This is a genomic window from uncultured Pedobacter sp., from assembly GCF_913776295.1.
GTDB lineage: Bacteria > Bacteroidota > Bacteroidia > Sphingobacteriales > Sphingobacteriaceae > Pedobacter.
The window spans coordinates 1-44447 of sequence record NZ_CAJYOJ010000086.1 but is presented as its reverse complement, the minus strand read 5'-3'; the positions used below and the strand labels follow the sequence as shown (position 1 = coordinate 44447).

Below are 44447 nucleotides of genomic sequence, written 5' to 3'. Positions count from 1 at the left end.
CAGTAATGGCCTATTTCCAACTATTAATTACATATTCTCATCAGTTCGATTAAAGATCATCAGTTCATTGGTCATTGGTTCATTGGTAACTGTAAATTGAGAATTGCAAACTATACGGTGGTTGATTGTTTAAACCGGTCAATTGACCAGTAATGGCCTATTTCCAACTATTAATTACATATTCTCATCCGTTCGATTAAAGATCATCAGTTCATTGGTCATTGGTTCATTGGTAACTGTAAATTGAGAATTGCAAACTATACGGTGGTTAATCGGTTTTTTAACATTTATATATTAGTTATCTTTGTACCATGTTTTTATATAATGTTACGCTCATCCTCGAAGATGCAGCAGCCGAAGAATGGTTACAGTGGATGCAGGATATCCATATTCCAGAGGTAATGGCTACAGGTATGTTTGTTTCCAACCGTTTATTAAAGGTTGTTGATTCGCCTAATGAAGGAGTAACCTACTGCGCACAGTATGTGGCAGAAACATTAGATCACTACAACAGCTATCAGGAAACATTTGCACCTGCTTTACAGGCCGAATTAAACGAAAAATTCAAAAACCGCTTTGTTGCCTATAGAAGTTTAATGGAGTTCGTCGCTTAAACTTCGGACTCCCGACTAGGGACTTCGGACTTATTTAAGCTTCTCGTTATTCTTATGCCTGTCTGCATCCCGGATACTTTTTTTCTCCAGGTTCTTTTCTAAAGCTTCGGTTAAATTTATACCGGTCTGATTGGCTAAACAGATTAAAACAAACATCACATCGGCCATCTCATCGGCCAGATTTACGGTTTCATCACTCTTTTTAAACGACTGCTCGCCATATTTACGGGCCATAATCCGGGCCACCTCCCCAACTTCTTCCATCAAAATGGCGGTGTTGGTTAATTCATTAAAATAACGGATCCCTGTGGTTTTTATCCAACTATCTACTGTTTCCTGTACTTCGTTAATGGTCATTTTTTTCTGCTTCTATTTCTGATTTTATGATACCGGTAACTTCTTTTTTTGCGCCTTCCAGTAAAAAAACTGCCGCACCTTTTTCTCTGGCATAAGGATTTTTCAATTCGCCAATTTTAGTAATTTTATCAAATAATGGTTGCTCTCTCTTCCTTTGGGGATCTTCATCACCAGACCATTCAATTAAAATTAGATCTTTTATCGGCTTATCCATTTTAAACCAATACATGTAATCGGCATTGTACGATAACGCATTGATATTTGTATACTTCGAATAATAATTAATTGCGCCTGCCTGTCCATAATTATCGGCACGTATCAATAGGGTAGATTTATCTTTAACCTTTCCATAAGCGGTATCAACAAGTGCAGCCAGTTCTTTCCAGCCCTGCATATCTGCATAATCCTGAGGCAACTCATGGTTCTTTCCATCTTCCCAGCGTAATGCGCCTACCCGTTCGAACCTTTTATGACGGGCGATAATTTGCGCAGAACTGTATACCGGCATCAAAAGTGGCAGCAGATAAATAAACGAACCTATGTTAAAAACAAACAACAATCCGGTTAATACATATTTTTTAGCTAAAACCCGACTTAAATAAACAGCACCAAAAGCCAGTAACACGGGATATAAGCCCAGGGCATAATAATCTTTTGCTTTAAAATAGCTAAATACGAGGAGGGTTATGATGTAAGTAAAAATAATCCAGTTGTATTTCCGGAATTCTTTATAAAAAATTAAACTCCCGATCCCGGCCAAGAGGAAAAAAATAGAGCTGATAAAAAAGAGGAACTGCCCGATAAAAAAATCGATACGGTTTACATACACCAATTGGGTAGACTGCAGGGCCTTCATATGGATGAGTACCGGAAAGTGATGGCTAATCTGCCAGATCACATTAGGTGAAATTATGACAAGCGCCAATAAAATAGCCACATAAAGGCTTTTATCCGTAAATATTTTCCGGTTTGGTGTAATGATGATGGCAGGTAACAAACCCATGATCAAAAATAAAATATTGTACTTATTTAAGAAACCCAGCGCTACAAAAACAGCAAAAGCGTAAAGGTATCTGGCTTCATTTTTATCGAAATATTTTAACAGATAATAAAATATAGCCGTCCAGGCTAAAACATCAAAAGAATTTGGTTGGTATAGCGTATTTAACCTGAGCAGAGAAGAACAGACGCAAGCTACAGCAACCAGACATTTGGCCAACAAGTTTCCTTTTAAAAAATCGACAATTTTCCAGCAATAAAATATGGTGCAGGCACCAAACAATGCAGGAATAAGCTTTACCATAAAATAGCTATTGCCAAAAGCTTTAATCAGCCACGAAAACAATGACGTTAGCGGAGGAACAGAGGTAAAGCCCGCGGCGAGGTGGTTTGCCTGATCTAAATGCAGAAATTCATCGCGATGTAATTCGTACATCGAATTAACCAGCACAAAAGATAAAACTACCTTTAAAATCAGAAAAGACACCAGGCTAATGTATTCCGCCGGCTGTTTAGGATTTTGATCCTTCATATCAACTTGAGTTCTGATCTTAATCGCTGGATTTAATGATGACCTGACGGTTTGTTGCTGAATTAGTGATGCAAGAACTATCAAATTTCAATCATTCTTTATTTTTAGTGTCAATTACAATCGTAACCGGACCATCATTTAATAAAGTTATTTTCATATCAGCACCGAAAATCCCTGTTTTCACTTTTTTCCCCGATAGCACCGAGAGTTTATCAATCATTTTCTCATAAAGTGGAACTGCTACATCCGGTCGGGCTGCCCTTGTAAAGCCCGGGCGATTTCCTTTTTTGGTAGAAGCAAATAAGGTAAACTGACTGATCAATAGAATATCACCCCCAACATCGGCAAGTGCCTTGTTCATCAATCCGCTTTCATCACTAAAAACACGCATGCCGATAATTTTCTGCGCCAACCATTCTAAATCTTCTACAGTATCTGCATCTTCAATACCCAATAACACTAAAAAGCCTTTTTTAATGGCTCCAGTTACGTCACCATCTACTGTGCAACTGGCCTGCGTAACTCTTTGTAAAACTGCCCGCATTTTATACTATTTTTACTCAAATCAATTATACGTGCAAGATAGGTATTTTAGTCGTTTTTGTAATTCTATTCTTCGGGCCTAAGCAAAAATGCCTTGTTTACCCTGCTTTTTTTTATTGAAGAACGGATTACCTTAACAAAAACAGAAACTGATTATTTTAGCAATAAAACACTCCTCGAATATTGTATGTATAATAACTATTATCCTTAATTATTTTACCCTCATTTGCTTGCTATTTTCCCTAAACCCTAAACCCTAAACCCTAAACCCTAAACCTCAAGCCTACCACCTGATCAGCGCACTGGCCCAGGTAAAACCCGATCCGAAAGCAGCAAGGCAAACGAGATCGCCATCTTTGATTTTACCCGCCTCCCAGGCTTCGCATAAGGCAATTGGAACAGAAGCAGCTGTGGTATTGCCGTATTTTTGAATATTGTTAAATACCTTATCGTCGTTTAATCCCAGTAATTGCTGTACGTACTGACTGATGCGCAGGTTTGCCTGGTGCGGCACCAACAGATCGATATTTTTTTCAGTTAAATGATTTGCTGCCAAAGCCTCTTTTATAACCTCTGGAAATTTCACTACCGCTTTTTTGAAAACCGATGGGCCATCCATATAAGGTAAGGCAGCACCGCTTTCTAAAATTTCAGGTGTCATAAATAATCCGCCCAATTCCTGTTCCGGATAGGCTGGTTTATCTTTCAACCATTTGTTGGCATGGGAACCTGGGTAATACATGGCCAGAATTTCGGCATCGGCACCATCACTATGTAAATGGGTACTTAAAATTCCTTTTCCAGCTTCATCCGTAGGCTGTAATACAACCGCACCGGCACCATCACCAAAAATTACCGATACATTACGGCTACGGGTTTCGAAATCCATGGCGAAAGAATGTTTTTCACTTCCTACCACCAACACATTTTTATACATGCCTGTTTTCACAAACTGATCGGCTACCGAAAGCGCGTATACAAACCCTGAACATTGATTCCGGATATCCAAAGCACCTATTTCGCCCATACCCATTTCACGCTGCAACAATACGCCACATCCCGGGAAATAATAATCAGGACTTAACGTAGCAAAAACGATAAAATCGACATCTCTATTGGTAATCCCGGCTCTTTCGATTGCAATTTTGGCCGCCTCAATACCCATGGTAGTGGTGGTTTCTTCATTACGATCGGCAAAACGGCGTTCTTTAATACCCGTACGTTCCTGGATCCAGGCATCATTGGTATCCATAAACCGGCTTAAGTCATTATTTGTATACACATTTTTCGGAACGTAGTAACCTATTCCTGCAATTTTAGATTGGTGCATGCTCGTGTTTATATTAGTTGATTAACAAATGTATTAAAAGAGATGGAAGAATATGTAAAATGTACGATGTAAGAGGTTGTATGGACTTCTTTAATTTAAAACATAATTGATTAAATGCTGCGAATATAAATCCAGAACGAGATATTTAGATATAAGTCAGGTAATCATCCATTTTACCTATTACATCTTAAGTAAAAATAGTTATTTTTGCACCATGTCTACAGAAACCAAAGAAGAGACCTTTACGCTCGAAGAAATTTTAACTTCCTTAAAAACCGTACATCGCCTTATTTTGTGGAATGATGATATCAATACTTTCGATCATGTAATTTATTGCATGATGAAATATCTGGATTATAACGAATCGCAGGCCGAAAAAATTGCATGGAAAGTGCATAATGAAGGTAAATGCCCTGTTTTGGAAGGATCTTTTACCGAAATGGAGGTATATCGCAAAATTTTGCAACAAGAGGGTTTGACAGTTTCCGTTGACTAAACAAGAGGAGTTTTTATTTTGCAGTAACCTCATGCTGCATTCATTTCAGCATTTAGTTTAGGAAGGGTACCCTGAAATAAATCCGATGGCTATCCGATCAGGGTGACGACCGTATAAAAAGAACTTATAATATTACCCTTCCAATCCTCTCAAAAGCGCATTCAACCCGGCTTGTGTAGTTTGCGTTTTATCTTTCGCATACCAGCCATGAAGTTTTTCTGCCAAAATCGGCATTTCATTGCTTTCTTTTCTCCAATCTTTTAAAAGCTCCTGTAAAATTTGTGGTCTTGGTCCCCAGGTTGCCAAAACCTGATCTGCTGATTCATTCAAAACAATTAAAATTGGAATTGCTCTACCCCCATTGGTTAAATGCGCATCAATCAATGGGAGATTTTTATCCCTGAGTACAAATTTCAGATCAATTTTACCTAAAGATGCTGTTGCAATTTTATGGAACAATGGAACAATCTGAGCAGCATCGCCACACCAGCCTTCAGTAATCACCAGGAATTTATAATTTTCCTTAAGATGATCGATCGCAGAGGTCAGCTCATCGTTTAAGCTAATCGTTTTATCTACGCGGCTCATTCGCTGCACATTCATCTTAGTATAATGCAGATCGTAGGTTACATCACCAGTAGCCTTTCCCTCCAGCAGAAGTTGATCAACCAATGCCCGGTAGGTTTGATAATCCATGCCCTGTTCGAAAATTTCGCGATAATTTATCATAAGATTTTTAAAAGTACAGCGCAAAGGAAAGGAGAAATCAGTTTAAAATCATCATGATTTTGCAAGAAAGCACTAGCGGGTAATTACACCGGTTTTGGCATGACACAGATCCTAGCTTTTCTCTCACCCCGTCATTAAGAAAGCACTGAGGAATCTCTTAATTGCGGTTGATAGGGCAACAAGAACATCAACCTGGTTTATCGCAGTACCGGAGGTTAAATAAACCTGGTTGGAGTGAGCACGACTCCCGGTTTAAACACGGATTTATTGTTTTAATTGGTTTCACCGGGAGGAGTAAAACGGAAAACGGGGCTACCCAAACCGAAATGCACCGGAGCCTGCTTTTCAAAAAATAAGTTCCACAAATTATTGCTGATCAGACCGCCATCAACTGAGTTACGTGTTGCGTTAAGGCTACAAAGTCAGCAACGGTTAACTGCTCGGCGCGTTTCTCAAAGTAGATATGATTGTCCATTTTATCTTTTGGCATCACTGCAGAAACCGCATTGCGTAAGGTTTTTCTGCGCTGGTTAAAACCGGCCTTAACTATCCGCCAGAATAACTTTTCATCGCAATTTAACGTCTCAACGTCATTTCTTGTTAAGCGGATCACTGCTGAGTGCACTTTCGGCGGTGGGTTAAAAGTACCTGGCTTAACCGTAAACAGATATTCGATTTTATAATAAGCCTGTAGAAAGACGCTTAAAATGCCATACTCTTTGCTGCCCGCCGGTGCCGCGCAACGCTGTGCCACTTCTTTTTGGAACATGCCCACCATTTCCACAACTTTATGGCGGTTATCTAAAATCTTAAATAAAATCTGCGAGGAGATGTTGTAAGGAAAGTTACCGATGATGGCAAACTGAAATGGAAAAATAGCATCAAAATCAAGTTTTAAAAAATCGCCATTAATTAAACGATCGCCTAATTGCGGATACTTTTCGTTCAGAAAATGGAAAGATTCAGTATCAATATCAATCAGATAAGTTGTTAAATCTGTACGTTGCAGCAAAAAATCGGACAAGATTCCCATCCCTGGGCCTACTTCTAAAACCTGATCATACTTATCGGTATTCACCAAAGCCTCAACAATGCGGTTGGCAATGCCTTTATCGGTTAAAAAATGTTGCCCTAGATGTTTTTTTGCTTTTACTAAACTCATACCCCGTGCCCCTGAAGGGGATTTTAAAATTAAAATTGTGAGCAAAGATAGGCTTATTATTTCTTTACAGATCAATCTGCCCGCATTGCGGTTTTATTTTTTTTAAAGGGTTTAAGCTAAAATCAGTAATTTGCGCTAAAATTTTCCAGTAGTTATGAGCAATAAACTTAAAATTGGCATCAGTATAGGCGACGTAAACGGCATAGGTTTAGAGGTAATCATCAAAACATTATCCAATCCGTCCATTTTAAATTATTGTACCCCAATTGTTTATGGACATACCAAGATATCATCTTTTCATAGGAAAGCGAATAATCTGGGCGATTTCAGTTTTAATGTAGTTAGCCAGGCCAGCCAGGCGATGCCTAAAAAGGCAAATATGATTAATTGCTGGGAAGAAGATGTAAAAATCGAATTGGGCCAGGTTACGGCAACAGGCGGAAAATATGCCCTTTTATCATTAGAACGCGCAACAGCCGACCTGGTGAACGGCGATATTGATGCTTTGGTAACCGCTCCCATTAACAAACATAATATCCAGTCAGAAACTTTTTCCTTTCCCGGCCATACCGAGTATTTACAGGAAAAAAGCAGCAGTAAAGATGTGCTGATGTTTCTGATCAGCGAAAATTTACGTGTTGGTGTGGTAACAGGCCACATTCCGGTAAAAGATGTTCCGGCGGCCATTACAAAAGATAAAATTTTAAATAAATTAAAACTGATTAACGAAAGTTTAAAAAAAGACTTTTGGATTGAAAAACCCAAAATTGCTGTTCTGGGATTAAACCCACATGCCAGTGATAATGGCTTGTTGGGTACAGAAGAAGCTGAAATTATTTCGCCAGCCATTCAGGAAGCTTATGATAAAGGCATTATCTGTTTTGGCCCCTATCCTGCTGATGGCTTTTTCGGTAACGGTAGCTACAAACAATTTGATGCCGTATTGGCCATGTACCACGACCAGGGCTTAATTCCTTTTAAAACGCTAGCTTTCCATAACGGTGTAAACTATACCGCTGGTTTAAACTTTGTGCGTACCTCTCCCGATCATGGAACAGGTTATGATATTGCAGGTAAAAATTTAGCTGATTCGACTTCGTTTACCGAAGCCCTGTTTTCGGCCATCCACATTGTTAAAAATCGTCGCGAGCAGGAGGAAATGCTGGGCAATCAATTGCGTTCAGGCGGAAAAGTAGTTGAAACGCAGTTTGATATCAAGGATGATGCTTCTTAAAAGGTGGAAGGTTTTTAAAAGAACTAAAGAGCAGAGTCAGAAGTCCGAAAGTCAGAGGTCGGAGGACATGATGCTTAAAGACTAGATGCCGTAATAAGAGTTGTCCTTTAGCTCTCACGGAGAAATCTTTGAATGTAGACTGAAGTAGAGAGTCAGAAGACAAAGTGCTTAAGCGCAAGCCCAAACCCAAAATTTCAGGAATTATAAAACGATAAAATGAATTCGCTATCACCCATCATAAAACCCGAAGAACTAACCTGGCTAAACCAGGATGACGAAATCGTCATTATCGATGCCAGTGCAGGATCAAAAGCCAGGTATGATGAACAACACTTAGCAGGAGCATTTTTTGCCGATGTAAACGAAGATTTAGCCAATATAGGCGATTTCGCCATTGGCGGGCGCCATCCCCTACCAACATCTGAGCAGTTTTCTGCTGTATTACAAAGGCTCGGGATTACCGAATATAGCCATGTTATCGTTTATGACGATAAAAACGGCGGTAACGCAGCAGCAAGGTTATGGTGGATGTTAAAGGCTATAGGCCATGAAAAAGTACAGGTAATTGATGGAGGCTTTCAGGCGGCTGTTAAAGCAGGTTTCCCAACCACTGATAAAGCAGAAATTCCAAAATCTGTTGCGCCTTACTTAGTAAAAACATGGGGTTTACCGCTGTCAGATCTTGATGAAGTGGAAAAAGTAGCCAAAACCGACGATTATATGGTGATTGATGTACGCGATGCCAATCGTTTTGCCGGCCTTACCGAGCCAATAGATTTAATCGCCGGACATATTCCCGGTGCCATCAACATTCCTTATACCGAGAATCTAGACGCATCCGGAGTTTTCCTGACTCCTGAAATATTAAAAGAAAAATACGAAGAAGCCTTGGCACATGTGAAGCCTGGAAATGTGATTGTACATTGTGGCTCAGGCATTACCGCTTGCCATACCCTTTTAGCTATGGATTATGCTGGTTTACCCATCCCGAAACTTTATGTTGGCTCCTGGAGTGAGTGGAGTAGAAACAATAAGGAAATGGTGCTGGCAAATCAGTAATTGTTTGATCAGGATACAAATTCCGACTAACCGACTAACTGGAAATCCTATAAGGCCTAAAAATCAAGAGTTAACATCAACAATTTTTAAAAAAACATTTTTAATCTAATATTTTATCCCTACATTTGCAGGCTAAAATTTTACAGTACTTTGAACCCATTAAAACAATTTTCATTACCGTTTACCGGCTTAAAATTGGGAACTCATCAGTTTGATTATGAGCTTGATGATCGCTTTTTTAACGCATTTGAGTATTCGTTAATTAAGAGTGGGAATTTAAGCGTAGACCTGGAACTTGAGAAACAAGAGACCATGTTACTGCTAAAATTCAAGGTTATCGGTACAGTTAATTTAGATTGCGACAAATGTTTATCTGAATTTCCATTGCCGATAAGTCTTTACGAAAGGCAGATTGTAAAGTTTGCTGAAGATGAGCTGGAGAGTGATGATGAAGAAATTATTTCGCTAAGCCGTAAAGAAACCGAGATTGATATATCCGGTCCTTTATACGAAATGATTAATGTTGCGGTACCTTATATCAAAAACTGCGAACAGGCAGGCAAAGATTGTGACCAGGAGATGGTCGATCGTTTAAATCAATTATCGATCAAAAACCAGGCTGAAGAAAATGAACAAACAAGCGACCCACGTTGGGAAGCCCTTAATAAGTTAAAAAAATAATTAGATTATACACCAATGGCACATCCAAAACGGAAAATCTCGAAACAGAGAAAAAATAAAAGAAGAACACACTATAAAGCGGTTACTCCTTCTTTAGCAACATGCTCGGCAACAGGTGCTATCCACGTACCTCACCGTGCTTACAACGTTGATGGTAACTTATACTACAACGGCAAACTGGTTATCGAAAATACTCAGATAGGGTAATTTTCTTAAAAAATTGTTTGTGTTTTCAGCGGCTTTAGTCATACCTTAGTCAACTGAAAATTCAGGATTACACCTGACTTAACACAAACAGATTTTTTCTATGAAAATAGGCCTCGACATAATGGGCGGAGACTATGCTCCCAAAGCAATTGTTTTGGGAGCAATAGCTGCTCATCAATCGCTTAACGCCGGAGAGCATTTAGTTCTTATTGGCGATACCGAACAGATTAAACCCATTCTTGCAGAAGAAGGTTTTAATCCGGATCATTTTGAATACGTTCATACTGATGAAGTAATTGGTATGGGCGAACATCCCACCAAAGCAATCGTTCAGAAACCAAATTCGAGCATAGCAGTTGGTTTTAACCTTTTAAAAGAAGGTAAAATCGATTCTTTTGCAAGTGCTGGTAACTCTGGAGCCATGTTGGTTGGCGCAGTCTTTAGCGTTAAAACCATTCCGGGCATTATCCGCCCTTGTTTATGTACCATTCTTCCGAAAATTAAAGGTGGCACAGGCCTATTGTTAGATGTAGGCGCGAATGCCGACTGTAAACCTGATATTCTATTACAATTTGGTGTTCTGGGCAGTTTATATGCAGAAAATCTTTTGCAGATCAACGATCCTAAAGTTGCCCTGATGAATATTGGTGAAGAAGATGAAAAAGGAAATATGCTAAGCATGGCTACTTTTCCGTTAATGAAAGAAACCAGACTCTTCAACTTTGTCGGAAATGTGGAAGGCCGGGATTTATTTAACGATAAAGCCGATGTAATTGTTTGTGATGGTTTTACCGGAAATGTGATGCTAAAATTAGCCGAATCGTTTTACGTACTTACCATCAAAAAGGGATTAAAAGATGAATTTTTCGATCGTTTTAATTATGAACAATATGGCGGAAGCCCCGTGCTAGGTGTTAATGCTCCTGTTGTTATCGGACATGGAATTTCCAGTCCGCTGGCCGTTAAAAATATGGTTCTACAATCCAGAGAAATGATTACTACCGGATTGGTAGAAAAAATTAGAATGGCATTTAAATAATTTATTAAAATTTTTAAAATGAGTAAAATTCACGCTGCTATCACAGCAGTAAATGGTTATGTTCCCGACTATGTGCTTACAAACGCAGAGTTAGAAACCATTGTTGACACTTCGGATGAATGGATTACCAGCAGAACGGGAATTAAAGAACGTAGAATTTTAAAAGGCGAAGGTTTAGGTACTTCTGATATGGCTGTTCATGCGGTAAACGGCCTACTTAAAAAGAGAGGAATTGACGCAAAAGAGATCGAACTGATTATCTTTTGTACTACAACTCCAGATTTTACTTTCCCCGCAACAGCTAATGTTTTAGCTGATAAAGTTGGGGCTACCAATGCCTGGGGTTACGATTTACAGGCGGCTTGTTCTGGTTTTTTATTCGGTCTTTCTACAGGTGCATCATTTATCGAATCAGGAAGGCATAAAAAAGTTTTGGTAGTTGGTGGCGATAAAATGTCGTCAATCATCAATTATGAAGACCGTACCACCTGCATCATTTTTGGAGATGGGTGTGGCTGTGCTTTACTGGAACCAAATGAAGAAGGATTGGGTATCCAGGATTCTATTTTAAGAACAGATGGTTCCGGAAGAGATTTTCTGGGCATGAAGGCGGGTGGTTCTGTCAAACCTGCTTCCCACGAGACCATCGATGCAAAAGAACATTTTGCCCATCAGGAAGGACCTACCGTATTTAAATTTGCGGTAACCAACATGGCTGATGTTGCTGCCGAAATTATGGAGCGTAACAGCTTAACGGCCGATGATGTGGCCTGGTTAGTACCGCACCAAGCTAATAAACGCATCATCGATGCTACTGCTAACCGCATGGGAGTTACTACCGATAAGGTAATGATCAACATCGAACGTTATGGCAACACAACCAACGGAACAATTCCTTTATGTTTATGGGAATGGGAAAGCAAGTTAAAAAAAGGCGATAACATCGTTTTAGCTGCATTCGGCGGTGGCTTTACCTGGGGTTCGGTGTATCTTAAATGGGCTTACGACTCTGAGTAATTGATCTGAGCACCTGGAGTTGTGCGTTAATGAGTTGCCTGATAAACATCACCACTGTTAACGATCAGTTATTAAACCATCAATCTAAAACGGTTGCAAAGAAAATAAAACAAAAAAAGTATAACTTAGTTAATTCAATAAACACTATTTTTTACATAAAAGCTTAAAAAATGGATATCAAACAAATACAGGAACTGATTAAATTTGTTTCTCGTTCTGGAGTAAATGAAGTTGCTATTGAGCAAGAAAACTTCAAAATCACGATCAAAACAAACCAGGCACCAACAGTTGTGCATGCTACCGTACCACAGGCTCCGCTTGTACAGGCTGCTGCTCCTGTTGCCACAGCTCCTACCGCTCCTGCTGCAGCAACCCCAGCTGTACCTGTTGCAGAAGACACATCAAAATACATTACGATCAAATCGCCAATGATTGGTACTTTCTACCGTTCAGCCAGCCCTGAAAAACCGATGTTTGTTAATGTTGGGGATGAAATCAGCGCAGGTAAAGTAGTTTGTATTATAGAGGCAATGAAACTTTTCAACGAGATTGAAAGTGAAGTTTCAGGCCGAATCGTTAAAATATTAGTTGATAATGCATCACCTGTAGAATACGACCAACCGTTATTTTTAGTAGAACCTATTTAGTTATTAATTACACAGATTAATTCGATAATACCGATTACAGTTGATTAGGGTGGTGATGATTTACCGGATAAATCTGTATAATCATTAAAATCGGTGTAATCAGAAAAGGTAAAATTATGTTTAAAAAAATACTTATTGCCAACAGGGGTGAAATCGCTTTGCGTATTATCCGTACCTGTAAGGAAATGGGCATCAAAACGGTTGCAGTTTATTCCACAGCAGATCGCGAGAGTTTGCACGTACGTTTTGCTGATGAGGCTGTTTGTATTGGCCCGCCACCTAGTAAAGATTCTTATTTAAATATTCCAAATATTATTTCTGCGGCAGAATTAACCAATGCGGATGCTATACACCCAGGTTATGGTTTCTTATCTGAAAACGCAAAATTTTCAAGCATCTGCCGAGAGTATAACATCAAATTTATTGGTGCCACGCCAGAGCAGATCAACGACATGGGCGACAAAGCCTCGGCTAAAGCAACCATGAAAAATGCTGGTGTTCCAACCATTCCGGGTTCGGAGGGTTTACTTACCAGTGTTAAAGAGGGTATTACCATTGCCAATGAGATGGGCTATCCGGTTATCCTTAAAGCAACTGCCGGTGGTGGTGGCCGCGGTATGCGTGTAGTTTGGAAAGATGAAGACTTCGAAAACGCCTGGGATAGTGCCCGTCAGGAATCTGGTGCAGCATTTGGTAATGATGGTTTATATTTAGAAAAATACATCGAAGATCCACGCCACATTGAAATACAGGTTATTGGCGACCAATTTGGCAAAGCCTGTCACCTGTCAGAACGCGATTGTTCAATTCAACGCCGTCACCAAAAGCTGGTAGAAGAATCTCCTTCACCTTTTATGACCGAAGAACTGCGTTTAAGAATGGGCGAGGCTGCCATTAAAGGTGCCATGGCTGTAAATTATGAGGGTGCAGGTACTATTGAGTTTTTGGTTGATAAACACCGTAATTTCTATTTCATGGAGATGAATACCCGTATCCAGGTAGAGCACCCGGTTACAGAAGAGGTAATCAACTTCGATTTAATTAAAGAACAGATAAAAGTGGCTGCCGGTATTCCGATTTCAGGTAAAAACTATACTCCTGAAATGCATGCAATCGAGTGCCGTATCAATGCTGAAGACCCGGCAAATAATTTCCGTCCGTCTCCAGGAAAAATTACGAATTTTCATTCACCAGGTGGCCATGGCGTTCGTGTAGATACTCATGTTTACGCTGGATATTCAATTCCTTCTAACTACGATTCAATGATTGCAAAATTAATCTGTGTGGCGCAAACCCGCGAAGAAGCCATTTGTACCATGGAGCGTGCTCTAAGCGAATTTGTAATTGAAGGCATCAAAACCACCATACCTTTCCATTTACAATTGATGAAAGATCCTAATTTCAGAGCAGGAAATTTCACTACGAAATTTATGGAAACATTTGAGTTTTCTGAATAATTAGAAATTACTATAAAATTTAAATCCCATTTTGGTAAAACAGAATGGGATTTTTCTTTGCCAAAGAATTAAATTTATTCAGTAAATTTGATTTATGGAAACATTAATTGTAGGTCTCGAAAAAAATTGCAACACGACTTCTGTAAACGAGATAGCTTTTGATGAGATAGCCAAAGGATAACTAAATTACCAAAGAAAGTATTTAAACAGAGAAATGACAGCTTTACAAGACTCCTATTTTTAACCCCATTTCTCATAATAATCTAAACTATTTCTATATTTAACACGTAAATACCATTCTATTCAAATAGAATGGTATTTTTGTTTTCAACATGAGCGACATAAAAAAAACTTTACTTACAAAAGCTATCGGTCAAAAGAGCACCAATTTAGAGGCAGAAATGTCTTTTTTCGATCACCTGGATGTTCTCCGTAAACATTTAATCAGAGCCGTAATTGCCATTGCCGTTTTTACGGGTATCGCTTTTTACTTCAATGAAGAGATTCTGGATAAAATAATTTTTGGACCTAAAAAACCTGATTTTTGGACCTACAGAATGATGTGTAAACTGGTAGAGCATTTTCCCTCGTTAGGTAAGGATATGTGTATCACCAAGATCAATGGCGAAATCATCAATACCGAAATGGCCGGCCAGTTTAACCTTCAGTTAAATATTTGTGTAATGTGTGGTATCGTGGTGGGCTTTCCTTATCTCTTGTGGGAAATTTGGCGTTTCGTTAAACCTGCTCTGCACGATAATGAGCGCAAATCGGCAAGCGGTTTTGTATTTTTTGCATCGTTATTGTTTATTATCGGTATCTTTTTTGGCTATTTTATAGTTTGCCCGCTATCTGTTAATTTTTTAACCGGCTATACCGTTAGCGCCGAAATCAAAAATACTTTCACGGTTGATTCCTACCTTTCATCAGTTGCAACCCTTACTTTGGGTACAGGAATTATTTTCGAACTTCCGGTTATCATTTTCATCCTCTCAAAGCTTGGTTTGATGACCCCAAAACTGATGCGTGCCAGCAGAAGGTATGCCACCGTTATTATTTTAATTATTGCGGCAATTGTAACCCCTACGCCAGATATCATGACGATGTTGATCGTAGCTACTCCATTATTCTTATTGTATGAGCTGAGTATTTTTGTTTCAGCTTACATCGAGAGGAAAAAGAAAAAAGCTGAAGCTGCATTTTACGCAAACTAACAAAAACATTACGAATAGGATTCACAATTCTCTATACATTTGACAATGTCTGATACAAAAATAAAAATTGCTATTGGCGCGGATCATGCCGGATTCGAATACAAAGAAATATTAAAAGATTTTTTGCAGGATTACGAAGTAAAAGATTTTGGACCTTATTCGGCAGATTCAGTTGATTATCCTGATTTTGCACATCCTGTTGCCAGCGCGGTAGAAAATGGAGAATTTACCTATGGTATTTTACTTTGCGGCTCGGCCAATGGTGTGGCCATTACAGCCAACAAACATCAGGGTATAAGAGCAGGCCTGTGCTGGAAAAACGAAGTGGCTTCATTGGTACGCCAGCATAATAACGCTAATGTGCTGTGTATACCCGCCCGTTTTGTATCGGTAGATGAAGCCGAACAAATTACGAAAACCTTTTTAACCACGGCATTTGAAGGTGGCCGCCACCAAAATCGGGTTGAAAAGATTTCTTGCTAATCAGACCGCAACTAACTATAAATATTATGAATAAAAAATTTTTAACCCTTAGTTTGGCCACACTTGTTACCGCAAGTTGTTTTAGCCAGATTAAACCATTACCTGCCAATAAAGACGCTATTAAATTTAGCAAGGCCATTAATCCAGATAATGCCTATAAGCACCTTTCAATTTTAGCATCAGACGAATATGAAGGACGCGAGACAGGAACAAAAGGTGCCTGGATGGCTGCAGATTATATCCGTGATTATTTTAAATCAATTGGCTTAAAGGGTCCGGTTAATGGCAGTTATTTCCAGAAAATTAACCTGGTAAATGTTACTTTGAAAGAAAGTCATGTGACCGTTAACGGCCAACCAAAAGAATATCAGAAAGATTATGTTGTTTCGCCAAGCTTAATCAGCGATAACGGCTTTACTTTTTCTACTGATCAGATTGTATTTATTGGTTACGGGATCAAAAAAGATAGCTACAACGATTTTGCAGGAACAGATATTAAAGGCAAAGTAGTAATGATGTTTAACGGTGGCGATCCTACTATCAAACCAGGTACCCGCGTGGATAGGGCCGCTTACCGTGCCATGCTGGAAAGCAGGGCAAAATATTTTGCCGATAACAATGTAAAGGCCATTATCCTGATCGACCCTGCTGTAGATAGAATTACTGAAAATACTAAACAGGCACAAAATAACGGCCGTGTAATGGTCAAAACAAATGCGGCTATTGAGGCTCAAAAACAGAATGAGATACCACGTATTTCTATATCTGTAGCCTTAGCCAACGACCTGTTGAAACCGGCAAACACCACAGCTTCCGATTTACAAAAGAAAATTACTGAAAGCCTTACCCCTGCTTCACAAATACTAAATGTTCCTTTTTCGGCAAGTGCTGCCAAAAACGAAGCGTCAGTTAGGTGTGAAAACGTTTTGGGTTACTTAGAAGGATCAGATCCTGTACTTAAAAAAGAAGTATTGATCTTAACCGGTCACTACGATCATATTGGTTTAGAAACTGATCCTAATGCAAAAGATAAAGTAAACAACGGTGCCGATGACGATGGATCAGGTACTACCGGTGTTTTACTAATGGCAAAAGCCTTTACCGATGCAAAAAAAGCAGGCAAAGGTCCTAAACGCAGCATACTATTTATGACTGTGGTTGGAGAAGAAAAAGGCCTTTGGGGTTCTGAATGGTATTCTGAGCATCCTGTTTTTCCGGTTGCCAATACCATTGCCGATTTAAATACCGACATGATTGGCCGTACCGGTGAAGAGTATCTGGGCAAACCTGATTCAGCAAATTACATCTATTCAGTAGGCTCAAGGATGTTAAGTAGCGATCTGGCTAATTTAAGTGAGCAGGTAAATGCTACTTATACCAAAATGAAACTGGATTATAAATATGACGACCCTAAAGATCCTGAGCAGATTTATTATCGCTCAGACCACTACAACTTTGCTAAATTAGGCATTCCGATTATTTTTTATTATGATGGAATGTTACAGCAAGATTACCATAAACCAGGTGATGAAGTAAGCAAAATCAACTTCCCTTTACTGGCAAAAAGAGCAAAACTCACCTACTTTACCGCATGGGAACTTGCCAACAGAGCCAAGCGTCCGGTTGTAGACATGGACGGAAAAGGAAATCCAAAGAAATAATGTTCAAAATAGTAAGCCTCAACTAAATGTTGGGGCTTTTTTGCGTGTATTCCAAACTTAAAATGTTATTTTTGATAAAACGAGTTTATGGATCAATTGCATATTTTAGAAAAAATTAAAATGATCCCTGTTGCCTACCAGCAAGAGGTAGAAGACTTTATTGATTTTATTCTGCAAAAAAAAGTCTCCCAAAAAAACGCAATTAAAAGCCATAGAAAACTTGGCTTACTTAAGGGGAAAATGAAAATGAGTGATGATTTTAATGCGCCATTAGATGAATTTAAAGATTACATGTAATGAAAAAGTATTTACTTGATACACACATTTTACTTTGGATGCAGGACGACAATATTGCATTATCTAACAGGGCAAGAAACATTTTAGAAGATCCAACCCTTAACCTCTATCTAAGTATTGCCAGTTTGTGGGAAATCACAATAAAACAATCAATAGGTAAACTTCAATTAGATTATTCATTAGATGAACTAATTGAATCATGCAATGAAACTAATATTACGGTTCTTCCAATAGATATAGAAATATTAAAAACACTTAAATCTTTACCATTTCTACATCGCGATCCTTTTGATAGAATTACTATTGCAACTAGCATCGAATTCGGCTTGGATTTTATTTCAAGCGATGAAATAGCTAAAAAATATATACCAGAGGTAATCTGGTAAAAGCATTTTGCCTTGCAATAATTTCTTTTGTTCCAATTTTCAAAAAATAAACTCAATAGGGTTTCCTATCTTTGGTTTTTAACGAAGTAACACCAAACTAAAAGCACTTGTTGTTCGTTAACCTTTAATAAAATTGCCATTAATGAAAACTGCCGAGGAATTTTTAGAGAAGTCTGATGAAAAAGCTTTCGATTTACCGCACCGTAAAACCATAAATTATAATATTGGTAAATACAATACGGCGGTGGAAAGGGGCTTATCAAAATTCGAAAACCTCGAGGCTTCCAAGAAAAAAGCTCATGTAATTAAATGGCGGGTAATGGAAAATCTCGACAAGTTCTTACCTGAATTTGAATCGAATTTTCAGCGTCGCGGCGGTAAGGTAATCTGGGCAAACGATGCTGCAGAGGCCCAGCAGGAAATCCTCAATATCATTAAAAGAAACAATGGAAAAACGGTCATCAAATCTAAATCGATGACGACCGAAGAAATTCACCTGAACGATTTCCTGGAGCAGAATAATATTGAATCGCTGGAAAGTGATCTGGGCGAATACATCGTGCAGTTATTGGGCCAGGCTCCCTATCACATTGTAACTCCGGCCATGCACCTAAGTGCAGCCGATATTGCGCAGTTATTTCATGATAAATTTGGAACTCCCATTGATGCCACGCCACCGCAGCTGGTGCAAAAAGCGAGAGAGCTCCTCAGAGATAAATACTTAAATGCTGATATTGGTATAAGCGGTGGTAATTTTCTGATTGCCGATACCGGAAGTATTGCCATCACCGAAAATGAAGGGAATGCCAGGTTAAGTACCACTTTCCCTAAAATACATATTGCCATTGTGGGTATTGAGAAAATAATTCCCTCTATGGCCGATTTGGATCTATTCTGGCCTTTACTGGCTTCGCACGGTACCGGACAAAACCTAACAGTTTACAACAGTATCCTGAGTGGTCCCCGCCAGCCAAATGAAACGGATGGACCCGAAGAAATGTACGTGATCCTGCTGGATAATGGCCGCACCAATTTATTGGCGCAAAAGGATCAGCGACAAGGCCTGTACTGTATTCGTTGTGGTGCCTGTTTAAATGCCTGCCCGGTATATAAAAATATTGGCGGACATACCTACAACACCACTTATAGTGGTCCAATTGGTTCTGTAATTACACCGCACCTAAAAGGCATGGAAGAGTTTAAGCATTTGAGCTACGCTTCCAGTCTCTGTGGAAAATGCTCGGAAGTTTGTCCCGTAAAAATTGATATCCATAAAATGCTGTTGCTCAACCGCAGAGACGCGGCAGCTGGCCATGAGAATGGCAAAAAAGAAGAAATAGGTTGGAGCATGTTCAGCAAAATGATGCAGAATCGCAAATGGATGGATTTCTTCGGCGGAAAGTTTAAAAACCTTACACTCCGAACCTTCTTCAAAAAGAGTTGGGGCAAATACCGCGAAATGCCGAAAGTTGCTGATCAATCATTCGCCAAACAGTTTGAGGAGATGAAAAAAAGTCGAGAGTCTTAATCAGAAACCATTAGTCAAACAACCAAATATGCATTTTAACCGAAAAGATAAAGACGATGAATTCTTACTGAATTTATATAAAAAACTGCTTTATCCCCGGATGGTAGAGGATAAAATGCTTAAATTATTACGACAGGGACGCATAGGCAAATGGTTTTCGGGAATTGGACAAGAAGCCATTGCCGTTGGCAGTACCTTAGCCATGCGAAGCGAGGAGTATATTCTGCCCATGCACCGCAATTTAGGTGTTTTTACCTCACGTAATATTCCGCTAAAGAAATTAATGGCGCAATGGCAGGGCAAGTTAACCGGCTTTACCAAAGGCCGCGACCGCTCTTTCCATTTTGGCACACAAGATTATAAAATTATAGGGATGATTTCCCATCTGGGCCCGCAAATGGCGCTTGCCGATGGGATTGCCCTGGCTGATTTATTAGCCAATAAACAGCGTGCTACCCTCGTTTACTCGGGTGAAGGCGCCACCAGCGAAGGCGATTTCCATGAAGCCATCAATGTGGCAGCAGTTTGGGGCCTTCCGGTAATCTTTTTAATCGAAAATAACGGTTATGGCTTGTCGACCCCAATAACAGAGCAATACAGATGCAAAAATTTGGTTGATAAAGCCATCGGTTATGGCATCGAAGGCCGCCAAATTGACGGCAACAATATTCTTGAAGTTTACGATACCATTAATCAGCTGGCCATGGAAATCAGGAAAGATCCCAGACCTGTCTTGGTCGAATGCATAACTTTCAGGATGCGTGGCCATGAAGAAGCATCCGGCACCAAATACGTTCCGCAAGAACTTTTTGATGAATGGGAAAAGAAAGACCCTTTAAACAATTATGAAGCCTATTTAATTGAACAAGGTATTTTAACTACCGATACCATTACGGATATCAAAATCCAGTTTAAAAAAGATATTGAAATAGCAGTTGAAGAAGCTTTTGAAGAGCCGGAACCCATTCCAGATCCCGCAAGAGAAGAACGGGATATGTATTTTCCTCATCAACCAGAATTTGCCCAACCAGGCGAATCCGCTACTGAGAAAAGGTATCTGGATGCGATTAGCGATGCAATCGATCTCGCGATGGAGAAATACCCTAACCTGGTTTTAATGGGACAGGATATTGCTGATTATGGTGGCGCCTTTAAAATTACAGATGGCTTTATGGCTAAATTTGGCAAAAACCGGGTGCGCAATACGCCTATTTGCGAATCGGCCATTGTGGGTGCAGGTTTAGGCCTTTCGATAAACGGTTGGAAAGCTGTTGTAGAAATGCAGTTTGCCGATTTTGTAAGCGTTGGCTTTAACCAGATTGTAAACAATTTAGCCAAAACACATTATCGCTGGGGCGAAAAAGCAGATGTAGTGGTTCGCATGCCTACTGGCGCGGGAACCGGTGCCGGCCCTTTCCATTCGCAAAGCAATGAGGCCTGGTTTACTAAAACACCGGGATTGAAAATTGTTTATCCCGCATTTCCCGAAGATGCAAAGGGCTTGCTTTTGGCCGCCATTGCCGATCCTAATCCGATAATCTATTTTGAACATAAATATTTGTACAGAAGTTTAACCGGCCCGGTACCTGACGGTTATTACACAACCGAAATAGGAAAAGCCGTTACCTTAAAAACTGGCAACCAGCTTACCATCATCACCTATGGTTTAGGCGTACATTGGGCTTTAGAACATTTAAACAACCATCCTCAACAAGAAGCAACCCTGGTTGATCTGCGTACGCTCCAGCCATGGGATCAGGAAACGGTGAAGGAAGCTGTAAAAGCAACGGGCAGAGTGCTCATTTTACATGAAGACACTTTGACCAATGGTTTCGGTGCCGAAATATCAGCCTGGATTGGAGAGCACCTTTTCCATTACCTGGACGCACCAGTAATGCGTTGTGCAAGTTTAGATACTGCCATTCCTATGAATAAGGTACTGGAAGATGATTTTTTGGCTAAAGCCAGATTAGCAGAAATAATTGATAAACTATTAAAATATTAAACAGAGGTTAATTGTATAAACTGTTTAAATTGGTTAACTGTATATCCTAAACAATTAACCGGTTTAAACGATTAACCAGTTAAACATTCGAGCAACATGGGCACTTTCAAAGTCAGTGGAAATATAGTTAATATCGTAGAACGTCATATTTTCTTTGGCGAAATAACGGTTGAGGCCGGAAAAATAAAATCGATCACCAAAATTTCTGAGGAACGCCCAAACAGCGTCTTCATTACTCCTGGTTTTATTGACAGTCACGTGCACATCGAAAGCAGTATGCTCATTCCGAGCGAATTTGCTCGTTTGGCTGTGGCGCATGGTACCGTGGCTACCATCAGTGATCCGCATGAGATTGCCAATGTTTGCGGCATGGAAGGTATTGAATTTATGATTGAAAACGGTAACACCGTACCCTTTAAATTCAATTTCGGTGCACCAAGCTGCGTACCGGCTACTACCTTTGAAACTGCTGGTGCCGAGTTAAACCATAATGATGTTAAAGCACTTTTAGAGCGCCCGGAGATTAAATACCTCAGTGAAATGATGAATTTTCCCGGAGTGTTACATCAAGATGAAGAAGTTTTAAAAAAGATTGCGGCAGCCCATCAGCTTGGCAAACCAGTTGACGGGCACGCACCAGGGTTACGTGGTGATACCGTTCAAAAATATATTGATGCCGGTATTTCTACCGACCATGAATGTTTCACTGCCGAAGAAGCGCTGGATAAACTGCAGCGTGGTATGAAAATCCTGATCCGCGAAGGCAGTGCCGCTAAAAATTTTGAAGCACTAATCGCCTTACTTCACGACTGGCCCGAAATGATGATGTTCTGCAGTGATGATAAACATCCAGATAGCTTAGTTGAAAGCCACATTAACGAAATTTGTGCCAGGGCAGTAGCTAAAGGAATCAATGTTTTTAATGTACTCCGTGCTGCTTGTATTAACCCGATTTTGCATTACAAGCTGGACGTAGGTACTTTACATGTAAACGATGATGCCGATTTTATCGTAATGGAAGATCTTGTTAATTTCAGGGTAACACAAACCTATATTAATGGTCTTTTACTAGCAGAAAACGGTAAAATGGCCGGCAATTGGATCAGCCATATGTCTGGTAAAGAATCGATTAACCGTTTTGATTGTAGCTATAAAAAAGAAGAAAACTTCATTTTTAAGTACGCAGATCAGCAAGAAATTCCAGTGATTGAAGCGCTAGATGGCCAGTTGATTACCAATAAAATACAGGCAAAACCAAAGGTCGAAAATGGCAATATTGTTAGTGATGTAGCCAATGACATCCTCAAAATGGTGGTGGTTAACCGCTATCATGATGCGCCCATTGCCATTTCCTTTGTTAAAAACTTTGGTTTAAAAAAGGGGGCTATTGCCTCGAGTGTGGCGCATGATAGTCATAACATCATTGCCGTTGGGGTTGATGATAGAAGTATCTGTGCCGCAGTAAACCTGGTAATCAAAGAAACCGGTGGCGTGGTAGCTTTAGGCGATGGAAAAGAGGAGATACTGCCACTGCCGGTTGGCGGCTTAATGAGTAACCATAATGGTTACGAGGTTGCTGCCTGTTATACCGCGATAGATCAATTTGCCAAAAATTTAGGTTCAACTCTTCTTGCTCCTTTTATGACACTTTCTTTTATGGCGCTCTTGGTTATTCCGCATTTGAAACTGAGCGACAAAGGTTTATTTGATGGGGATGAATTTAGGTTCGTGTAGTACCTTGTCATTCTGAGGGATAATTTATTGGATAAAAATCAATATAAATGACGTAACTGATTTCTTATGCCATACAGCACAGTCTTGCCTCGGCTCACCGCCGCCGAAGGGCTCTTTCTTTTTGATGTCAAAAAGAAACAAAAAACACCGGCTGAAAATTTTTCTTTGAAAGCCAGTAATAGGGCTTGGTCGGTGGAGTCCGAAAAATTTGTTAGGCCTGACTTAAGTAGAACGGAGACCCAGTGCGAAGGCCTTGTTGGATGGAAATGCATATTTCATAAGTGACTAATTATCAAATAATTAAAAATTAACGTCAATGGTAGTTTATTTCAGGATCTTTCATGAAAAACCTATAGATTTATTTTCTGAAAATCACAAAATAAAATTTGGCAGCTGATTTTTTTTAATATATTTGTCGACTAAATCTATAGGAATTATATAATAATTATAATAATGAGGCGTAAACACTTTTATATGACTGTTTAAACTTGCTATAACGGCAATCAGCGGCTTTCGAACGAGTCATTAATTAACTGCATTTAAATAAACCATCAATATAACCATGAACAAAACTTTACTTTTTTTATTTTCATTTTTACTTTCATCAGGATTTGCTTTTGCCCAAAGTCAGGTAACGGGTGTAATTAAAACCACCAATGGTACAACAATCCCCAATGCAACCATAAAGGTAAGGGGAACCAACCAGGCCGTTGTAGCCGATGAAAATGGTGCCTTTAGCATTAACGTAAAACAAGAAACACCATTTTATTTACAGGTAAGCTCTGTAGGTTATAAACCACAGGATTTTCAGATACTAAAACTTCAGGAGACTCCTATAGAACTGGTTTTGGTAGAAAATGCGCTGCTCGATGAAATCGTGGTAACGTCAAGAAGGCGTTCGGAGGTTTTACAGGATGTACCTATTCCGATTACGGTTATTGGTGGCCGTGCAGCAGAAAACGCAGGTGCTTTTAACGTCAACCGTTTAAAAGAGTTGGTTCCTTCGGTACAGCTATATGCTTCCAATGCCAGAAACACAACGCTAAATATCAGAGGCTTGGGTTCTACCTTTGGTTTAACGAACGATGGTATTGATCCGGGGGTTGGATTTTACGTAGATGGCGTTTATCATGCACGTCCGGCTGCTACCTCTACCGATTTTCTTGATATCGATCAGATCGAAATTTTACGGGGGCCGCAAGGTACCCTGTTTGGTAAAAATACCACAGCGGGTGCATTCAACATTACCACGAGCAAACCTACATTAACACCCAGTGCAAAAATAGAATTAAGCGTAGGGAATTATAATTTTATTCAGGCCAAAACATCAGCTTCCGGGGCACTGGCAAAAGATCTTGCCGCAAAAATCTCCATTTCAGGTACGCAGCGCGATGGAACGATCTGGAATACCAGGGAAGAACGCAGGTATAGCGGACAGAATAACCTGGGCTTAAAAAGTCAGCTATACTATACACCTTCAGAACAATTACAGGTGTTGTTAAGCGGCGACGTGAGTATTCAGCACCCGGCAGGTTACCCATTAGTAATTGCGGGTGTTACCACAACCGAAAGAAGCGCGTACCGGCAGTATGCCAGAATTATTTCTGATTTAGGCTACCAGCAACCAAAAATCGATCCTTTTTCGAGAGAAATCAATACCAATACGCCTTGGAGACATAATCAATCAATAGGGGGGATTTCACTAAATGTTGATTATAAAATTGGGAACGGAACATTGACATCAACTACCGCATGGAGATTCTGGAATTGGGACCCTACCAACGACAGGGATTTTTCTGAGGTGGCAGCGTTAACCAAATCGCAGGGTAATTCGCGCCACGATCAATATTCGCAGGAAGTGAGGTATGCAGGAAATATTACCGAAAAATTAAGTGGGGTAGTGGGCGTTTATTTTCTGGGTCAGAATTTAAAAGGTTTGGCGCAAACAGAAGAAGTAGGTAAAGATCAATGGCGTTTTGTACAAACCAGTAATACCGGAAGTCAGGCTTTATACTCCACACCGGGTTTATTGGATGGTTTTGGTATCAAAACCAACTCTGTTATAAAATCGTTAAGTGCAGCGGTCTTTGCACAGGTTGATTGGGAAGTTTTAAAAAATCTGCACGTATTACCAGGTTTAAGGTATACCTATGATAAAAAAGATGTTGATTATGATCGGGTAACTTATGGCGGTCTACAAACCACTGATGCGACATTATTAGCGCTTAAAGCAGCTGTATATGCCAATCAGCAGTTCACAACAAAGGTTGATAACAACAATTTATCAGGTAACTTTACCGTTTCTTACCGTCCAAACCATAATTTAAATGTTTACGGAACTTTTTCTACCGCATATAAACCGGTGGGTGTTAACGTAGGTGGTTTACCAACTACCTCTACAGGGGCAGCCGATTTATCGGTAGCTGTTGTTAAACCGGAGTACGTTCAGCATTATGAGCTGGGTGCTAAAACAAAGCCAATTAAAGGTGCTATTTTCAACATCAGTTTATTTAATACGGATATTAAAGATTACCAGACCAATGTACAATCGCCACAGCTAGGTGTAAACAGAGGTTATTTATCAAACGCTGAAAAGGTAAGGGTGAAAGGATTGGAAATAGATGGTACTTATCAGTTGGAGCGCTTTTTAACGTTAAATGCTGCCTTGGCCTATCTTGATGGCAAGTATGTTAAATTCACCAATGCACCGCTTCCGTTAGAAGAAACCGGACACACCGAACTGGTTAATGGTGTGGCTACCCAGGTAGCTTTTAAAGATGCTTCTGGCGGTAGGTTGCCGGGTATCTCTAAATGGAATATCTCGGGTGGTTCAGAACTAAGTACGCCTGGTAATCTGGCTACCAGAGCGGGACGCTATTTCATTGCCGGTGATGCGAGCTACCGTTCAGATTACTCATCAAATCCTACCCCATCAAGTGTACTGGTTGTGAAAGGTTATGCCTTGTTTAATGCCAGGTTGGGCTTCAAATCTGATAAGTTCTCTTTATTTGTTTGGAGCAGAAATATAGCCAATAAAAATTATTACGAGCAGTTACAGGCTGCGGCGGGTAACGCTGGTTTGTATGCCGGAGTATTAGGCGATCCAAGAACTTATGGGGCAACCATCCGTTATGCATTCTAATCATACTAATTTATTTTTCTCTCTTATATTTGGTTTGAGGAGTGGTGTAATGCCGCTCCTTTTTTAATAAATGCTGTATCATTAATTGTCATCCTGATGGATAATTTATTTTATAAAAATCAATATAAATGAGGTAACTAATTACTTATGCTATACAGCCCAGTCTTGCCTCGGCTACCGATGAAAATCGGTACAGGTCACCGCCGCCGAATGGCGCTTACTTTTTGGCATCAAAAAGTAACAAAACCGCGGCATTGCCGAGCTCATTAACACAAATAAAACAATAGTTAACTTGTATAAAAATCGATATGATTGACAGAAGTTAAATGTTATCTAAGTATCGTCATTTCGACCGCAGTGGAGAAATCTTTTAAACGAGGTTTAATAGCTCGAGTGAAAAGATCTCTTCATTTCGCTATGCTACAGTTGAGATGACGTTCTTATTTCGAAGAGCCTGTCAATGGTAGCTTGTCGAAGGACTTGTTAAACTTCTCTTGAAGCGTTTCGTTGCTTCGTCCTGCTCAGCACAAGCTAAGCTCAACGTGACAAAAGTTTGAATGGAAGCAAACTTATGATATAGCGTTTTGTCAACGAAATAACAAAAAACTGTAGCGGCTTTTTGTCGAATTAAAATTTAGGTAAAGCAGATAAAATCTTAACTTCGGTAAATTTTTAATTCAATGAATAAGCTTACTTCAGTTTGTGTGTACTGCGGCTCAAACTTTAATGGCGATGCGGCGCTTCGCAAGGCGATAAAACAATTGGCAGAAACATTGGTAAAGCAGCAGATCAGATTGGTTTATGGAGGTGGAAGTGTTGGTGTGATGGGCGTGCTGGCTAATGATGTACTGGAATTGGGTGGTATGGTTACGGGTGTGATTCCTCAGTTTTTAATGGATAAGGAAGTTGGTCACCGGGGTTTAACAGAAATGCTTGTGACCGAAAACATGCATCAGCGAAAACAGAAAATGGCCGATTTGAGTGATGGTTTTGTGATCTTACCGGGCGGATTTGGTACATTGGAAGAGTTTTTTGAAGTATTAACCTGGCTGCAGCTAGGGCTGCACCATAAACCAATCGGTGTATTAAATGTTGGCGGTTTTTACGATCCCTTATTTGCTCAAATGGATATGATGGTTCAAAGTAAATTTTTGAAACCGGCCAATCGCGATTTAGTATTTAATGAAGCCGATGCCGAAATTTTAATTAATAAAATGGATGATTTTTCAGCAATTCCAGACGAGGTTTGGTTCAGAGAAAGAAATTTGATTTAGAAAAAGTATCAAGTCATAAACATCAAGTAAGACTAATCAATATTAATCCGCCATACGCAAAACGCCTGGCGCAAAGAAAAAATATATATACCAAATGCAAATCATTACCTCACACGCCGAGTTTGAACAATACCTGAGCAAAGAATTAGGTGTTTCTTCGTGGCATACCATTACACAAGAACAGATCAACAGATTTGCTGATGCCACATTAGATCATCAGTGGATTCATGTGGATGAAGAAAAAGCCCAAAATGAAGGTCCTTTTAAGGCAACGATCGCTCACGGTTATTTAACGCTTTCGTTGATCCCTTTTTTATGGAAAGAAATTGTTGATATTCAAAATCTGAAAATGGAGATCAATTATGGCATAGAAAATTTGAGGTTTGCACAGGCCGTGACCGTAAACAGCAAGGTCAGGTTAAAAGCTAAACTGGCCTCTATCATCAATCTCCGTGGTGTAACCAAAGTTAATATGGCTATCGAAATGGAAATTGAAGATCAGAAAAAGCCGGCTTTTAATGGAGAGGTTGTTTTCTTATATCATTTTGTGAGTTAATTGTTTACAATGCAGCGTATTGTTTATATTTAACAATTAAATAAAAAACAGATTCGCTCATGATCAGAAACAAAAAATCCTTTGGCTATATTTTAGTTAGTCTGTTTATCTTGTCCTGTCAAGCCAATAAAGATCAGCATTCGGCAGCCGATTCATTTTTACCGATGCAGATTGGTAATTTATGGTATATGAATGCGCAATCCTACACCGAGATTAAGGATACCGTCCGGATTGATAACAAGCTTTTTTATCAGTTTTACTCTTTGGTTGGAGGCGATGCAGGCAGCACCATGTACCTAAGGATAGATGAACATGATAAATTGATTGAAGGCTATCCCGATAGTCCGTTAGAAACATATACCAGAGCTGATTTTTCTGCAAAGAAAGGCGATAAGTTTTTCACTACGGGCAAAAAAGACGAAAATGATAACGAAGTAACGGTGGTTCAAAAATCAGATGATGAAATTACCTTTTCGTTTGATCCGATTTTCCATCCAAATTTAAAAGGTCACCCCACATTGGTAAAATACATAAAAGGTAAAGGCTGGGCTGATCAATACCAAAAAATAAAAATTAATGGCGTGGTTTATCAAAATTAAATGATTTATCACAGCGTTCAGAGCGTTTTACACAGAGGCACACCGGGAAGGGATTAATTTTTTTTTCGTTAATTCGTTAGAAAGTAACAGAAGCACGCAAAACAACGGCGTGCTAAACCCAACTTTGCGACCGCTGTGCTTTTCTTTGTGATCTCTGTGTTAAAAACTTAGCGTCCTTCGCGGTTAAACAAGCCACGGAAGCACGGAAAACAGAGGTGCTAAACCCAACTTTGTGACCTCTGTGCTTTTTCTTTATGATCTCTGTGCTAAAAACTTACCGTCCTTCGCGGTTAAAACAAGTGGTAGACGGAAATCATTTGTAGTTTATCAGGAATAAATAAGGGAGTTTACCACAGAGTTCAGAGCGTTTTACACAGAGGGACACCGAGAAGGTTTTACTTTTCTTTCTGTTAAACAAGGAAGTGCTAAACCAAACTTTGTGACCTCAGTGATTTTTCTTTGTGATCTCTGTGTTAAAAACTTTGCGCACTTTGCGGTTAAAAAAGCCACAGAAGCACGGGAAACAACGGCGTGCTAAACCCGACTTTGTGACCTCCGTACTTTCTCTTTGTGATCTCTGTGTTAAAAAACTTTGCGCACTTTGCGGTTAAAAAAGCCACGGAAGCACGGAAAACGGAGATGCTAAACCCAACTTTGTGACCTCTGTGCTTTTTCTTTGTGATCTCTGTGTTAAAACATTTAGCACGCTTCGCGGTTAAAAATTTAGCGTCCTTCGCTATTAAAACAAGTGGTAGACCAGAAACCATTTTGGTCAATACTATTTTTCTAAAATTAACTCTAAATTGCCTACATGAATATCGAATTCAATAAAAACGAGGATGTAAACAAACAGTTGGTTTACGAATTGAAAACCAGGCTAAAAAAAGTATACCTGGGTGGAGGCGAAAAAAATGCTGCAAAACAAAAGGAAAAAGGGAAGCTGCTGGCCCGCGAGCGGATTGAATATTTAATTGATAAAAATTCTAACTTTTTAGAGGTTGGAGCCTTTACCGCGGATGGCATGTACGCTGAACAAGGCGGATGTCCTTCGGCCGGGGTGGTATGTGGCATTGGTTACGTAAGTGGACGGCAATGTATGATTGTGGCTAACGATGCAACGGTAAAAGCCGGTGCCTGGTTCCCGATGACAGCCAAAAAAAATCTTCGGGCACAAGAAATTGCCATGGAAAACCGTTTGCCGGTAATTTACCTGGTTGATAGTGCCGGTGTTTACCTGCCCATGCAAGATGAAATTTTTCCCGATAAAGAGCATTTCGGCAGGATGTTCCGCAACAATGCCATCATGTCTTCAGAAGGTATTGTACAGATTTCGGCCATTATGGGGGCTTGTGTTGCAGGAGGTGCCTATTTACCCATCATGAGCGATGAAGCCATGATTGTAGATCAAACAGGTTCGGTATTTTTAGCAGGCTCTTATCTGGTTAAATCGGCCATTGGAGAAGAGGTAGATAATGAAACTTTAGGCGGTGCAACTACACACTGCGAAATTTCTGGTGTTACCGATTACAAACACCCTAACGATCAGGCCTGTTTAGATAGCATTAAAAACATCATGAGTATGCTGGGCGCTCCTCAAAATGCTGGTTTCGATCGTATTGCGCCAGTTAAACCAAAAGAGAGAGAAGAGGAATTGTACGGCATCTTCCCCGAAAACCGAGATAAACCTTACGAAATGATGGATATCATTAACCGCTTGGTTGATGGATCTGAATTTGAAGAGTATAAAAAAGGTTACGGACAGAGTATTGTTTGCGGCTTGGGTCGTGTTGACGGCTGGGCGGTAGGTATTGTAGCCAATCAGCGTAAAGTGGTCAAATCGAAAAAAGGGGAGATGCAGTTTGGCGGGGTAGTTTATTCTGATAGTGCCGATAAGGCAAGCCGTTTTATCATGAATTGTAACCAGAAAAAAATCCCTTTGGTTTTTCTGCAGGATGTGACTGGTTTTATGGTAGGCAGTCGCTCTGAACATGGCGGAATTATTAAAGACGGGGCCAAAATGGTTAATGCCGTCGCCAATTCGGTTGTGCCCAAATTTACAATTGTGTTAGGTAATTCTTATGGTGCAGGTAATTATGCCATGTGCGGTAAAGCTTACGATCCACGTTTAATTTATGCCTGGCCTACAGCGAAAATCGCAGTTATGGGTGGCTCACAGGCCGCTAAAACCCTGCTGCAAATTCAGGAAGCATCATTGAAAGCAAAAGGCGAATTGATTACGACAGAAAAACAAGCTGAGCTGTTGAAAGAGATTTCCGATAAATATGATAGCCAGACTACGCCTTACTATGCTGCATCGCGGCTTTGGGTTGATGGGATTATCGATCCACTCGAAACCAGAAAGGTAATTTCGATGGGGATTGAGGCCGCCAATCAATCGCCGATTACCAAAAAGTTTAGTGTTGGAGTGATACAGACGTAGGTGCTGTCAGGTGTTACCACCTTTACGGTTTATAATAGATTTTAGCTTATAAGCAATTGTAGCAATCGGGAAAAAATAGCCATTGGATTTAAAAGCAAAAGTATCCAAGGTGATGAAGCAAGTGATTTAAAGTGACTCTTTCACAAATTAATCTTAAAGACAATCAATAGTTGTCAGCAAGAAATAGCTGACAACATGGTATTCTTAACGCCTGATCGCTTTTCTCAAAACGCTATGCGCTTTGCTCCACGCGCTCTACTGTTAATAAGTAAACTATGTTGACAATGTGCGCTTGTTAACCATTATTTAAAGCATTAAATTTGCGCTACGATTAATGAATTTCAAACATATTATATAATGTCACAAGAAAACGAACACGTTCAGTGTTTAATTATAGGCTCAGGTCCCGCAGGTTATACTGCTGCAATTTATGCTGCCAGAGCTGATTTAAAACCAATTATGTATACCGGAATGCAAGCCGGCGGACAGCTTACGCAGACCACAGATGTAGAAAATTTTCCTGGCTATCCGCAAGGGATTATGGGGCCGGAAATGATGGAAGATTTCCGTAAGCAAGCAGAACGTTTTGGAACCGATATCCGTTTCGGTTACGTTAGCTCGGTAGATTTTTCTTCAGCCCCTCATAAAGTGGTGGTTGATGAAATCAAAACCATTACTGCTGATACCGTAATTATTGCAACCGGTGCTACTGCAAAATGGTTGGGTTTACCTAGCGAGCAACAGTATAATGGCTTTGGTGTTTCTGCCTGTGCTGTTTGCGATGGTTTCTTTTTTAAAGGTCAGGATGTGGCCATTGTAGGTGCCGGTGATACCGCTGCTGAAGAGGCAACTTATTTAGCCAAACTTTGTAAAACGGTGCATTTGCTGGTTCGCCGTGATGAATTCAGGGCATCTAAAGCGATGGTTAGCCGTGTATTAGCTACCCCTAACATCATTGTACACTACAATACTGAAACGCAGGAAATTTTGGGTAACGGCAAAAATGTTACCGCAGTAAAAGTAATCAATAACAAAACAGGTGTAGAATCTGATATCGCAGTTGAAGGTTTCTTCGTAGCTATAGGTCATAAACCGAACACTGATATTTTTAAAGGACAGCTGGATATGGATGAAACTGGTTATCTAACGACTAAACCAGGTTCTACCTTAACCAATATCGAAGGTGTTTTTGCCTGCGGTGATGTACAGGATATGTACTATAGACAAGCGGTAACTGCTGCTGGTTCTGGCTGTATGGCCGCACTTGATGCGGAGCGGTATCTTGCTGCTAAAGAGCATCCTGTAGAAGCTTAAGCATAATTTTTAAATATTTTGAAAGAGAGAAATCAGTTTTGGTTTCTCTTTTTTATATAAAGTCGTCCTCTCGGGCGTAGTGCAGCGTAGCCGAGAGATCTATTAAAGCAAATCTTATTTTATAAAACATCCATTTTTTGGAAAGCGGTTGCAGTAGCGCTTTTTAAAGTTCGTCCTGCTTTTCCTTACAAGTCCGCACTCGTGCCTCGTTTGCGTGCTTTCCATTTCATCCGATAGCGCCTAAAATCCGCATGTCTGTCTTAATCTGACTATTACTAAGTTCTAAAAATGAATATCAACTGATTTTATTCTGCGATAATTATATTTATAGGTGGAAGTTCATTTTGATTGGAATTTCTGAACAGATTTGGGATCGAAATTTTATTTTAGGCATAAAAATGAAATAGAGATCCCCTCCTGGCTATATTTCAGGTAACATGTTAGCGCTATTATTTCTTTTTGAGATCCTGGTCCTATGGGTAGCGATGGTCCATTGAGTAGATTCTCAATTTTAGCTGTCTGCCCTGTTTGATCCATTTGGCCGGCCGGATGATGAACCTGAAAAGAAACTTTTTCAGTCTGAAAGATGGCTTCAGCGTTTTTACCTTTTGTGAAAAATAATCAATGATCTTATTGTATATGTTTCTGCAGACCGCCGTAAGATATAGAAAAACCAGGTTTTTGTCCAATGAAGAGAAAGGCATGCTGTTCCATCCAAAATCATTTTTAAGGATATCAAACTGCCGCTCCATGCCCCCTCGCTGGTTGTAAAAACGGGCAATGGCTACGGCATCCTTTTCGAAGTCGTTGGTCAGAATCCCCCTGTATTCATAGGCATCCTGGGTGATCAGATCTACCTGGCCATCTTTTTTCAGCCTCCGTTTGGCAACCAGCCTGTATGTCTGTGGCTGTTGGTTCTGTTCCCTGGCCTGAGTGGCAAAGGGAAGGATATCGATGTATCCTACTTCCAGCGGGCCGTTTTTGTCCTCCATCATTTCCCAATTGGAGATCTGTGGAAAATATTTCTCGACATAGCTGTTTCTGCACCCGATGTAAAAATGTTCCACCTTCTGTTGCAGCAGGGCAACCACATCATACTGGTACGATGCTGCGTCTGCCCGAAAGTTTTTGATCTTTTTTACCTTCTTTGTTTCAAGCAGATCAAAAATCCTTTCGAGCGTATCCCTTTGAAATGACTTTGCATCAGAATTTCCGTTCCTGTTTTCGATATAAAGTACAAACTGCTCATTGACGGTACAGACACCCGGCTGATAGCCATAATCCCTTTTGTAGGTCATCTTACTGTCCTGTTTCTCATTGAAGATGATTGTATTGTCATAATCCAGGGTAAGTTCCCGGGAATCAAGAACCCCGATCTTTTTCAGTACCTCCAGGTTGAAATTCTCAAGGGTACGGTTGGTACAATATTGATGTGTAACTGCCCCCCGCTTGGTTACACAGGTTTTTGTTTGTTCGGTAAGCTCGGAGAGTCTTCTCAAGACAGTATCAGGGCTTGCAAGTTTAACATAGGGGTTGTCGAGAAAATGACTTTTTAAGTGGGTATGGAGATCTTCGATGCTATCGCCGCCACAGAGAAAAACAGATTTGAGAGAGTAGAAGACATCTTTCCAGGAATACCTGCTCTGAGCAGCAACGCCGGGCAGATGTGCATGGCAGAGCTTATCGATTTCCAATCTATTTAAGTAGTCAAAAACAAAATTTATGCCCCCGAAAGCGGATATTGGATCTGAATTTATTATTTTCACGGCAGTAATATTGGTCAACACTAATTTAAGTGAATATTACCTTGCTGCAAAACATTGTTTATCAAAGTTTTGCAGCTTTTTTTTTGTAACCTGCGGATATTAGGAGCGATCGGATCAGGTTTAAATACTTAGGTTTTTGCCGCTATTAAGGGTTTAATAGCGAAGCTTCAAATAAATCCTTCTGCACTGCGTTCTGCAACCCTAAAAAGTTCAACAGACCTTGCCACCTAAACCCGACAGTAGTGGCAGCTCCCGATTGAAGCACTGTTTTTTGTTTGTTATGGTTTGCCTGCATGTTTCACAGGTTTCATCGGGACTATAACGGATGGCGGGACTATCGTAACCCAAACGTTTCTATACTTGATTTTCATAAAAGTAGTCGTCATTTCGACTTAACCGCAGTGAAATGGAGAAATCTTCGTAGAAGCTTTAAAATGTAGATTTCTAGACTGCATTATACTCCGTTCGAAATGACGATCTCTTCATAATTAGATTTATATGCCTTTTACAATGCCAATCAAACGGTTGATCTGTATTGTAACAAGAATGTGGGATTTGTAATTTCTCCATAATCTCTATCTTGGTTCAAATAATTAGTTCTAGCTATAAATAACACAAAAATGAACAAAGTTTTAGCGATTTTTATTGGAGTATTAATCAGTTCAAGTGCATTTGCGCAGCGTGACCCTAACCTGGGCATCATACCTGCACCGGTAGCCATTACAAGAGCAAGCGGAAGTTTTGAATTGGATAAAACCACGGTTTTGGTCAATCAAAGTATTGATGGAGCAAAGATGGCTGATTTATTAAATGCTTTTGTGGTAAACAAAGCAGGCTTTGCTTTACGCGAAACCAAAATTACCCAGCCTAACCAAAAGGCTGTTATTTTAACATCTGTTGGCGCCGATCAGTTACCAGCCGAAGGTTACACCATCAAGGTTACCCCAAAACAAATCGTTTTAACCGGAAAAGGAGCAGGGTTATTTTATGCCGTTCAGTCGGCCATGCAGATGATGCCTGATAAAATTGCAGATAAAATTACCATCCCCGCGGTTAATATAAATGATTATCCACGTTTTGCTTACCGGGGAACAATGCTTGATGTAAGCCGTCATTTCTTTCCGGTTTCTTTTATCAAAAAATACATCGATCAGCTGGCTTATTATAAAATCAATACTTTCCACTGGCATTTGACGGATGATCAGGGATGGCGATTGGAAATAAAAAAATACCCTAAACTTACCGAAATCGGTTCATCACGTAATGGAACCATCATTGGCAATTATCCGGGCAACGGAAATTACCTTACACCGGTAAAAGGTTTTTATACGCAGGAAGAGGCTAAAGAAATTGTGAGGTATGCCGCGGCCAAATACATCACGGTAATTCCTGAAATCGAGTTGCCTGGCCATGCGTCTGCTGCTATTGCTTCATATCCTGAATTAAGCTGTTTTCCTGATCGCGATACCTTTATCAGTGATAAAACGCCATGGGCCGGTAGCAGAAAAGGCAAACAGGTACAGCAAACCTGGGGTGTTTTCGATGATATTTTTGTGCCATCGGCAAATACCTTTACCATGCTGAACAATATTTTGGATGAGGTGATCGCTATTTTTCCTTCAAAATATATCCATATCGGTGGAGACGAAGCGCCAAAAACCTATTGGAAAGAGTCGCCGTTTTGCCAGGCTTTAATGAAAGAAAAAGGCTTAAAAGATGAACATGAGCTGCAAAGTTATTTTATACAGACGATTGAAAAGCATGTAAACAGCAAGGGCCGCTCTATTATTGGCTGGGACGAGATTTTAGAAGGTGGTTTAGCACCGAATGCGACGGTAATGAGCTGGAGGGGCGAAGATGGAGGTATTGCTGCGGCGCAACAAAATCATGATGTAATTATGACACCTGGTTCAATGGGTTTGTATATCGATCATAAACAATCCAATTCTCCGGATGAGCCGGTTACCATTGGCGGTTTTGCTCCTTATCAGAAAATATATACTTACGATCCAATCCCGAAAGTATTAACTGCCGATCAGCGAAAGTACATTAAAGGTGTACAGGCCAATATGTGGACGGAGTATATTAAAACTACCGCGAAAGCCGAAAATCATGCTTTTCCACGTCTTTTAGCTTTAGCAGAAATTGCCTGGTCGCCAGTTGACCGCAAAGACCTGAAAAACTTTAGCGAAGAGCGTTTGCCAGTGCATTTGGCCCGCCTGGATAAAATGGGAATTAACTTTTGGGTACCCACTCCAATTGGCTTAAGCGATAAACCTTTAACGGGAGGTGAGTTTACTATTGATTTAAAAGCACCGGTTACAGGTAGTAAAATCTATTATTCTGTCGATTTATCCCGCCCTTCAGAAAATGCATTTTTATATACCGGTCCTGTAAAAATTACTGTTCCGAAAGGAGAAAAAAGGGTTTTGAAGACTATTGTTATTGCGCCAAGCGGTAGAAGAAGTGTAACTACCGAAACAGTTTTAAATAACGGTGCGCCTGATGTTAAGGCAGAACCGAAGAAATAAAAATAATTGCAGGGATAGGCTAAAAATCCTTAATTTGGGACAACCAAAATATCCCAAACTAAAATGAAATTACAACAATATACATTACAGCATCTCTTTTGTATTACAGGGATGCTGTTTTGTTTGGCATGCAGCCAAGAGAAACCAAAAGAAATTAAAACTGAAACCGTAACAGTACAGAAAAACCCCTTCCATTTCTACAAGGATATTGAAGTAAAACCCGGATTAAATTTTGAAATTGTAAGTTGGGGGAAGGGAGTTGATTCGATAGGTGGGTACCAGATTTTAATGTCTGATTCGATCCATAATCATTACCGTTCAGCAGCTATTGACCGCAAGGGCATTATTACCGATGCCTGGAACATGGATTTAGATAATGATGGAAATCCGGAATTGTACGTACAGCTGTTGAGCAAAAAAAATGTTTCTGATCTTAATGTCTTTGAATATGCAGGTGGTGATTTTAATAAAATTAGTTTTCCTGCCTTAAATGCCAGTCAAAGAAAAGGTTATACCGGTAACGATAAATTTTTTATAAAAAATGGTGATCTTTTTAGGTCGTTTCCGGTAAAAGATGCTGCTGATAGCAATAAAACTGTAACCAAAACTTATCAGTATAGGTTAAGTGGCAATAGTTTTTCGACGAGTGAGGGGAAGTAGGGGGGCTGCACGTATAAGTCATGTCGAGCGAAGTGCAAAGTAGTCGGGAAATCTTTGCTGAAAAAGAATTTCTAAACTTCACATTGCTCTTGTCGGGACGATGATTTTTGTTTAAGTTTCACTAGTTAGATCTCTCCACTTCGCGTTGCTGCGGTCGAGAGGACGACAAGTCGATTGGAATCTGTCAATGCTAGCGTAGTCGAAGGATCTTTCCCTATTGACCATATATATGAAAATGAACAACGAAAAATTCTCCGTTATCAATCGACTTAAAAGTTTTAAATATGCCTTTGACGGGTTGAAACTGTTTTTTGTTAACGATCACAATGGGCGGGTTCATCTCTTTGCAGCAGCTGTTGCGATTGCACTTTCTTTTTACCTTAAACTTTCTGCTTTGGAATGGATTGCCATTTTAGCTGTTATCTCTGCCGTTATTGTTGCCGAAATTTTTAATTCATCCATCGAAAAACTGGCTGATGTAGTTTCACCAGATTTTCATCCTAAAATTAAAATCGTAAAAGATCTGGCCGCTGCTGCCGTTTTGGTCGCTGCATTTTTAGCTTTAGCCGTTGGGGTTATCATATTCATCCCAAAATTATTTTTGTGAAGCCAGTGTGGCTGTTCTTGACTCTTCCATCTTATCCTCGATAATCTGGTCCCAGCGGGCCTGCATCTTATGGTTGCTGCCATGCTCGGTTTCTTCGTCGTAATTCCGTTGCATGGTATCAAAATAACTGCTGATCTGGTTAGCCAGTTCGGCTATCTGTGTTTTATAGTTGCTAACCGAATAATTACGGTTTTTAAGTACCCTTTCGGCTTCAGAAAGCAGAATGTATTGAATGTTTACATGGCCCTGTTCGTGGTGCAGTAAGCTGGCCCTAACTTCAGGATCCTTGATTCTGTCCCACTTCACCCAGGAACGGTTCTTATCAATGCGCACTTCATTTTTAAGCTTGATTACCACACGGTTTCGATACACGGTACTGTTATAACTATATTCCCAGGTCATTGCTGTTAAGGCAATAAATGGCGAACGTTCATCGGCTTTGCCTTTAAAATAGGTTTCCCAGCTTAATTGTACAGGCTGGGTAAAATCCTGTTTAAAAGCAAAAGAGAAGGGGAGTAACAGCAATAATAATATCGGTATGATTAGTTTTTTCAATGCCATAATGTTTTCAACGGTATCACAGCCTGATTTTTTTTGCCATCAAGGCTAATCAAATTATCAGGATTTGGTATGTCGGATTTTAAAGCGAAAAAACCGTGCCTAAAATTATTCAGGGGTAGAAATCTGTCCGCTAATACGCTCAAATTTCTCGATCAGTAAGGCAATCCGTTCTTTTTCCCTTTTTATTACGGCCTTGCGTAAAATGGTTGAGCAGAAAATGATCCAAAGTGCTGTTAAACCTATGGCAATTACTTTCTGTATCATATTAAAGTACGACAGTATTTCTACAAAATAGAATATCAAACCCAAAGAAAGGGCAATAGCATAAAACCAGTAAAGCGAATTGTATAGCCTGTAACGGTTTAGCTGGTATGTTTTCAAATTGTTTAAAAATTCATTTGGATGGGCGGTGAAATCATTTTTAGAGATTAAACGGTAATCGCGGTAAAGGATTATAGTATACACACCAATGGCAATAATGGTGATGCTAATGCCTGCATGTGTGGTCCAGGATTCGAAATGAAAAAATATCCATAGGGCAGCGATGGCCAAAAATGACAGTAGCATTCCCCCGATATTTAAGGCCGATTTCAGCTTTAATCCATTTACTTCTTTCTTCGCTTGTTGCAACATCTCATCCGCAGAAACCTTAACTTCTACCTCATGTTTTTGCCACAACTCCTGTATTTGATCAAACGCTTGCATACTGGCTATATAATTCTGTTAATTTTTGTTTAATACGGAAAATTTTTACCCTCAAATTACCTTCACTGATGCCCGAAATGTCAGCAATTTCATGATATGGAAGCTCGTCCAGTACCATGGTAATAATTAAACGGTCATTCTCCTCAAGTTTGGAAATACATTTATAGAGCAAGGCTATCTGTTCATTTTTCTCCGAAAATTCTTCTACCTTATTTTCAATAATGTTATCCGTTAATTCATCTTTTGCCTGTCTCTTTTCCGATCGGAGGTAAGTTAAACAGGTATTTACTGCGATACGGTAGATCCACGTTGAAATCAAAGATTTGTTACGGAACTTGTCCAGATTTTGCCAGACCTTTAAAAAAGTTTCCTGCAAAAGATCATTTGCAGCGTCGGTATCGCCGGTATAACCATAGCATAAATGGAATATTTTTTTGGAATTCGAATCGAAGATCTGCTTGAATAACTTGTCTTTTTGTTCCATTTAGGCGTTTCTCGTTGCGTTTTAGATGTGGATACACGTTTTTTGTTACAAGGAAATTTCAAAATAATTTATTTTTGAAGCCTCCTGATATCAAAATTGGTTACAAGCCGTAAATATCGTAGTTTTACCGAATTAAGTTGCCACAAACTTTTTTATTCATGAAGAAAAACAGACTCACGCTTTTTATTTTTATAGCGCTGATTGCAGGGATTGCATTGGGATATTTTTTAAACGTAAATGCTATCAATGTTTACAACCAGAACATCCTGAATGCCGATGCAAAAGTTAAAAGTATAGAAGTAAATATTGCTAAATCAACTGATACCACAAGTGCGATTTATGCCCAGCTTAAAACAGATAAAAAAGCTGCCGCTAAAATTAAAAAGGAAAATGAGACCATCAGGGAAAAAAAACTAGAGTTTTTTACCTTATTGAGCGATATTTTTCTACGCCTGATTAAAATGATTGTTGCACCTTTGGTATTCACTACACTGGTTGTTGGGGTAGCTAAAGTAGGTGACATCAAAGCGGTTGGCCGTATAGGTGGTAAAACATTAGGTTGGTTTCTGACCATGTCGTTAATGTCGCTTGTATTAGGGATGATTCTGGTGAATTTGTTTGAGCCAGGTAAATACATGAAATTGTCGTTGCCCGATCATCTGGTTGATACCGGGATACAAAAGGCAGCCATGAGTGTTAAAGATTTTATAGCGCATGTGTTCCCGAAAAGTATTGCCGAATCAATGGCTACCAATGAGATTTTACAGATTGTGGTATTCTCTTTGTTTTTTGGGGTAGCTACGGCAGCTATTGGCGATATGGGGCAGATTGTAATCAAAGCTTTTGATGCGATTGCGCACGTAATCTTAAAGATGACAGGTTATGTTATGAACTTTGCGCCACTTGCTGTTTTTGGCGCCATGACGGCTATCATTGCCAAGCAGGGTTTAAGTGTGCTGAATACCTATGCCATTTTTATCGGCGAATTCTATTTTGGTTTAATCATTTTGTGGGGATTACTGATTTTTCTAGGTTTCCTGATCTTAAAAAAACGTATTTTCCGTTTGGTCAACGATATGAAAGAGCCTGCTTTGTTGGCTTTTAGTACCGCAAGCAGTGAAGCGGCTTATCCAAAAACGATGATGTTGTTGGAGCGTTTCGGCTGTAAGGATAAAATTGTAAGTTTTGTGTTGCCGTTGGGTTATTCATTTAATTTGGATGGATCGATGATGTACATGACCTTTGCTTCGCTATTTATTGCGCAGGCTTACGGCATTCATTTAAGTTTTGAGCAACAAATTTCGATGCTTTTAATTTTGATGTTAACCAGTAAAGGCATTGCGGGTGTACCAAGGGCATCTTTGGTCGTTATTGCTGGTACCATTGCCAGTTTTAATATCCCTGAGGCAGGCTTGGCGCTGTTGATTGGTATTGATCCGTTATTGGATATGGGCCGTTCGGCTACCAATGTGGTAGGTAACAGTATTGCAACCGCAGTGGTAAGCAAATGGGAAGGAGAGCTAAAGGAGTCCTAAGTCTAAAGTCTTCAGTCCTGAGTCTTATTAAACGCGCTTTCATTCGATCATTAAAAATTCAATCATTCAAAATTATATAAAGTGTCAAGCAGAGGAAAAAAAATATTTTTAGCCATTACGATTATCGTGCCGATGATCATTTATTGTTACATTTATTATAAACCCATTATTCAGAATGCACCGTTCCGGAAAAAGGATTTTGTATCAATGGAGTACAAATGGGGCATTAAAGATACCTTAGAAAATCATTATAATTCGGCTACCGGCGAATACCAATATGTAAACGGGGCTGATTCGGTCATTAAGAAAAAAATCTTTTTAAAAAATGACGATGTTCTTTATATGCACAGTAAAGCCAATGAAATCGGACTTTGGAACTTTCCGGATACCATTGGTAAGAAAAGTGAAAAATCAATGGCAGTACCACGCTATGATATTCTGTTCAAATACAAGGAAAAAACGAAACATGTAGTGATTTACGGCGATTTTGATGGCAATCCAAAATTATTGGATGCGGCTGTGCAAATGCGTAAAGTTATCGATCAAACGTTGTTGCAGGCCGAAAAAAGAAGCGCAAAGTAGTCTTTAGTCAGAAGTCCTGAGTCGGAGTCGAAAATCGAAGAAGGCAATATTCATTGTTATCATAAATAAAGACCTTGATCTAAGTAGATTAAGGTCTTTTTTATTTAGGGTTTTTTCGTATATTTACGATATATTCGTAAGTATGGAAAAATTAACATTGCAGGAAGAGGAGGCGATGCTGGCGGTTTGGCAGGTAGGGAAAGGCTTTATCAAAGATTTTATGGATGTAATGCCGGAGCCTAAACCGCCCTATACCACTTTGGCATCGACGATTAAAAATCTGGAACGTAAAGGTTATCTGGTTAGCGAGCGTTTCGCGAATGCCAACCGTTACAGTGCAAAGGTTAAAGAAATGGAGTATAAAAAGCGTTTTATGAGTGGTTTTGTCAATAATTATTTTCAAAGCTCGTACAAAGAACTGGTTGCTTTTTTTGCCAAGGATAAAAAAATCAGTGCCGACGAACTTAAAGAAATTATCAACTTAATAGAACACCCCGATAAGTAAAGGCCATGCCACATTTTTTTCTCATTTTGTTGAAAATTAACCTGGTGCTGATTATGTTTTCGGCTACCTATTATCTGGTGCTGCGGAGGCTAACTTTTTATTCCATTAACAGGATGTTTCTTTTATTTGGGATTATTTTTTCTTCTGCTTATCCTTTTATTGACCTGACCGATTTTTTGGCCGCCAATAATTCCGTTCCTGCATTTGTTCCCGGACTAAACCAACAGGTAAGTCAGCTGGTAAAACAGGATGGCGTTCCATTATTGTGGCAAGTGCTTACAGCATTTTTTTACATTGGTGTAGTGCTTATGGCATTACGTTTACTGGTACAGTTTATTTCTTTGTACCGCATGCACGAAAAATCTTCGCCTGATCAGTTAAATCAGTATCCGGTAAGAATTTTAGCAGATGAGGTAAGTCCTTTTAGTTTCTGGCAAACCATTTATATCAATCCAGGCTTGCATAAGCAAGAGGATTTGTCTAATATATTGGCGCACGAGCAAGTACACGTAGAGCAATGGCATACGCTTGATATTATTCTGGCTGAAATTTGTGTGGTTTTTTACTGGTTTAACCCTGGGGTTTGGCTGATGAAAAAGGCCGTGCGAGAAAATATTGAGTTTATTACCGATGCCCGCATTCTAAAAAAAGGAATAGATAAAAAAGCTTATCAATATAGTTTGCTGGATGTAGGTAGTTTACAGGCTTCGGTTGCCATTGTGAACAATTTCAGCTTGTCTGATCTTAAGAAAAGGATTATGATGATGAATACCGAACGTTCTTCAAAAGTAAGTTTAACACGATATATACTTGCTTTACCGGTTTTGCTGTGTGTTACGCTTGCCTTTACCATTGATAAAAAGGTTGTGCAAAATAGCTTTAAGCCATTAGCCCAAATGGTGATTAACGTGGTACCGCAAAAGGAATCTGAAACTGTTGTGAAAGCCAGAATAAAACCAAAAATTAGCGAAACACGAAAGGTTGTATCAGCGAAGGTGCATAAAACAGATACCCCTAAGACATTTACCTTGGTTTTGAAACAAAACAGTAACAATGCAGATTCGGTACGGCACAATGCTATAGCTGCGATTCAGGAAAAGGTTGACAACTTTAAATTCCATTTTAAAGCAGGTGGAAGCTCAGACAAACGAATTTTGGTTAAACAATTTAATTTTACAGATTCAATTCCGGCTAATGAGAGGATTGAACAGATTATGCTCGCTGAACAGGCAAAAGGTAGCTTTGGAAATGTAGCCGGTACCAAAGGAAAAAAAGTTACCGCTATTTTTATCATGAAATCTACTGTTAATACGAAAGAAAACGACGAGGCATTACAAGATAAAACGATAACTAACGAATCTTCGGTTACCAGTATGGGATATTACCTGAATGGAAAGAAGGTGAGTAAAGAAGCGATTGATCAATTAAATCCCGATATGATTAGGGATCTGAAAATGGATCAGAAAGGGCAGTTTATCCAGATCAATACAAGGCATTAGTAACGGTTGTTTTTCCCGCAGATCAAATGGATTTTGCAGATCAGGAAAGTTAGTAAACAATCGTCTGCGTTAATCATCTCAAATCGGCGGGAGACAATGCGCCGGCGCAAAAAAGCATTAGTAACAGTTATTTTTCCCGAAGATCAAACGGATTTTGCAGATAAAGAAAGTTAGTAAACAATCGTCTGCGTTAAGCATCTCAAATCAGCGGGAGATTATGCGCTTCCGCAACAAACATTAGTAACGGTTGTTTTTCCCGCAGATCAAATGGATTTT

The 44447-nt window shown here is 39.7% G+C and carries 41 protein-coding genes; 31 read left to right on the top strand and 10 right to left on the bottom strand.

Features of this window, described 5'->3' with window-relative positions:
- Nucleotides 1-311: 311 nt before the first annotated feature.
- Nucleotides 312-614, top strand: a complete 303-nt coding sequence (locus tag QZ738_RS20340) for a DUF4286 family protein (protein ID WP_293790097.1) — start codon at nucleotides 312-314, stop codon at nucleotides 612-614.
- A 30-nt stretch (nucleotides 615-644) separates the two neighbouring features.
- Here the strand turns inward: QZ738_RS20340 and QZ738_RS20335 are convergent, their stop codons facing one another.
- From QZ738_RS20335 to QZ738_RS20320, 4 genes are all read right to left on the bottom strand, one after another.
- Nucleotides 645-971 carry a nucleotide pyrophosphohydrolase gene (locus QZ738_RS20335; RefSeq protein WP_293790094.1) on the bottom strand — a complete coding sequence of 109 codons (327 nt, stop codon included), beginning with the start codon at nucleotides 969-971 and terminating at the stop codon, nucleotides 645-647.
- Nucleotides 961-2502 (bottom strand): glycosyltransferase family 39 protein, encoded by a 1542-nt coding sequence (locus QZ738_RS20330; RefSeq protein WP_293790091.1) that lies wholly within the window; start codon nucleotides 2500-2502, stop codon nucleotides 961-963. Before QZ738_RS20330 ends, QZ738_RS20335 begins: the two co-directional genes overlap by 11 nt.
- A gap of 91 nt (nucleotides 2503-2593) precedes the next feature.
- Nucleotides 2594-3046, bottom strand: coding sequence for a D-aminoacyl-tRNA deacylase (gene dtd / locus QZ738_RS20325; protein WP_293790088.1), 453 nt, complete (start codon nucleotides 3044-3046; stop codon nucleotides 2594-2596).
- A gap of 282 nt (nucleotides 3047-3328) precedes the next feature.
- A complete protein-coding gene (locus tag QZ738_RS20320; RefSeq protein ID WP_293790086.1) occupies nucleotides 3329-4375 on the bottom strand; it encodes a 3-oxoacyl-ACP synthase III family protein in 1047 nt (348 codons plus the stop codon).
- Nucleotides 4376-4589: 214 nt separating this feature from the next.
- On the opposite strand from QZ738_RS20320, the gene QZ738_RS20315 reads away from it, so the two are divergent.
- The gene (locus QZ738_RS20315; protein ID WP_025143968.1) at nucleotides 4590-4871 is read left to right on the top strand and encodes an ATP-dependent Clp protease adaptor ClpS; all 282 of its coding nucleotides are present in this window, start codon (nucleotides 4590-4592) and stop codon (nucleotides 4869-4871) included.
- A 132-nt stretch (nucleotides 4872-5003) separates the two neighbouring features.
- Here QZ738_RS20315 and QZ738_RS20310 read toward each other — a convergent pair whose 3' ends face one another.
- Both QZ738_RS20310 and rsmA read right to left on the bottom strand, forming a co-directional pair.
- Complete coding sequence (locus QZ738_RS20310) at nucleotides 5004-5600, bottom strand: thioredoxin family protein (RefSeq protein WP_293790083.1); 597 nt, start codon at nucleotides 5598-5600, stop codon at nucleotides 5004-5006.
- 376 nt (nucleotides 5601-5976) lie between these two features.
- A complete protein-coding gene (rsmA, locus tag QZ738_RS20305) occupies nucleotides 5977-6762 on the bottom strand; it encodes a 16S rRNA (adenine(1518)-N(6)/adenine(1519)-N(6))-dimethyltransferase RsmA (RefSeq protein ID WP_293790080.1) in 786 nt (261 codons plus the stop codon).
- Nucleotides 6763-6916: 154 nt separating this feature from the next.
- Here rsmA and pdxA point away from each other — a divergent pair, with 154 nt between their 5' ends.
- The 22 genes from pdxA (at nucleotide 6917) to trxB (ending at nucleotide 32736) form a co-directional block, all read left to right on the top strand.
- Nucleotides 6917-7996 carry a 4-hydroxythreonine-4-phosphate dehydrogenase PdxA gene (gene pdxA / locus QZ738_RS20300; protein ID WP_293790077.1) on the top strand — a complete coding sequence of 360 codons (1080 nt, stop codon included), beginning with the start codon at nucleotides 6917-6919 and terminating at the stop codon, nucleotides 7994-7996.
- Between the two features lie 216 nt (nucleotides 7997-8212).
- A complete protein-coding gene (locus QZ738_RS20295; protein WP_293790074.1) occupies nucleotides 8213-9055 on the top strand; it encodes a sulfurtransferase in 843 nt (280 codons plus the stop codon).
- Between the two features lie 150 nt (nucleotides 9056-9205).
- A complete protein-coding gene (locus QZ738_RS20290; protein WP_293790071.1) occupies nucleotides 9206-9736 on the top strand; it encodes a DUF177 domain-containing protein in 531 nt (176 codons plus the stop codon).
- Nucleotides 9737-9751: 15 nt separating this feature from the next.
- Nucleotides 9752-9943, top strand: a complete 192-nt coding sequence (gene rpmF / locus QZ738_RS20285; RefSeq protein WP_025143959.1) for a 50S ribosomal protein L32 — start codon at nucleotides 9752-9754, stop codon at nucleotides 9941-9943.
- 100 nt (nucleotides 9944-10043) lie between these two features.
- Nucleotides 10044-10982 carry a phosphate acyltransferase PlsX gene (plsX, locus tag QZ738_RS20280; protein WP_293790068.1) on the top strand — a complete coding sequence of 313 codons (939 nt, stop codon included), beginning with the start codon at nucleotides 10044-10046 and terminating at the stop codon, nucleotides 10980-10982.
- 18 nt (nucleotides 10983-11000) lie between these two features.
- A complete protein-coding gene (locus tag QZ738_RS20275; protein WP_293790065.1) occupies nucleotides 11001-11999 on the top strand; it encodes a beta-ketoacyl-ACP synthase III in 999 nt (332 codons plus the stop codon).
- Nucleotides 12000-12169: 170 nt separating this feature from the next.
- Nucleotides 12170-12646, top strand: coding sequence for an acetyl-CoA carboxylase biotin carboxyl carrier protein (gene accB, locus QZ738_RS20270; RefSeq protein WP_293790062.1), 477 nt, complete (start codon nucleotides 12170-12172; stop codon nucleotides 12644-12646).
- Nucleotides 12647-12762: 116 nt separating this feature from the next.
- A complete protein-coding gene (gene accC / locus QZ738_RS20265; protein ID WP_293790059.1) occupies nucleotides 12763-14103 on the top strand; it encodes an acetyl-CoA carboxylase biotin carboxylase subunit in 1341 nt (446 codons plus the stop codon).
- A 332-nt stretch (nucleotides 14104-14435) separates the two neighbouring features.
- Nucleotides 14436-15317 carry a twin-arginine translocase subunit TatC gene (gene tatC, locus QZ738_RS20260; RefSeq protein WP_293790057.1) on the top strand — a complete coding sequence of 294 codons (882 nt, stop codon included), beginning with the start codon at nucleotides 14436-14438 and terminating at the stop codon, nucleotides 15315-15317.
- A 45-nt stretch (nucleotides 15318-15362) separates the two neighbouring features.
- On the top strand, nucleotides 15363-15800 hold the full coding sequence (rpiB, locus tag QZ738_RS20255) for a ribose 5-phosphate isomerase B (protein WP_293790055.1): 438 nt from the start codon (nucleotides 15363-15365) through the stop codon (nucleotides 15798-15800).
- Between the two features lie 26 nt (nucleotides 15801-15826).
- The gene (locus QZ738_RS20250; RefSeq protein ID WP_293790052.1) at nucleotides 15827-17461 is read left to right on the top strand and encodes a M28 family peptidase; all 1635 of its coding nucleotides are present in this window, start codon (nucleotides 15827-15829) and stop codon (nucleotides 17459-17461) included.
- Nucleotides 17462-17548: 87 nt separating this feature from the next.
- On the top strand, nucleotides 17549-17758 hold the full coding sequence (locus QZ738_RS20245; protein ID WP_293790049.1) for a DUF2281 domain-containing protein: 210 nt from the start codon (nucleotides 17549-17551) through the stop codon (nucleotides 17756-17758).
- On the top strand, nucleotides 17758-18144 hold the full coding sequence (locus tag QZ738_RS20240) for a type II toxin-antitoxin system VapC family toxin (RefSeq protein WP_293790047.1): 387 nt from the start codon (nucleotides 17758-17760) through the stop codon (nucleotides 18142-18144). The genes QZ738_RS20245 and QZ738_RS20240 overlap by 1 nt, the downstream gene beginning before the upstream one ends.
- Before the next feature lie 142 nt (nucleotides 18145-18286).
- Nucleotides 18287-19672, top strand: a complete 1386-nt coding sequence (locus QZ738_RS20235) for a LutB/LldF family L-lactate oxidation iron-sulfur protein (protein WP_293790045.1) — start codon at nucleotides 18287-18289, stop codon at nucleotides 19670-19672.
- Between the two features lie 28 nt (nucleotides 19673-19700).
- Complete coding sequence (locus tag QZ738_RS20230) at nucleotides 19701-21677, top strand: dehydrogenase E1 component subunit alpha/beta (RefSeq protein ID WP_293790042.1); 1977 nt, start codon at nucleotides 19701-19703, stop codon at nucleotides 21675-21677.
- A gap of 96 nt (nucleotides 21678-21773) precedes the next feature.
- Complete coding sequence (gene ade / locus QZ738_RS20225; protein ID WP_293790039.1) at nucleotides 21774-23411, top strand: adenine deaminase; 1638 nt, start codon at nucleotides 21774-21776, stop codon at nucleotides 23409-23411.
- Nucleotides 23412-23973: 562 nt separating this feature from the next.
- Nucleotides 23974-26553: a TonB-dependent receptor gene (locus tag QZ738_RS20220; protein WP_293790036.1), complete on the top strand. Its 2580-nt coding sequence runs from the start codon at nucleotides 23974-23976 to the stop codon at nucleotides 26551-26553.
- A 680-nt stretch (nucleotides 26554-27233) separates the two neighbouring features.
- Nucleotides 27234-27827, top strand: a complete 594-nt coding sequence (locus tag QZ738_RS20215; protein WP_293790034.1) for a TIGR00730 family Rossman fold protein — start codon at nucleotides 27234-27236, stop codon at nucleotides 27825-27827.
- Nucleotides 27828-27921: 94 nt separating this feature from the next.
- Entirely contained in the window at nucleotides 27922-28383 is a 462-nt protein-coding gene (locus tag QZ738_RS20210) for a MaoC family dehydratase (protein WP_293790033.1), read from the top strand.
- Between the two features lie 59 nt (nucleotides 28384-28442).
- A complete protein-coding gene (locus QZ738_RS20205; protein WP_293790031.1) occupies nucleotides 28443-28982 on the top strand; it encodes a hypothetical protein in 540 nt (179 codons plus the stop codon).
- An 811-nt stretch (nucleotides 28983-29793) separates the two neighbouring features.
- Nucleotides 29794-31422 carry an acyl-CoA carboxylase subunit beta gene (locus QZ738_RS20200; protein ID WP_293790029.1) on the top strand — a complete coding sequence of 543 codons (1629 nt, stop codon included), beginning with the start codon at nucleotides 29794-29796 and terminating at the stop codon, nucleotides 31420-31422.
- A gap of 357 nt (nucleotides 31423-31779) precedes the next feature.
- Nucleotides 31780-32736 (top strand): thioredoxin-disulfide reductase, encoded by a 957-nt coding sequence (gene trxB / locus QZ738_RS20195; protein WP_293790026.1) that lies wholly within the window; start codon nucleotides 31780-31782, stop codon nucleotides 32734-32736.
- Nucleotides 32737-33209: 473 nt separating this feature from the next.
- Here trxB and QZ738_RS20190 read toward each other — a convergent pair whose 3' ends face one another.
- Complete coding sequence (locus tag QZ738_RS20190; protein WP_293790023.1) at nucleotides 33210-34502, bottom strand: IS1380 family transposase; 1293 nt, start codon at nucleotides 34500-34502, stop codon at nucleotides 33210-33212.
- Between the two features lie 620 nt (nucleotides 34503-35122).
- On the opposite strand from QZ738_RS20190, the gene QZ738_RS20185 reads away from it, so the two are divergent.
- The 3 genes from QZ738_RS20185 to QZ738_RS20175 all read left to right on the top strand — a co-directional run bounded on the left by QZ738_RS20185 (nucleotide 35123) and on the right by QZ738_RS20175 (nucleotide 38300).
- The gene (locus tag QZ738_RS20185; RefSeq protein WP_293790020.1) at nucleotides 35123-37033 is read left to right on the top strand and encodes a family 20 glycosylhydrolase; all 1911 of its coding nucleotides are present in this window, start codon (nucleotides 35123-35125) and stop codon (nucleotides 37031-37033) included.
- A 63-nt stretch (nucleotides 37034-37096) separates the two neighbouring features.
- Nucleotides 37097-37693, top strand: coding sequence for a hypothetical protein (locus tag QZ738_RS20180; RefSeq protein WP_293790017.1), 597 nt, complete (start codon nucleotides 37097-37099; stop codon nucleotides 37691-37693).
- A gap of 235 nt (nucleotides 37694-37928) precedes the next feature.
- Nucleotides 37929-38300, top strand: coding sequence for a diacylglycerol kinase family protein (locus QZ738_RS20175; protein WP_293790014.1), 372 nt, complete (start codon nucleotides 37929-37931; stop codon nucleotides 38298-38300).
- Here the strand turns inward: QZ738_RS20175 and QZ738_RS20170 are convergent.
- The 3 genes from QZ738_RS20170 to QZ738_RS20160 form a co-directional block, all read right to left on the bottom strand.
- A complete protein-coding gene (locus tag QZ738_RS20170; protein WP_293790011.1) occupies nucleotides 38289-38855 on the bottom strand; it encodes a DUF922 domain-containing protein in 567 nt (188 codons plus the stop codon). The two genes, QZ738_RS20175 and QZ738_RS20170, sit on opposite strands and share 12 nt — an antisense overlap.
- A gap of 111 nt (nucleotides 38856-38966) precedes the next feature.
- The gene (locus tag QZ738_RS20165; protein WP_293790008.1) at nucleotides 38967-39566 is read right to left on the bottom strand and encodes a hypothetical protein; all 600 of its coding nucleotides are present in this window, start codon (nucleotides 39564-39566) and stop codon (nucleotides 38967-38969) included.
- Entirely contained in the window at nucleotides 39553-40050 is a 498-nt protein-coding gene (locus QZ738_RS20160; protein ID WP_293790005.1) for an RNA polymerase sigma factor, read from the bottom strand. Before QZ738_RS20160 ends, QZ738_RS20165 begins: the two co-directional genes overlap by 14 nt.
- Nucleotides 40051-40208: 158 nt before the next feature.
- Here QZ738_RS20160 and QZ738_RS20155 point away from each other — a divergent pair, with 158 nt between their 5' ends.
- The 4 genes from QZ738_RS20155 to QZ738_RS20140 all read left to right on the top strand — a co-directional run bounded on the left by QZ738_RS20155 (nucleotide 40209) and on the right by QZ738_RS20140 (nucleotide 44171).
- Nucleotides 40209-41585, top strand: coding sequence for a dicarboxylate/amino acid:cation symporter (locus QZ738_RS20155; protein WP_293790002.1), 1377 nt, complete (start codon nucleotides 40209-40211; stop codon nucleotides 41583-41585).
- Nucleotides 41586-41666: 81 nt separating this feature from the next.
- Nucleotides 41667-42167 (top strand): hypothetical protein, encoded by a 501-nt coding sequence (locus QZ738_RS20150; protein WP_293789999.1) that lies wholly within the window; start codon nucleotides 41667-41669, stop codon nucleotides 42165-42167.
- Nucleotides 42168-42309: 142 nt separating this feature from the next.
- Nucleotides 42310-42672 carry a BlaI/MecI/CopY family transcriptional regulator gene (locus tag QZ738_RS20145; protein WP_293789997.1) on the top strand — a complete coding sequence of 121 codons (363 nt, stop codon included), beginning with the start codon at nucleotides 42310-42312 and terminating at the stop codon, nucleotides 42670-42672.
- A 5-nt stretch (nucleotides 42673-42677) separates the two neighbouring features.
- Complete coding sequence (locus QZ738_RS20140; protein WP_293789994.1) at nucleotides 42678-44171, top strand: M56 family metallopeptidase; 1494 nt, start codon at nucleotides 42678-42680, stop codon at nucleotides 44169-44171.
- The last annotated feature ends 276 nt before the right edge of the window (nucleotides 44172-44447 follow it).

Bases quoted from the DNA above. Each gene is read 5' to 3' on its own strand.
- QZ738_RS20245 (WP_293790049.1), top strand. From the start codon at position 17,549: ATGGATCAATTGCATATTTTAGAAAAAATTAAAATGATCCCTGTTGCC.
- QZ738_RS20210 (WP_293790033.1), top strand. From the start codon at position 27,922: ATGCAAATCATTACCTCACACGCCGAGTTTGAACAATACCTGAGCAAA.
- accB (WP_293790062.1), top strand. From the start codon at position 12,170: ATGGATATCAAACAAATACAGGAACTGATTAAATTTGTTTCTCGTTCT.
- QZ738_RS20140 (WP_293789994.1), top strand. From the start codon at position 42,678: ATGCCACATTTTTTTCTCATTTTGTTGAAAATTAACCTGGTGCTGATT.
- QZ738_RS20165 (WP_293790008.1), bottom strand. From the start codon at position 39,566: ATGCAAGCGTTTGATCAAATACAGGAGTTGTGGCAAAAACATGAGGTA.
- dtd (WP_293790088.1), bottom strand. From the start codon at position 3,046: ATGCGGGCAGTTTTACAAAGAGTTACGCAGGCCAGTTGCACAGTAGAT.
- QZ738_RS20220 (WP_293790036.1), top strand. From the start codon at position 23,974: ATGAACAAAACTTTACTTTTTTTATTTTCATTTTTACTTTCATCAGGA.
- rpmF (WP_025143959.1), top strand. From the start codon at position 9,752: ATGGCACATCCAAAACGGAAAATCTCGAAACAGAGAAAAAATAAAAGA.
- QZ738_RS20155 (WP_293790002.1), top strand. From the start codon at position 40,209: ATGAAGAAAAACAGACTCACGCTTTTTATTTTTATAGCGCTGATTGCA.
- plsX (WP_293790068.1), top strand. From the start codon at position 10,044: ATGAAAATAGGCCTCGACATAATGGGCGGAGACTATGCTCCCAAAGCA.
- QZ738_RS20200 (WP_293790029.1), top strand. From the start codon at position 29,794: ATGAATATCGAATTCAATAAAAACGAGGATGTAAACAAACAGTTGGTT.
- QZ738_RS20235 (WP_293790045.1), top strand. From the start codon at position 18,287: ATGAAAACTGCCGAGGAATTTTTAGAGAAGTCTGATGAAAAAGCTTTC.
- pdxA (WP_293790077.1), top strand. From the start codon at position 6,917: ATGAGCAATAAACTTAAAATTGGCATCAGTATAGGCGACGTAAACGGC.
- QZ738_RS20145 (WP_293789997.1), top strand. From the start codon at position 42,310: ATGGAAAAATTAACATTGCAGGAAGAGGAGGCGATGCTGGCGGTTTGG.
- QZ738_RS20250 (WP_293790052.1), top strand. From the start codon at position 15,827: ATGAATAAAAAATTTTTAACCCTTAGTTTGGCCACACTTGTTACCGCA.
- rpiB (WP_293790055.1), top strand. From the start codon at position 15,363: ATGTCTGATACAAAAATAAAAATTGCTATTGGCGCGGATCATGCCGGA.
- QZ738_RS20180 (WP_293790017.1), top strand. From the start codon at position 37,097: ATGAAATTACAACAATATACATTACAGCATCTCTTTTGTATTACAGGG.
- QZ738_RS20320 (WP_293790086.1), bottom strand. From the start codon at position 4,375: ATGCACCAATCTAAAATTGCAGGAATAGGTTACTACGTTCCGAAAAAT.
- accC (WP_293790059.1), top strand. From the start codon at position 12,763: ATGTTTAAAAAAATACTTATTGCCAACAGGGGTGAAATCGCTTTGCGT.
- QZ738_RS20175 (WP_293790014.1), top strand. From the start codon at position 37,929: ATGAACAACGAAAAATTCTCCGTTATCAATCGACTTAAAAGTTTTAAA.
- QZ738_RS20215 (WP_293790034.1), top strand. From the start codon at position 27,234: ATGAATAAGCTTACTTCAGTTTGTGTGTACTGCGGCTCAAACTTTAAT.
- QZ738_RS20340 (WP_293790097.1), top strand. From the start codon at position 312: ATGTTTTTATATAATGTTACGCTCATCCTCGAAGATGCAGCAGCCGAA.
- QZ738_RS20160 (WP_293790005.1), bottom strand. From the start codon at position 40,050: ATGGAACAAAAAGACAAGTTATTCAAGCAGATCTTCGATTCGAATTCC.
- QZ738_RS20295 (WP_293790074.1), top strand. From the start codon at position 8,213: ATGAATTCGCTATCACCCATCATAAAACCCGAAGAACTAACCTGGCTA.
- QZ738_RS20185 (WP_293790020.1), top strand. From the start codon at position 35,123: ATGAACAAAGTTTTAGCGATTTTTATTGGAGTATTAATCAGTTCAAGT.
- QZ738_RS20310 (WP_293790083.1), bottom strand. From the start codon at position 5,600: ATGATAAATTATCGCGAAATTTTCGAACAGGGCATGGATTATCAAACC.
- ade (WP_293790039.1), top strand. From the start codon at position 21,774: ATGGGCACTTTCAAAGTCAGTGGAAATATAGTTAATATCGTAGAACGT.
- QZ738_RS20330 (WP_293790091.1), bottom strand. From the start codon at position 2,502: ATGAAGGATCAAAATCCTAAACAGCCGGCGGAATACATTAGCCTGGTG.
- QZ738_RS20275 (WP_293790065.1), top strand. From the start codon at position 11,001: ATGAGTAAAATTCACGCTGCTATCACAGCAGTAAATGGTTATGTTCCC.
- QZ738_RS20315 (WP_025143968.1), top strand. From the start codon at position 4,590: ATGTCTACAGAAACCAAAGAAGAGACCTTTACGCTCGAAGAAATTTTA.
- QZ738_RS20240 (WP_293790047.1), top strand. From the start codon at position 17,758: ATGAAAAAGTATTTACTTGATACACACATTTTACTTTGGATGCAGGAC.
- QZ738_RS20230 (WP_293790042.1), top strand. From the start codon at position 19,701: ATGCATTTTAACCGAAAAGATAAAGACGATGAATTCTTACTGAATTTA.
- QZ738_RS20205 (WP_293790031.1), top strand. From the start codon at position 28,443: ATGATCAGAAACAAAAAATCCTTTGGCTATATTTTAGTTAGTCTGTTT.
- tatC (WP_293790057.1), top strand. From the start codon at position 14,436: ATGAGCGACATAAAAAAAACTTTACTTACAAAAGCTATCGGTCAAAAG.
- trxB (WP_293790026.1), top strand. From the start codon at position 31,780: ATGTCACAAGAAAACGAACACGTTCAGTGTTTAATTATAGGCTCAGGT.
- rsmA (WP_293790080.1), bottom strand. From the start codon at position 6,762: ATGAGTTTAGTAAAAGCAAAAAAACATCTAGGGCAACATTTTTTAACC.
- QZ738_RS20335 (WP_293790094.1), bottom strand. From the start codon at position 971: ATGACCATTAACGAAGTACAGGAAACAGTAGATAGTTGGATAAAAACC.